Annotated in this window: 57 protein-coding genes (2 of these 57 running past the window's edge); 33 read left to right on the top strand and 24 right to left on the bottom strand. The window is 64.5% G+C overall.

Annotated elements, in window-relative coordinates:
- The 8 genes from AABA84_RS16695 to surE form a co-directional block, all read left to right on the top strand.
- Positions 1-690, top strand: partial view of a segregation and condensation protein A gene (locus tag AABA84_RS16695; RefSeq protein ID WP_018317872.1) — the 3' portion only. 150 nt of this gene lie to the left of the window's left edge; the window shows 690 of its 840 coding nt (coding positions 151-840); its start codon lies off the left edge, out of view; the stop codon is at positions 688-690.
- 21 nt (positions 691-711) lie between these two features.
- On the top strand, positions 712-1476 hold the full coding sequence (scpB, locus tag AABA84_RS16690; protein ID WP_338312535.1) for an SMC-Scp complex subunit ScpB: 765 nt from the start codon (positions 712-714) through the stop codon (positions 1474-1476).
- A gap of 165 nt (positions 1477-1641) precedes the next feature.
- Complete coding sequence (locus tag AABA84_RS16685; protein ID WP_028145381.1) at positions 1642-1875, top strand: twin-arginine translocase TatA/TatE family subunit; 234 nt, start codon at positions 1642-1644, stop codon at positions 1873-1875.
- An 88-nt stretch (positions 1876-1963) separates the two neighbouring features.
- Positions 1964-2479 (top strand): Sec-independent protein translocase protein TatB, encoded by a 516-nt coding sequence (gene tatB, locus AABA84_RS16680; protein WP_028145380.1) that lies wholly within the window; start codon positions 1964-1966, stop codon positions 2477-2479.
- Complete coding sequence (tatC, locus tag AABA84_RS16675; RefSeq protein ID WP_038949160.1) at positions 2476-3291, top strand: twin-arginine translocase subunit TatC; 816 nt, start codon at positions 2476-2478, stop codon at positions 3289-3291. Before tatB ends, tatC begins: the two co-directional genes overlap by 4 nt.
- 229 nt (positions 3292-3520) lie before the next feature.
- On the top strand, positions 3521-4852 hold the full coding sequence (serS, locus tag AABA84_RS16670; RefSeq protein WP_338312534.1) for a serine--tRNA ligase: 1332 nt from the start codon (positions 3521-3523) through the stop codon (positions 4850-4852).
- A gap of 151 nt (positions 4853-5003) precedes the next feature.
- A complete protein-coding gene (locus AABA84_RS16665; RefSeq protein WP_338312551.1) occupies positions 5004-5366 on the top strand; it encodes a hypothetical protein in 363 nt (120 codons plus the stop codon).
- Positions 5367-5464: 98 nt separating this feature from the next.
- A complete protein-coding gene (gene surE, locus AABA84_RS16660) occupies positions 5465-6232 on the top strand; it encodes a 5'/3'-nucleotidase SurE (protein ID WP_338312533.1) in 768 nt (255 codons plus the stop codon).
- Between the two features lie 115 nt (positions 6233-6347).
- On the opposite strand, the gene AABA84_RS16655 is transcribed toward surE, so the two are convergent.
- A complete protein-coding gene (locus tag AABA84_RS16655; RefSeq protein ID WP_338308047.1) occupies positions 6348-6719 on the bottom strand; it encodes a response regulator in 372 nt (123 codons plus the stop codon).
- A 227-nt stretch (positions 6720-6946) separates the two neighbouring features.
- Between AABA84_RS16655 and AABA84_RS16650 the strand changes: the two genes are divergently transcribed.
- A complete protein-coding gene (locus AABA84_RS16650; RefSeq protein WP_212249660.1) occupies positions 6947-7597 on the top strand; it encodes a protein-L-isoaspartate(D-aspartate) O-methyltransferase in 651 nt (216 codons plus the stop codon).
- A gap of 109 nt (positions 7598-7706) precedes the next feature.
- Positions 7707-9104: a LysM peptidoglycan-binding domain-containing M23 family metallopeptidase gene (locus AABA84_RS16645; RefSeq protein WP_338312532.1), complete on the top strand. Its 1398-nt coding sequence runs from the start codon at positions 7707-7709 to the stop codon at positions 9102-9104.
- Between the two features lie 181 nt (positions 9105-9285).
- Here the strand turns inward: AABA84_RS16645 and AABA84_RS16640 are convergent, their stop codons facing one another.
- Positions 9286-10278, bottom strand: a complete 993-nt coding sequence (locus AABA84_RS16640; RefSeq protein WP_212249657.1) for an ATP-binding protein — start codon at positions 10276-10278, stop codon at positions 9286-9288.
- A 182-nt stretch (positions 10279-10460) separates the two neighbouring features.
- Here AABA84_RS16640 and yajC point away from each other — a divergent pair, with 182 nt between their 5' ends.
- Genes yajC through AABA84_RS16610 form a run of 6 tightly spaced genes read left to right on the top strand, consistent with a single transcriptional unit; the run spans position 10461 to position 16113 of the window.
- Positions 10461-10826 (top strand): preprotein translocase subunit YajC, encoded by a 366-nt coding sequence (yajC, locus tag AABA84_RS16635; protein WP_128933613.1) that lies wholly within the window; start codon positions 10461-10463, stop codon positions 10824-10826.
- A gap of 58 nt (positions 10827-10884) precedes the next feature.
- Positions 10885-12489 (top strand): protein translocase subunit SecD, encoded by a 1605-nt coding sequence (gene secD, locus AABA84_RS16630; protein WP_212249655.1) that lies wholly within the window; start codon positions 10885-10887, stop codon positions 12487-12489.
- Positions 12490-12499: 10 nt separating this feature from the next.
- A complete protein-coding gene (gene secF, locus AABA84_RS16625; protein WP_212249653.1) occupies positions 12500-13519 on the top strand; it encodes a protein translocase subunit SecF in 1020 nt (339 codons plus the stop codon).
- A gap of 60 nt (positions 13520-13579) precedes the next feature.
- Positions 13580-13963, top strand: coding sequence for an Mth938-like domain-containing protein (locus AABA84_RS16620; RefSeq protein WP_106950502.1), 384 nt, complete (start codon positions 13580-13582; stop codon positions 13961-13963).
- A complete protein-coding gene (locus AABA84_RS16615; RefSeq protein WP_338312531.1) occupies positions 13960-14823 on the top strand; it encodes a phytoene/squalene synthase family protein in 864 nt (287 codons plus the stop codon). The genes AABA84_RS16620 and AABA84_RS16615 overlap by 4 nt, the downstream gene beginning before the upstream one ends.
- A gap of 45 nt (positions 14824-14868) precedes the next feature.
- Positions 14869-16113: a threonine ammonia-lyase gene (locus AABA84_RS16610; protein ID WP_338312530.1), complete on the top strand. Its 1245-nt coding sequence runs from the start codon at positions 14869-14871 to the stop codon at positions 16111-16113.
- An 11-nt stretch (positions 16114-16124) separates the two neighbouring features.
- Here the strand turns inward: AABA84_RS16610 and AABA84_RS16605 are convergent, their stop codons facing one another.
- From AABA84_RS16605 to AABA84_RS16585, 5 genes are all read right to left on the bottom strand, one after another.
- On the bottom strand, positions 16125-17303 hold the full coding sequence (locus AABA84_RS16605; RefSeq protein WP_338312529.1) for an aminotransferase class V-fold PLP-dependent enzyme: 1179 nt from the start codon (positions 17301-17303) through the stop codon (positions 16125-16127).
- A gap of 78 nt (positions 17304-17381) precedes the next feature.
- Positions 17382-17939, bottom strand: a complete 558-nt coding sequence (locus tag AABA84_RS16600) for a CAP domain-containing protein (RefSeq protein ID WP_338308057.1) — start codon at positions 17937-17939, stop codon at positions 17382-17384.
- A gap of 93 nt (positions 17940-18032) precedes the next feature.
- Positions 18033-19127 (bottom strand): AMP-binding enzyme, encoded by a 1095-nt coding sequence (locus tag AABA84_RS16595; protein ID WP_338312528.1) that lies wholly within the window; start codon positions 19125-19127, stop codon positions 18033-18035.
- A gap of 7 nt (positions 19128-19134) precedes the next feature.
- Positions 19135-20562, bottom strand: a complete 1428-nt coding sequence (gene trmFO / locus AABA84_RS16590) for a methylenetetrahydrofolate--tRNA-(uracil(54)-C(5))-methyltransferase (FADH(2)-oxidizing) TrmFO (RefSeq protein ID WP_338308060.1) — start codon at positions 20560-20562, stop codon at positions 19135-19137.
- Positions 20563-20689: 127 nt separating this feature from the next.
- Complete coding sequence (locus AABA84_RS16585; protein ID WP_007590701.1) at positions 20690-20842, bottom strand: DUF1127 domain-containing protein; 153 nt, start codon at positions 20840-20842, stop codon at positions 20690-20692.
- Between the two features lie 609 nt (positions 20843-21451).
- Between AABA84_RS16585 and AABA84_RS16580 the strand changes: the two genes are divergently transcribed.
- Positions 21452-21778, top strand: coding sequence for a hypothetical protein (locus tag AABA84_RS16580; protein WP_212249641.1), 327 nt, complete (start codon positions 21452-21454; stop codon positions 21776-21778).
- Between the two features lie 69 nt (positions 21779-21847).
- Here AABA84_RS16580 and AABA84_RS16575 read toward each other — a convergent pair whose 3' ends face one another.
- On the bottom strand, positions 21848-22672 hold the full coding sequence (locus AABA84_RS16575) for a lytic murein transglycosylase (RefSeq protein ID WP_338312527.1): 825 nt from the start codon (positions 22670-22672) through the stop codon (positions 21848-21850).
- Between the two features lie 130 nt (positions 22673-22802).
- Entirely contained in the window at positions 22803-23711 is a 909-nt protein-coding gene (locus AABA84_RS16570; RefSeq protein WP_212249639.1) for a DUF2189 domain-containing protein, read from the bottom strand.
- 332 nt (positions 23712-24043) lie between these two features.
- Between AABA84_RS16570 and AABA84_RS16565 the strand changes: the two genes are divergently transcribed.
- Positions 24044-24436, top strand: coding sequence for a DUF3597 domain-containing protein (locus AABA84_RS16565; RefSeq protein ID WP_212249638.1), 393 nt, complete (start codon positions 24044-24046; stop codon positions 24434-24436).
- Between the two features lie 65 nt (positions 24437-24501).
- Here AABA84_RS16565 and AABA84_RS16560 read toward each other — a convergent pair whose 3' ends face one another.
- The gene (locus AABA84_RS16560) at positions 24502-24777 is read right to left on the bottom strand and encodes a GNAT family N-acetyltransferase (RefSeq protein ID WP_338312526.1); all 276 of its coding nucleotides are present in this window, start codon (positions 24775-24777) and stop codon (positions 24502-24504) included.
- 318 nt (positions 24778-25095) lie between these two features.
- Between AABA84_RS16560 and AABA84_RS16555 the strand changes: the two genes are divergently transcribed.
- Entirely contained in the window at positions 25096-25491 is a 396-nt protein-coding gene (locus AABA84_RS16555) for an SPW repeat domain-containing protein (protein WP_212249635.1), read from the top strand.
- A gap of 51 nt (positions 25492-25542) precedes the next feature.
- Here AABA84_RS16555 and AABA84_RS16550 read toward each other — a convergent pair whose 3' ends face one another.
- From AABA84_RS16550 to AABA84_RS16540, 3 genes are all read right to left on the bottom strand, one after another.
- On the bottom strand, positions 25543-25800 hold the full coding sequence (locus AABA84_RS16550) for a GNAT family N-acetyltransferase (protein ID WP_338312525.1): 258 nt from the start codon (positions 25798-25800) through the stop codon (positions 25543-25545).
- Positions 25801-25811: 11 nt separating this feature from the next.
- Entirely contained in the window at positions 25812-26327 is a 516-nt protein-coding gene (locus AABA84_RS16545; protein ID WP_212249630.1) for a DUF3828 domain-containing protein, read from the bottom strand.
- A gap of 101 nt (positions 26328-26428) precedes the next feature.
- Positions 26429-26788: a hypothetical protein gene (locus AABA84_RS16540; protein ID WP_212249628.1), complete on the bottom strand. Its 360-nt coding sequence runs from the start codon at positions 26786-26788 to the stop codon at positions 26429-26431.
- Positions 26789-26882: 94 nt separating this feature from the next.
- On the opposite strand from AABA84_RS16540, the gene AABA84_RS16535 reads away from it, so the two are divergent.
- The 3 genes from AABA84_RS16535 to AABA84_RS16525 all read left to right on the top strand — a co-directional run bounded on the left by AABA84_RS16535 (position 26883) and on the right by AABA84_RS16525 (position 29963).
- Positions 26883-27380: a hypothetical protein gene (locus tag AABA84_RS16535; protein WP_338312524.1), complete on the top strand. Its 498-nt coding sequence runs from the start codon at positions 26883-26885 to the stop codon at positions 27378-27380.
- Between the two features lie 105 nt (positions 27381-27485).
- On the top strand, positions 27486-29093 hold the full coding sequence (locus tag AABA84_RS16530; protein ID WP_338312523.1) for an acyl-CoA synthetase: 1608 nt from the start codon (positions 27486-27488) through the stop codon (positions 29091-29093).
- Between the two features lie 9 nt (positions 29094-29102).
- Positions 29103-29963 carry a PCC domain-containing protein gene (locus AABA84_RS16525; protein ID WP_338312522.1) on the top strand — a complete coding sequence of 287 codons (861 nt, stop codon included), beginning with the start codon at positions 29103-29105 and terminating at the stop codon, positions 29961-29963.
- 16 nt (positions 29964-29979) lie between these two features.
- Here AABA84_RS16525 and AABA84_RS16520 read toward each other — a convergent pair whose 3' ends face one another.
- A complete protein-coding gene (locus tag AABA84_RS16520; protein WP_338312521.1) occupies positions 29980-32061 on the bottom strand; it encodes a DUF1217 domain-containing protein in 2082 nt (693 codons plus the stop codon).
- Positions 32062-32329: 268 nt separating this feature from the next.
- Between AABA84_RS16520 and AABA84_RS16515 the strand changes: the two genes are divergently transcribed.
- The 3 genes from AABA84_RS16515 to AABA84_RS16505 all read left to right on the top strand — a co-directional run bounded on the left by AABA84_RS16515 (position 32330) and on the right by AABA84_RS16505 (position 35664).
- Positions 32330-33097 carry an AAA family ATPase gene (locus tag AABA84_RS16515; protein WP_338312520.1) on the top strand — a complete coding sequence of 256 codons (768 nt, stop codon included), beginning with the start codon at positions 32330-32332 and terminating at the stop codon, positions 33095-33097.
- Positions 33098-34126: 1029 nt separating this feature from the next.
- Entirely contained in the window at positions 34127-34708 is a 582-nt protein-coding gene (locus tag AABA84_RS16510) for an SRPBCC family protein (protein ID WP_338312519.1), read from the top strand.
- Positions 34709-34710: 2 nt separating this feature from the next.
- On the top strand, positions 34711-35664 hold the full coding sequence (locus AABA84_RS16505; RefSeq protein ID WP_338312518.1) for a YVTN family beta-propeller repeat protein: 954 nt from the start codon (positions 34711-34713) through the stop codon (positions 35662-35664).
- Positions 35665-35771: 107 nt separating this feature from the next.
- On the opposite strand, the gene AABA84_RS16500 is transcribed toward AABA84_RS16505, so the two are convergent.
- Positions 35772-36413 carry an HAD family hydrolase gene (locus AABA84_RS16500; RefSeq protein WP_338312517.1) on the bottom strand — a complete coding sequence of 214 codons (642 nt, stop codon included), beginning with the start codon at positions 36411-36413 and terminating at the stop codon, positions 35772-35774.
- 62 nt (positions 36414-36475) lie between these two features.
- On the opposite strand from AABA84_RS16500, the gene AABA84_RS16495 reads away from it, so the two are divergent.
- Positions 36476-36679: a DUF433 domain-containing protein gene (locus AABA84_RS16495; protein ID WP_338312516.1), complete on the top strand. Its 204-nt coding sequence runs from the start codon at positions 36476-36478 to the stop codon at positions 36677-36679.
- Between the two features lie 97 nt (positions 36680-36776).
- Here AABA84_RS16495 and AABA84_RS16490 read toward each other — a convergent pair whose 3' ends face one another.
- From AABA84_RS16490 to AABA84_RS16470, 5 genes are all read right to left on the bottom strand, one after another.
- The gene (locus tag AABA84_RS16490; protein WP_338312515.1) at positions 36777-37961 is read right to left on the bottom strand and encodes an AlbA family DNA-binding domain-containing protein; all 1185 of its coding nucleotides are present in this window, start codon (positions 37959-37961) and stop codon (positions 36777-36779) included.
- Between the two features lie 25 nt (positions 37962-37986).
- Positions 37987-40962 carry an excinuclease ABC subunit UvrA gene (gene uvrA / locus AABA84_RS16485; protein ID WP_338312514.1) on the bottom strand — a complete coding sequence of 992 codons (2976 nt, stop codon included), beginning with the start codon at positions 40960-40962 and terminating at the stop codon, positions 37987-37989.
- A gap of 286 nt (positions 40963-41248) precedes the next feature.
- Entirely contained in the window at positions 41249-41995 is a 747-nt protein-coding gene (locus AABA84_RS16480; protein WP_338308082.1) for an outer membrane protein, read from the bottom strand.
- A 239-nt stretch (positions 41996-42234) separates the two neighbouring features.
- Positions 42235-42909 (bottom strand): outer membrane protein, encoded by a 675-nt coding sequence (locus AABA84_RS16475; protein ID WP_212249607.1) that lies wholly within the window; start codon positions 42907-42909, stop codon positions 42235-42237.
- Between the two features lie 237 nt (positions 42910-43146).
- Positions 43147-43896, bottom strand: a complete 750-nt coding sequence (locus AABA84_RS16470; RefSeq protein ID WP_212249605.1) for an outer membrane protein — start codon at positions 43894-43896, stop codon at positions 43147-43149.
- A gap of 449 nt (positions 43897-44345) precedes the next feature.
- Between AABA84_RS16470 and AABA84_RS16465 the strand changes: the two genes are divergently transcribed.
- Together AABA84_RS16465 and gyrA are read left to right on the top strand one after the other, a co-directional pair.
- Positions 44346-44843 carry a single-stranded DNA-binding protein gene (locus tag AABA84_RS16465; RefSeq protein ID WP_338312513.1) on the top strand — a complete coding sequence of 166 codons (498 nt, stop codon included), beginning with the start codon at positions 44346-44348 and terminating at the stop codon, positions 44841-44843.
- 357 nt (positions 44844-45200) lie between these two features.
- Complete coding sequence (gyrA, locus tag AABA84_RS16460; protein WP_338312512.1) at positions 45201-47933, top strand: DNA gyrase subunit A; 2733 nt, start codon at positions 45201-45203, stop codon at positions 47931-47933.
- A gap of 57 nt (positions 47934-47990) precedes the next feature.
- Here the strand turns inward: gyrA and AABA84_RS16455 are convergent, their stop codons facing one another.
- Together AABA84_RS16455 and AABA84_RS16450 are read right to left on the bottom strand one after the other, a co-directional pair.
- Positions 47991-49844: a potassium transporter Kup gene (locus AABA84_RS16455; RefSeq protein ID WP_338312550.1), complete on the bottom strand. Its 1854-nt coding sequence runs from the start codon at positions 49842-49844 to the stop codon at positions 47991-47993.
- A 178-nt stretch (positions 49845-50022) separates the two neighbouring features.
- Positions 50023-50280, bottom strand: coding sequence for a hypothetical protein (locus AABA84_RS16450; RefSeq protein WP_018317917.1), 258 nt, complete (start codon positions 50278-50280; stop codon positions 50023-50025).
- Positions 50281-50540: 260 nt separating this feature from the next.
- On the opposite strand from AABA84_RS16450, the gene coaD reads away from it, so the two are divergent.
- The 5 genes from coaD to queA are packed head-to-tail and all read left to right on the top strand — an operon-like array spanning position 50541 to position 53659.
- Positions 50541-51038 (top strand): pantetheine-phosphate adenylyltransferase, encoded by a 498-nt coding sequence (gene coaD, locus AABA84_RS16445; RefSeq protein ID WP_212249601.1) that lies wholly within the window; start codon positions 50541-50543, stop codon positions 51036-51038.
- A gap of 36 nt (positions 51039-51074) precedes the next feature.
- On the top strand, positions 51075-51638 hold the full coding sequence (locus tag AABA84_RS16440) for a peptidylprolyl isomerase (protein WP_212249599.1): 564 nt from the start codon (positions 51075-51077) through the stop codon (positions 51636-51638).
- A 9-nt stretch (positions 51639-51647) separates the two neighbouring features.
- Positions 51648-52058, top strand: coding sequence for a hypothetical protein (locus AABA84_RS16435; RefSeq protein ID WP_212249597.1), 411 nt, complete (start codon positions 51648-51650; stop codon positions 52056-52058).
- A complete protein-coding gene (locus AABA84_RS16430; RefSeq protein ID WP_028144513.1) occupies positions 52055-52519 on the top strand; it encodes a peptidylprolyl isomerase in 465 nt (154 codons plus the stop codon). Before AABA84_RS16435 ends, AABA84_RS16430 begins: the two co-directional genes overlap by 4 nt.
- A 48-nt stretch (positions 52520-52567) precedes the next feature.
- Positions 52568-53659 carry a tRNA preQ1(34) S-adenosylmethionine ribosyltransferase-isomerase QueA gene (gene queA, locus AABA84_RS16425; protein ID WP_338312511.1) on the top strand — a complete coding sequence of 364 codons (1092 nt, stop codon included), beginning with the start codon at positions 52568-52570 and terminating at the stop codon, positions 53657-53659.
- A 142-nt stretch (positions 53660-53801) separates the two neighbouring features.
- Here queA and AABA84_RS16420 read toward each other — a convergent pair whose 3' ends face one another.
- Positions 53802-54839, bottom strand: coding sequence for an aspartate-semialdehyde dehydrogenase (locus tag AABA84_RS16420; protein ID WP_212249593.1), 1038 nt, complete (start codon positions 54837-54839; stop codon positions 53802-53804).
- Between the two features lie 254 nt (positions 54840-55093).
- On the bottom strand, positions 55094-55496 hold the 3' portion of the coding sequence (locus AABA84_RS16415; RefSeq protein ID WP_338312510.1) for a PepSY domain-containing protein. It continues 200 nt past the right edge of the window; only the last 403 of its 603 coding nucleotides appear in the window; its start codon lies off the right edge, out of view — the gene reads right to left on this strand; the stop codon is at positions 55094-55096.

Genomic DNA, 55496 nt, shown 5'->3' with positions numbered 1-55496 from the left:
ATCTCGATCCTGGCGCTGGCCGACCAGTATCTCCACTTCATCGAGGCCGCGCGAAAGATCAGGCTTGAGCTTGCCGCCGACTACCTCGTGATGGCGGCATGGCTCGCCTTCCTGAAGTCGCGCCTGCTGCTGCCGGAGCCGCCGAGCGCGGAAGGCCCGAGCGCCGAGCAGATGGCGACCGCGCTCGCCAACCGCCTGCGCCGGCTGGAGGCCATTCGCGAAGCCGCCAACCGGCTGATGAACAGGCAGCAATTGCTGCGCGACATCTTCCCGCGCGGCGAGCCCGAGCAGATCGCCGAGATCAAGCATCCGAAATACACGGCGACGCTGTACGATTTGCTCACCGCCTACGCTTCGCAGCGCCAGTCGCGCGTGCTGGCGAGCGTGCATCTGGCCAAGCGCACGGTGTGGTCGCTCGCCGAGGCGCGCGCCACGCTGGAGCGGCTGGTCGGCAGCATCAGCGAGCAGGACGATTGGGGCGTGCTCGACGATTTTCTGGTCCGGCATGTCGCCGATCCGACGCAGCGCGCGACGGTGTTCGCCTCGAGCTTTGCTGCTGCGCTCGAATTGGTGCGCGAAGGTCAGCTGGAGCTGAACCAGAAAGAGGCGTTTGCGCCCATCTATTTCCGGAAGGGGCGCCCCAAACCGGTGCCGGACGCAGCTCCTGCGCCTGATGCGCCGGTCGGTTAAGTGCAAGAAGGAGAAGCTGCCATGGCAAGCCTGGCTGAAGTGCGGGTAGAAGAGGCCGAGCCGATGGAGAACGAATCCCAGGCACGTCCCGAGGAATTGCGGCTGCTGGAAGCGCTGCTGTTCGCTTCGAGTGAACCGCTGGATACCGCGACGCTGGCCAAGCGGATGCCCGAGGGCGTCGACGTCAAGGCCGCGCTCGAGCAATTGCAGGCCGACTATTCCTTGCGCGGCGTGAACCTCGTTCGCGTTGCGAACAAATGGACCTTCCGCACGGCCGGCGATCTCGCCTGGCTGATGACGCGGGAGAGCACCGAGACCCGCCGCCTGTCGCGGGCGGCGATCGAGGTGCTGGCGATCATCGCCTATCACCAGCCGGTGACGCGCGCCGAGATCGAGGAGATCCGCGGCGTCGTCACCTCGAAGGGCACGCTCGACGTGCTGCTGGAGACCGGCTGGATCAAGCCGCGTGGCCGTCGCAAGACGCCCGGCCGTCCGCTGACCTTCGGAACCACCGAGGACTTCCTGTCGCAGTTCACCCTGGAGCAGCTCGGCGATCTGCCTGGCCTCGAGGAGCTGAAAGGCACGGGCCTCCTGGATTCGCGCCTGCCGACCGGATTCAGCGTGCCCACGCCGTCGGACGACCCGCAGCTCCGCGAGGACGAGGATCCCTTGGAACCGGGCGAGGACCTCGATCTGGCGCTGGCGCCTGCGGTCGAGCCCGAGACCCCGGAAGAGACCCCGGAAGGCGGCCAAGAGGGCGGCGGCGAAGGCGGCACCGAAGAGTGAGGCCTTTGCGTTACCGGTGCCCTGCGACCGGTTAACACTAGCAAGATTACGTAGTGCCAACAGCGAATTGGCGCTGCCTTGGTCCTTGTTTTTGACACCTGCCAAGCCTAGGTTTCGGTGAAGATCGGCCGGGTCCCCGGCCATGCGCGTTTGGAGGGTTGCAGGATGGGTTCACTCAGCATTTGGCACTGGATCCTGGTGATCGCAGTGGTCCTGCTGCTGTTCGGCCGCGGCAAGATTTCGGATCTGATGGGCGACGTGGCGCAGGGCATCAAGGCGTTCAAGAAGGGCATGCAGGACGACGACAAGCCCGCCGAGAAGCCCGAGCCGGCCAAGTCCATCGAGCACAACAATGCGCCGACCGCGGCGCGGTCCGACGTCGGCAGCAAGGCCGTCTGAGCCACAGAGCACGCGAGACGCGGGGTGCGGCCCGATCCTGCGCGCAAGGGATTGGGTCGGCTGCGGCTTCGCGTGAACGGAAGACCTCATGTTCGACATCGGGTGGAGTGAACTGGTCCTGATCGGGGTCGTGGCCTTGATCGCCATCGGCCCGAAAGAGCTGCCGGGCGTGCTGCGCATGGTCGGCCAGTGGATGGGCAAGGCCCGCAAGATGGCGGCCGAATTCCAGGGCCAGTTCCAGGAAGCGATGCGCGAGGCCGAAATGGCCGACCTCAAGAAGAGCTTCGACGAGGTCAAGGAGGCCGCGACCGGCTTCAATCCGCTGTCCTCGCTCCAGAAGGACGTCAGCGACGCGCTCCGCGTCGACGCGCTGGACAAGCCCGCCGAGACGCCGACCACGACGGCTGTCGAACCACCGGCGACTTCAATTGAAGCGCCTGTCACTCCTACCACTCCGGAAGCGCCGACGCCCGCGACCTTCATGGAAGCCGAGGCGCATGCGGCTGCGAACGAGCCGCTCGCGATCACCCGTGAGGTCGAGCAGGCGCAGGTTGCGCAGGACACCGCGCCATCCGAAGCGATCAAGGACGCCAAAGCGTCATGAGCGACGCCGATATCGAGGCCAGCAAAGCCCCGCTGATGGACCACCTGATCGAGCTGCGCTCGCGGCTGATCAAGGCGCTGCTCGGCTTTGGCGTGGCCTTCATCTTCTGCTTCTTCTTCGCCAAGCAGATCTACAACGTGCTGGTCTGGCCGTTCGTGTGGGTCGCGGGTCCGGAGAATTCCAAGTTCATCTACACGGCGCTGCTGGAATATTTCATCACCCAGCTCAAGCTCGCGCTGTTCGGGGCCGGCTTCATCTCGTTCCCGATCGTGGCGACGCAGATCTACAAATTCGTCGCGCCCGGGCTGTACAAGCACGAGAAGCAGGCCTTCCTGCCGTATCTGGTCGCAACCCCGTTCTTCTTCGTGCTCGGCGCGGCGCTGGTCTATTTCGTCGTACTGCCGATGCTGGTCCGCTTCTCGCTCGGCATGCAGCAGGCCGGCAGCGACGAGACCGCGCAGATCCAGCTCTTGCCCAAGGTCGGCGAATATCTGTCGCTGATGATGTCGCTGATCTTCGCCTTCGGCATCGCCTTCCAGCTTCCGGTGATCCTGACGCTGCTCGGGCGGATCGGCATCGTGACCTCGAAGATGCTGCGCGAGAAGCGCCGCTATTTCATCGTCATCGCCTTCGTCATCGCGGCCGTGCTGACGCCGCCCGACGTGCTCAGCCAGTGCTCGCTCGCGCTTCCCTTGCTCTTGCTCTACGAGGGCTCGATCATCGCGGTGGGGATGGTGGAGAAGAAGGCGGCGGCAGCCGCGCAGGCCACCACCGGCACCGACGTGTCGACGCCGGCCAATCCGGCGGAGTAGGGCGCCGCCGCACGCTCCGTCGTCATTCCCCGCCTTGTGCGCAATTGCGCACTGGAGCGGGGAATCCAGTACGCCGCGGCCTATCGGGGAATCACCGCTGTCTCTGGAATACTGGATCATCCGCCTTCGCGGATGATGACAGCTGTGCTAGGGGGAGCGGCCATTTGCATGTTTGCATGAATGCAAATCCAGGATTTGCAGGCTTGCAACAAGCCCCAGGACCACAGTCATGCATGACATCAAATCGATCCGCGACAATCCGCAAGCCTTCGACGCCGGCCTCGCCCGGCGCGGCCTGAAGCCGTTGTCGGCCTCGCTGCTCGCGATCGACGAGACGCGGCGCGCGGCGATCCTGGCCTCCGAGCAGGCGCAGGCGCGGCGCAATGCGGCGTCGAAGGAGATCGGCGATGCCAAGAAGGCGAAGGACGAGGCGCGCGCGGCCAAGCTGATGGCCGAAGTGGCCGAGCTCAAGACCACGATGCCGCAGCTCGAGGCCGCCGCCAAAGCCGCCGATGACGAGCTGACCAAGGAGCTGTCCGCGATCCCGAACATTCCGTTCGACGAGGTGCCCGACGGCGTCGACGAGCACGGCAACGTGCAGCGCCACGTGTTCGGCAACAAGCGCAACTACGGCTTTGTGCCGAAGCTGCATGACGATCTCGGCACCGCGCTCGGTGACATGGATTTCGAGGCGGCGGCAAAGCTCTCCGGCGCCCGCTTCGTCGTGCTGAAGAAGGGACTGGCGCGGCTCGAGCGCGCGCTCGGCCAGTTCATGCTGAATCTGCACGTCGACGAGCACGGCTATACCGAGATCAATCCGCCGCTGCTGGTGCGCAACGAGATCATGTTCGGCACCGGACAATTGCCGAAGTTCGAGGACGACCAGTTCTGGGCGATCAAGGGCGAGCTGCTTGCGTCGCCCGACCAGGAGCGGCTGAGGACAGAGCGCCTCGGCCTCATTCCGACTGCTGAAGTGTCGCTCACCAACCTCGCGCGCGAATCCATCCTCGACGAGAAGCAGCTGCCGATGCGGCTGACGGCGCTGACGCCGTGCTTCCGTGCCGAGGCCGGCGCTGCCGGGCGTGACACGCGCGGCATGATCCGCCAGCATCAGTTCACCAAGGTCGAGCTGGTCTCGATCACGACGCCGGAAGTGAGCAAGGACGAGCTGGAGCGGATGCTGTCCTGCGCCGAGCAGGTGCTGCAGAGGCTCGGCCTGCATTATCGCGTGATGACGCTCTGCGCAGGGGACATGGGTTTCTCGTCGCAAAAAACCTATGACATCGAGGTCTGGATGCCGGGCCAGGGCGAGGGCGGGGCGTTCCGCGAGATCTCGAGCTGCTCGGTCTGCGGCGACTTCCAGGCACGACGCATGGACGCGCGCTCGCGCGGTCCCGACGGCAAGCCGCGTTTCGTCCACACGCTGAACGGCTCGGGCACCGCGCTCGGCCGCGCGCTGATCGCCGTGATGGAGACGTATCAGCAGGAAGACGGCTCGATCGCGGTCCCCGATGTGCTGCAGCCCTATATGGGCGGCGTGAAGGTGATCGGGCGCGACTGAGGCGTTTTCGAGCGAGGTGGATACCGGTTCGCGTCAAGAAAACGCGTCAAGACAAGAATCGCGCTGCCCGTCTGAAATGCTGGAAACGATCGGTTGCGCGGAATGGGCGGCCGGCTATCCTGCCGGCCCCCGCAACGCGAACCCACCGTTCATGGCCTTGCACCGCGACATCTTCTGGGTCGGCCGACAATGGGCGGTGACGGGGGCCGGGATCCAGGCTGTCGATCAGCGCCTGCGTGGCGTGCTCGATATCGAGATCGCGCGGCTCTGGGACGACGATCTCGTGCAGAGCCGGCGAGCCAAGCCCGGTGTGAATGCTGCCGACTTCGACAACGCGCTGACGGTGGCCCGCGAACGTTTTCCGCGAGAGCCGGAGCCGGACGCGTTCGTTGCGCAATTGGAGGCGCTCGGCGTGATCGAGGCTCCCGTCGCCAGTCCGGTGCTGCCGGCAATGCAGCTGCGTACGGAGGGCCGTCTGGCGCGCTTCCTGCCGCAATGGCGCATCCGCCGGTAGCGGGACGAGGCCAGGAACCTCCCATCGGCCGGTTTGCCTGATCGGCCGGAGCCGGATAAGACGGCTTGGACCCCGCTTTTTTGGAATCGAACCTCCGCATGCGCATTCTCTGCACCAATGACGACGGCATTCACGCCCCCGGCCTCAAGGTGGTCGAGGAAATCGCGCGCGCGCTGTCCGACGACGTCTGGGTGGTGGCGCCCGAGCTCGACCAGTCCGGCGTGTCGCATTCGCTGTCGTTGAACGATCCCTTGCGGCTGCGCGAAGTCGGCCCGCGGCACTTTGCCGTGCGCGGCACGCCGACCGACTGCGTCATCATGGGCGCGCGCCATATCCTTGGGTCCAAGCTGCCCGACGTCGTGCTGTCCGGGGTCAACAAGGGCCGCAACGTCGCCGAGGACGTGGTCTATTCCGGCACCATCGCCGGCGCGCTGGAAGGCACCATCCTGGGGTTGCCGTCGTTTGCGCTGTCGCAGGAGTTCAGCGTCGAGACTCGCGAGCACCCGCCATGGGACACCGCGCGCAAGTTCGGGCCCGACATCCTGCGCAAGGTGATTGCTGCGGGCATCCCGAAGGACACGGTGATCAACGTCAACTTCCCGTCCTGCGCGCCGGAAGAGGTGCTCGGCGTCCGCGTCACGCGTCAGGGCAAGCGCAATCTCGGTTTCCTGCGGATCGACGAGCGCAAGGACGGCCGCGGCAACCCCTATTTCTGGATCGGTTTCGAGCGCACCGCGATGATGGACGCGCCGGCCGACGGCACCGATTTGGCGGCGCTTCGCGAGCGCTATGTCTCGGTCACCCCGCTCAGGCTCGACCGCACCAACGAAGCGTTTTCGGAAGAGCTCAGCGCGACGCTGAAGTAGCAGTTGACGATGAGAAGCTTGTAGCCCGGATGGAGCGAAGCGTAATCCGGGGCTGTCGTAGCTTGTGGCACGATTCCCGGATTGCGCTTCGTTCCATCCGGGCTACGGAAATCGGCTAGCCGCCGCGAAGCGCGGCTTCGATGGTCTTGCCGAGCGCGTCGAGCTGGAACGGCTTTTGAAGCGCCGGCCGATCGCGGTACTGCTCGGGCAGGCCGGAGGAACCGTAGCCGGTGGCGAAGATGAAGGGGCAGCCCTTCGCCTTGATCACGTCGGCGACCGGCGAGATCACCTTGCCGTTGACGTTGACGTCGAGAATGGCGATGTCGAACTCGGTCGCCTGGGCGAGCCGCATGGCCTCGGGGATGTCGCCCGCCTCAGCTGCGACCTTGTAGCCAAGCTCTTCGAGCATGTCCGCGACCATCATCCTGATCATCACCTCGTCCTCGACGAGGAATACAGAGCGGCCGGAAAGCCCTGTCGCGGTCATAGTTGAGTCCCTTGCCCATTGCCAAAACGTTCGCAGATAACACGAATTGACGCAATGCGCGTTTCGACGAACGGATACCTGAAAATGGTCACCGCGGCTCGCCCATGGCAAGCCAATTTGTGGTCAAATGCTCCAGGCGAAGGTTATCATGGGTTCCTGAGCAGGAACACGATTCCTGGGCCCGGGCTTAACGTCCACCGGACCCGGCAAGACAGCACAAGCAGGCAATGACCTCCCATCAGCATCCGCCGGAAAAGATGATGTTTCAGCTCTCGCTGAGGCGTCGGGGCATCAGCAATCAGGCGGTGCTGCGAACCATGGAGGAGGTGCCGCGCGAGCTTTTCGTCGACGCGGCCGATCGCGACGGCGCCTATCGTGACAGCGCGCTGCCGATCGCCTGCGGGCAGACCATCAGCCAGCCCTTCGTGGTGGCCTACATGACCGAGCAGCTCCAGCTCCAGAAGCGGCATCGCGTGCTCGAGATCGGGACAGGTTCCGGCTATCAGGCCGCCGTGCTGTCGCGGCTCGCCGGCCAGGTCCTGACGGTCGAACGCTATCGCAAGCTGGCCGACGCGGCACGCGCCAGGCTCGAAAAGCTCGACTGTCACAATGTCGAGGTGATGCTCGGCGACGGGCTCAATCTGCCGCCCAATATCGGCCCGTTCGACCGCATCATCGTCACCGCCGCGGTGGAGCAGCTTCCGGACAATCTGGTCGAGCGGCTCGAGGTCGGCGGCATCCTGATCGCGCCGGTCGGCCCGCATCAGGGCGTGCAGACGCTAATCCGCCTGACCCGGACCGAAGCCGGGATCGAGCGCAAGGAACTCGTCGAGGTCCGCTTCGTGCCGGCACTGCCCGGGGTGGCGCGGGAGCTGTAGATTTCCGGATCGGCTGTGCCGCCAACATCTTATTGGGAGGGTTAAGCCGTTATTTACTCGGCGCGTGTTTACTTAAAACACCAGTTCTGTTGCGTACGAGTGAGTAACCATGTCCGTCGTCGCCGAGTTGCTTTACTCGCGCCGCGTACCGCAGGTCGCGGTGCTGGCGCTGATCTCCTTCAGCTTCGCAGGGTGCAGCGCCGACATGTCGTCGCGGCTGTCCCAGTCGAACTTCTCCAACCCCTTCTCCTCTGACCAGACCGGATCGGTGCAGCAGGCGCCGCCGCCGCAGCGCGAGCTGCCGCAATATTCGCGGCCGCAGACGCAGCCCGGTTATTATCAGTCGCAGCCCTTGCCGCCGCCGGCGGTGTCTGCACCGCAATCCTATCCCGTCGCGGGTGGTGGTGGCGTGTCCGGAGGCGGGCGCGGCGTCAGCTCCTACGCGCCCCCGGCGCAGCCGCATCTCGAGACCACGGCCACCGTGCCGCCGCGTTCCGTGGCCGCGGCTCCACCGGCCGGAGGGACCAAGATCATCGTCGGCACCAGCGACACGCTCGACGTGATTGCCAAGCGGTATCGTGTCACGCCGCAGGCGATCCTTGCCGCCAACGGCTACAAGGGGCCGCGTTCGCTCTCGCCCGGCCAGCAGCTGATCATTCCGCATCCGGCGACGGCCGCTGCACCCGCGCCCGCGTTGGCTCCCGTCGCGGCGGCTCCCGTGATGGCGCCTGCAGCCAAGCCGGTTGCGGCCATGGCTGCGCCGCCGAGCACCCACTTCGTCAATCATGGCGACACGCTCGCCAGCATCGCCCGCAAGAACCGCATTTCGTCGGCTGAGCTGGCCCGTGCCAACGGCCTCGATCCGTCGGCCAAGCTCAAGCTCGGCACCAAGCTGACCGTGCCCGGTGCCAAGACCGCTGTCCTCTCGGCACCGGTTGCGGCGGCTCCGGTCGGGGCTGCTCCGGTTGTCGGGACGCTCCAGCCGGTTGCTGCCGCTCCCGCGCCCGCCACCAGGATGGCGGCGGTCGCCACGCCGGTGCAGAGCGCGCGCCTGGCCCAGGCCACGACCAATGTCGAGGAGAAGCCCGCCGAGGCTCCGGCGAAAGCTGCGGAGACCACCAGTGCGCTGCCGACCTTCCGCTGGCCGGTGCGCGGCAAGGTGGTCACCACCTACGGCGCCAAGACCAACGGCAAGTCCAATGACGGCATCAATCTCGCGGTGCCCGAGGGGACGCCGGTCAAGGCGGCCGAAGACGGCGTCGTCGCCTATTCCGGCAACGAGCTGAAAGGTTACGGCAATCTGGTCCTGGTTCGGCACTCCAACGGCTACGTCACCGCATATGCCCATGCGAGTGAGCTGATGGTGAAGCGCGGCGATACCATCAAGCGCGGTCAGGTCATTGCCAAGTCGGGTCAATCCGGGGAGGTGGCGTCGCCGCAGCTCCACTTCGAGATCCGCAAGGGATCGAGCCCGGTTGACCCGCTTCAATTCCTGAACGGGGCGTGAGGCCTACGCAGAGTAGGGCAAGCAATCACCGCAGGTACGGTGTCGTCGCCCGGCTTGACCGGGCGACCCAGTATTCCAGAGACAGTTATTGTTGAGCCGATAAGCCGCGGCGTACTGGATTCCCCGCTTTCGCGGGGAATGACAGTTGTGGATGGGGCCATAGCTTCCGCAAAAGATTCGACTACTTCGCCGTCAGCTTCACGCCCAGCCGGCCCGCCAGTTCCTGCACGAACTGCCAGGCGACGCGGCCCGAGCGGGAGCCGCGCGTGGTCGACCATTCCAGCGCTTCGCGCTCCAGTGCCTCGTCGTCGACCTTGACGCCGAAATGGCTGCAATAGCCGCGCACCATGGCGAGGTATTCGTCCTGGCTGCAGCGGTGGAAGCCGAGCCAGAGGCCGAAGCGATCAGACAGTGAAACCTTCTCTTCGACGGCTTCGCCGGGATTGATCGCGGTCGAGCGCTCGTTCTCGATCATGTCGCGCGCCAGCAGATGGCGGCGGTTGGAGGTGGCGTAGAGGATGACATTCTCGGGCCGGCCCTCGATGCCGCCTTCGAGCACGGCCTTCAGCGATTTGTAGGACGCATCATTGCCGTCGAAGGAGAGGTCGTCGATGAACACGATGAAGTGGAAGCTGGCGTCGCGGAGCTTCTCCATCAGCATCGGCAGCGTTTCGATGTCCTCGCGGTGGATCTCGATCAGCTTCAGTCTGTCGGCCGGCTTTCGCTCCGCATTGATGCTGGCATGCGCCGCCTTCACCAGCGACGACTTGCCCATGCCGCGCGCGCCCCAGAGCAGGGCATTGTTGGCGGGCAGGCCATTGGCGAAGCGCTCGGTGTTCTCCATCAGGATGTCGCGCATCCGATCGACGCCCTTGAGCAGGAACAGCTCGACGCGGCTGACCCGCGGCACGGCTGCGAGGCGGCCGTCGGGGTGCCAGACATAGGCATCGGCCTGCTTGAACGAGTAGCGTTCGAGGGCCGGCTTGCCCTGGGCGGACAGGTGCGCCGCAATGGTCTCCAGCGCGCGGACGATGCGCTCCTGGGAGAGGTCTGGGGCTGCCTTGACGGCCCCCTTGGTCGTCCCCTTGGGGCGTTTTGCCGCGACGGGGGCGGACTTGCGGGCAGGGGTGCGGGGGCCTTTGCCGGCCGGGCTTTTGCTGAGGTTTTTGGGCATGTCCGAAGTTCCTGAGAACGCAGCCTTATCGGGCCTGAGGGCGCGCCGCAAGGTGGGTCAAAAGGGCAGTCTGGCAGCGTTGCAATTGGGGCAATGGCCGCTATAGTCCGCGCGAATTTGACCGAACCGGTCGCCTTTGAAGGCCTGACCGGCCTTCCCCCGTTCTCACGAGGATCGTCCGAATGCTGATTACCCCTGCGTATGCCCAGGCCGCGGGCGCCGGCGACACCAACAGCATGTTGATGTCGCTGCTGCCGTTCGCCCTGATCTTCGTGATCATGTACTTCCTGATTCTGCGTCCGCAGCAGAAGAAGGTCCGTGACCACGCCGATCTCGTGAAGAATATCCGCCGCGGCGACACCGTCGTGACTTCGGGCGGCCTCGTCGGCAAGGTCACCAAGGTCGTCGACGATGACCAGATCGAGTTCGAGATTTCCGACGGCGTGCGCGTGCGGCAGATGCGCCAGATGATCTCGGGCGTGCGCGCCAAGGGCGAGCCGGCCAAGGAATCCAAGGAAAGCGCGAAGGATGACACCGCGGCGAAGTGAACGCTTCCGCGGGTCTCTTAAGTCTGCTGCAAGTCTCCTGATCTGACAGGTCCAGTCGATGTTGTATTTCACGCGGTGGAAAGCGCTCGGGATTATCCTGACGGCGCTGATCGTGTGCCTCTGCGCGGTCCCGAACTTCTTCCCCGAGGCGCAGGTCAAGACCTGGCCCGCCTGGGCGCAGCGGCGGATCGTCCTCGGCCTCGATCTCCAGGGCGGCTCCTATCTGCTGCTCGAGGTCGATTCCGCCTATGTGAAGAAGGAGCGGCTCGACCAGGTCCGTGACGACGTGCGCCGGACGCTACGCGATGCCAAGATCGGCTTCACCGGCGGCGTCACCGTGCGCAACGACGCGGCCGAGGTTCGCATCACCAAGGAATCCGACGTTCAGGCTGCGCTCGCCAAGCTGCGCGAGCTGTCTCAGCCGCTGGGCGGCCTGATGGGCTCCAGCGGGCAGCGCGACCTCGAGGTGACCGATGCCGGCGGCAGCCTGATCCGCTTGACCGTCCCGCAGGCCGCGATGCTCGACCGCATGCGCAAGACCATCGAGCAGTCGATCCAGATCGTCGAGCGCCGCGTCAACGAGCTCGGCACCGTCGAGCCCGTGATCCAGCGCCAGGGCAATGACCGCATCCTGGTGCAGGTCCCCGGACTTCAGGATCCGACCCGCCTGAAGGAATTGCTCGGCAAGACCGCGAAGATGGAATTCCGCATGGTCGATCCCTCGGTGCCGCCTGATCAGGCGCAGCAGGGCGCGTTGCCGCCGGAGTCTGAGTTCCTGCCGAGTGCCACGCCGCCGCCGCCCGGCTACGTGGTCAAGAAGCAGGTGCTTGTTGCGGGCGGCGACCTGACCGACGCCCAGGCGACCTTCGACCAGCGCACGAGCGAACCGGTCGTCAGCTTCAAGTTCAACACCTCGGGCGCGCGCAAGTTCTCACAGGCCACGCAGGAGAACGTGGGGCTGCCGTTCGCGATCGTTCTGGACAACAAGGTGATATCGGCGCCCGTCATCCGCGAGCCCATCACCGGCGGCCAGGGCCAGATCTCCGGCAGCTTCACCGTGCAATCGGCCAATGACCTGGCGATCCTCTTGCGCGCCGGCGCGCTGCCGGCGCCGCTGACCGTGGTCGAGGAGCGCACCGTCGGTCCCGGCCTTGGCCAGGATTCGATCGAGAAGGGCGAGCTCGCGGCCTATGTCGGCTCGATCCTGGTCATCATCTTCATGCTGCTGACCTACCGCCTGTTCGGGGTGTTTGCCAACATCGCGGTGGCCATCAACGTCGCCATGATCTTCGGCCTGCTGTCGCTGCTCAACGCCACGCTGACCTTGCCCGGCATCGCCGGCATCGTGCTCACCGTCGGCATCGCGGTGGACTCTAACGTGCTGATCTACGAGCGCATCCGTGAGGAGCTGCGCGGCGGCCGCAACGCGATTTCGGCGATCGACGCCGGCTTCAAGCGGGCGCTCGCGACCATCCTCGATTCCAACATCACCACCTTCATTGCCGCCGCGGTGCTGTTCTACATCGGCACCGGCCCGGTGCGCGGCTTTGCCGTGACGCTCGGCATCGGCATCATCACAACGGTGTTCACCGCCTTCACCATGACCCGGCTGATCGTCGCCTGGTGGGTGCGGTGGAAGCGGCCGCAGAGCGTGCCGATCTAGGAGCCTGATCGTGACTCACACCGTTCTCATCGGGCTCGGCGTCCTCATCGCCATTCTCACCGTGGTCGCGGCCCTCGGCCTGTTGCCGTCGCTGCGGATCGTCCCGGACAACACGCATTTCGACTTCACGCGCTTCCGCCGCATCAGCTTCCCGATCTCGGCGGTGCTGTCGATCCTGGCGATCACGCTGTTCTTCACTCACGGCCTGAATCTGGGCATCGACTTCAAGGGCGGCACGCTGCTCGAGGTGAAGGCGAAGTCCGGCACCGCCGATATCGCGGCGATGCGCACCTCGCTCGACGCGCTGGGCCTCGGCGAAGTCCAGTTGCAGCAGTTCGGCGGCCCCGCGAACGTCCTGATCCGCGTCGCGGAACAGCCGGGCGGCGACGTCGCACAGCAGCAAGCGCTGCAGAAGCTTCGTGGCGCGCTCGGCGACAGCGTCAGCATCGAGCGCGCCGAGGTGCTCGGTCCGCGCGTCGCCGGCGAGCTCCTCGCCTACGGCATGCTGGGCCTGATGCTCGCGATCATCGCGATCCTGATCTATCTCTGGTTCCGGTTCGAATGGCAGTTCGCGCTCGGCGCCATGATCGCCAACGTGCACGACATCGTGCTGACGATCGGCTTCATGTCGATCAGCCAGGTCGATTTCGACCTGACCAGCATCGCTGCGCTGCTCACCATTCTCGGCTATTCGCTCAACGACACCGTCGTCATCTACGACCGGATCCGTGAAATGCTGCGGCGCTACAAGAAGATGCCGATGCCGCAGCTGCTTAACGAGTCCATCAACTCGACGCTGTCGCGCTCGATCATCACCCACTTCACGGTAACGCTGGCGTTGCTGGCGCTGCTCTTGTTCGGCGGTCATGCCATCCACAGCTTCACCGCGGTGATGATGTTCGGCGTGGTGCTGGTCGGCACCTACACCTCGATCTTCATCGCGGCACCGATCCTGATCTATCTCGGCGTCGGCGAGCATCGCGAGGATGCGCCCGATACGGCACCACCGGCGAAGAAAAACAAGGCATGATCCGAACCGCATGCCCTCGCAGGAGTTTGCGAGGGCAGTAAGCCCATTCGGACGAAGCTCATGGCCGGCGATCCCAACGCACCGCATTTCCCGCGCTCGGCGCCGATCGAGGCCTATGGCAAGGGCGGCTTCGCCTTCGCCGGCATGTCGCATCGGGGCTCGCTGCTGTGCCTGCCCGACGCGATCTGGGCCTGGGACGTGACGGATCCCGCGAAGATCGACCGCTATTCGCTGGACCGGGTCTTCACGGCCGCCAACAGCATCGACACGCTCCTGATCGGCACCGGAACCGGGGTCTGGCTGCCGCCGCCGGCGCTGCGCCAGGCGCTCAAGGCGGTGAGGGTGGTGCTGGACACGATGCAGACCGGGCCCGCCGTGCGCACCTACAACATCATGATCGGCGAACGGCGGCGCGTCGCCGCCGCGCTGATCGCCGTCCCATGAGCAGCGCCACACCGCCGCCGGACAACGTTTCTTTCTGCGCCGATCTCGTGCGCAGCCACGACTTTCCGCGTTATGCCGCAACCCTATTCACGCCCGCCGCCGAGCGCCGCGCGCTGCTGGCGCTCTATGCCTTCAATGTCGAGATCGTCCGCGTCCGCGACCAGGTGAGCCAGCCTCTGCCCGGCGAGATCCGCTTCCAATGGTGGACCGATCTGTTCTCTGGCCTCGTCCACGGTAGCGCCGAGGGCAATCCCGTCGCGGCGGAGTTGCTGCGCGCGATCCGCGATTTCGACTTGCCGGTCGAGCCGCTGTCGCTGCTCGTCGACGAGCACCAGTTCGACCTCTACAACGATCCGATGCCGACCATGGCGGCGCTGGAAGGCTATCTGGCCGCGACCTCGTCCGCGTTGTTTGCTCTGGCAGCCCGGATCATGGCGCCGCCGTCGGAGGCGATCGAGCATCTCGCCCGTCATGCCGGGTTGGCGCAGGGCACCGTGCAGGTCATTGCAAACCTGCCGCGCGATGCCGCGCACCGGCAGCTGTTCCTGCCGCAGCAGCTGCTGGCGAGCCATGATTGCGACATGGAGGATGTGTTCGCCGGCAAGGAGACGCCGCATTTGCGTGCCGTGCTGGACCAGCTCGCGGGCGAAGCGAGGCAGCATCTGGCTGCGGCCCTGTCGTTGCTGGCGGAGGTGCCGGCAGCGGCTCGGCCGGCATTTCTGCCGCTTGGACAGGTGCGGGCCGACCTCAAGCTCCTGTCACAACCCGGGCGCAATCCGTTTACGCCGAGGCAATCGTCCCGGCTGCGCACGCTGTGGGCGCTGTGGCGGGCTTCGCGGTCGCGTGAGTTTACCAAATAGCGGCTGGCTTATCGCCTGAGCCGGCCAAATGCCCTATGCTGTCCTATGGCCGACTTGTCCCCAATCACGCCCTCCGATCTCAGCGGTTTGCCGGTCGCCCCAAGTGACATTGCTGCCGCCGCCGAGACGATCAGGGGCGCCGTCGTCGAGACGCCCTGCAGCTACAGCCGCACGCTGAGCAGCATCTGCGGCTGCGAGATCTGGCTCAAATTCGAGAACCTCCAGTTCACCTCCTCGTTCAAGGAGCGGGGCGCGCTCAACCGCCTCACCGCGCTGACGCCGGAGGAGCGCGCGCGGGGCGTGATCGCGATGTCGGCCGGAAACCATGCGCAGGGCGTGGCCTATCACGCCAAACGGCTCGGCATTCCCGCCACCATCGTCATGCCGGTCGGCACGCCCATGGTGAAGGTCGAGAACACCAGGCATCACGGCGCTGAAGTGGTCGTCACAGGCGCGACGCTGGAGGAGGCGGCCGCGTTCGCGCGAAGCCACGGCAAGGCCAGAAGCATGATCTTCGTCCACCCCTACGACGATCCCCTCGTGATCGCGGGGCAGGGCACGGTCGGGCTGGAGATGATGAGGGCCGTGCCGGAGCTCGACACGCTGGTCGTGCCGATCGGCGGCGGCGGCCTGATCAGCGGCATCGGCATCGCCGCGAAATCGATCAAGCCGTCGCTGCGTATCCTGGGCGTCGAGGCCTGGCTCTATCCCTCGATGTACAACGCCATCCATGCCGGCAATCTGCCGGCGCGCGGCGATACGCTGGCCGAAGGCATCGCGGTGAAAACGCCAGGCAAGATCACCACCGAGATCGTCCGCCGTCTCGTCGACGACATCGCGCTCGTCAGCGAAGCCGAGCTCGAGCGCGCCGTTGCGACCCTGATCTCGATCGAGAAGACGGTCGTCGAGGGCGCCGGCGCCGCCGGCCTTGCCGCGCTGATGTCCGATCCGTCCCGCTTTGCCGGCCAGAAGGTCGGTCTCGTCCTGAGCGGCGGCAATATCGACACGCGGCTGATCGCATCCGTCCTCACGCGCGAACTGGCGCGCGAGGGACGGCTGACCCAGCTCTCGCTCGACATTCCTGACAGACCCGGGCAATTGGCAGCCGTCGCGGCCCTTTTGGCCGAGGCCGGCGCCAACATCATCGAGGTCTCGCATCAGCGGACCTTCTCCGACCTGCCGGCCAAGGCCACGTTGCTGCAGCTGGTCATCGAGACCCGCGACAGCGCCCATCTCGACGAGGTGATGGCAAAGCTCAGCGCATCCGGATTGAGCGCGCGCTGCACCTGATCGGCGTGCTTCTATCGCGGCGCCAAGCCCGCGACGTGGCCGATCAGCCGATCGATCTCCGCTTCCGTGTTGTAATAATGCGGCGATGCCCGCACGACATGCGGCAAGGAGCGAAGTTCGGCATCGATACGCGTGCTCGACGGATCCGAAGCGCCGATCGTGATGCCGGCTGCCGCGGCACTGGCGACAACGGCGTCCGCCTCGTGCCCGTCCATCGTGAAGCTGACGATGGCGCCCGGCGCGCGTCCGAGGTCGCGAATGGTGATGCCGGGAAGGGCCGCGAGACCGCTGCGAAGACGGCCGGCAAGCATGCGGCAGCGTTGTTCGATCGGCGCGATGCCGATTTCCAGGGCGTAATCGACAGCCGCCCCCAATCCCAGCCGGGCCGCGTAATTGTTCTCCCAGGTCTCGAAACGGCGCGCATCATCGCGAAGCCGATACTCATCGCGTGAGACCCAGGGCGCCGCGAAGTGATCGATCATCGGCGGCTCGAGCCGTTGCAGCATCGCGCGGCGAATGTAGAGAAATCCGGTGCCGCGCGGGCCGCGCAGGAATTTGCGACCCGTGGCCGACAGCATGTCGCAGCCGATGGCTTCAACGTCGACCGTCATCTGGCCGACCGCCTGGCAGGCGTCGAGCAGATAGGGAATGCCCTGCACCCGCGCGATCTTGCCGATCGCCGCTGCCGGATTGACCAGCCCGCCATTGGTCGGAACCCAGGTGATTGCAATGAGCTTTACGCGTTCGTCGATCATGCGTTCGAGCGCCTCGACGTCGAGCTCGCCCGTCGCATCGCTCGGCACGACGTCGATGGTCGCGCCTGTGCGCTTGGCGACCTGGAGAAAGGCGACATAGTTCGCCGCGTATTCCGCCTCGGCAGTGAGGATCCGGTCGCCCTCGGCAAACGGAAGCGCGTAGAACGCCATCTGCCAGGCGACCGTCGCGTTCTCCACGAGCGCGATCTCGTCGGGCACGGCATTCAGCAGACGCGCCACCGAGCCGTAGACCGCTTCGAGCCGGTCCGCCTCGCGATCGGCAGCAGCATAGCCTCCGATCTCGCTCTCCAGGTCGATGTGTTGCTTCATCGCCGCGACAACCGGCGCCGGCATCAGCGCTGCGCCCGCGTTGTGGAGATAGGCGAGCCGGCTAGTGGCTGGCGTCTCGGCACGAATCTTGTCGAGGTCGATCACTCACGCCCTCCGCTTCTTGCGATCTCGTGGATGAATTAGGCGCGTTGCCGAGCGTGAGCAAGATGGCTTTGGCTCGCCTCAGATGCAGAGGCCGAGCAGCTTGACGTGACAATTGCTGGATTTCGGCTTGCTTGCAGGCGCAGCCTCCCGTTTCACGGCAACGAGGGGCTCCTTGTCCTTGTTCTTCTTGCCCTTGCCCTTCGGCTCGTAATCGCCGGCGATCACCATGGCCCAATAGGTGCGCTTGCCGCTGGCATTCCTGGCGCTGGCGATGCCGACGCGGGAGGCGTTGTGCAGCAACAGGTTCTTGCGGTGTCCGGACGAGTCGATCCACTGTCCGAGGGTCTTCTCGAAATTGTCGTAGCCGTAGGCGATGTTCTCGGCGGCGCGGCCTGCGCCGGCGGGCGCGACGCGGCGGTTGAAGGGGCCGAGCGCGTCGTGGCTGAGGTCGTCCTTCGCCGCCATCGCGCGGGCCTGGTCCATGGCGATGCGGTCGAGGGTGGAATCGCGGACGACGCGGACTTCACCGTGCTTGAGGCGGAATCCTGAGATCAGCTCGGCCGGGGACTCGGCCATTGCGGGCGCGGCCGCCAGCAGCAGAAGGCCGGCACTCATGCCGCCAACCACACGATGCATCATCGTCCCCCGAGTGCCCATGACCCCGCCGAGCCTGCCTTGTCCGACCGCTTCTCTATCGCCAATGTGGACGCTTCAAGGCGAGACCGCCTCTCAGCTCGTTGGCAGGTCCGCCTCGAAATTGAAGCGGTCGCGCAGGTTTTTGCGCTGTTCCAGGATGTCCTTGAGGAAAGCGCGGTCCTGGTCGTTCTTCATCATCGGCTCGATCAGGTCGAGCTGGTTCATGGCAACCAGTTGCAGGATCTCGGTGCGCGGCTTGCCGCTGGCGTCGCGTGGCAGCGCGTGCACCACCTGGATGTGCTCCGGCGGTTTCGGCCCCTTGGCGGCCGAAAGCTCGTTGCGCAGCTCGCCTTCGAGCGTGGCCTGGTCGGCTTCGACGAAGGCATAGAGCCCGACGCCGGAGCGGCGGTCGGCGAAGGCGACGATGGCGGTGTCGCGCACGGCCGGATTCTTGCGGATCAGTTCCGCCAGCACCGGTGCGTCGTTCACCAGCCTGCGGCCGCCGCCCTCGCGGTCGGTGAAGTTGAACAGGCCACGCGTGATGGCACGATAGACCTTCTTGCCGGTGGCGAGCCACAGGCTGGCGGCGAACGACTTCTTCGCGAGGATTTTCCGCTCGCGCGGCGTCAGCGCCTCGGGCGCATAGGAGCGCTTGTGCTTGAGCAGATGCCGGAGGTCTTCATAGGCGAGGATGCGATAGAGCCGGCCGCGCCGGTTGAAGCAGGCGGCGAGCTGGAAGTCGGTGACATAGGCGAGGCCGTCGCGGCCGACCAGCCAGTTCTGCTCCTTGGCAAGATCGTTGTGGCAGATACCGGCGCGGCGCAGCCGGCGCAGCGCCGTCTTGGCCGAACGGAAATAGGCGAGGTCGCCATGCGGCTTGGCCAGATGCAAGGCGGCGCCGTCGACGAAGCCGCGCACCAGCGCACGGCGCCCGGCCCACAGCAGCTCCGGACCAACGTTGAGGCCCTTGGCGAGCGCCAGCGCGCGCTTCTCGCGGGCGAACAGATGGCGCGCCAGGAGGAACGACCACCACGGCACCTCGTCGAGCCTGCGCAGCACGGCATCGACCTCGCCGCTGTCGCCGCGGAAGCGCCCGCGCTCGACGGTCGAGAACACGTCGCGCTTGAGCAGCACGCCCTCGGTCCAGCGCGCCGAGAGCGTCGCGGCGTCGTCTTTGGGGAGGCTCATCGCAAACTCACGCGGCTGCGGCAATGCGCAAATGATCGGCGATCCAGCGATCGAGATCGGCGAGTGCCAGCGCACTCATCGCCTGCTTCTTGGCCACCGTCTTCTCGTTGCCGCGCAGGCGCGTGCCGTCGGGCTTCTTCGTCGGCGCGGTTGCAAGCGGTGGGAACAGACCGAAATTGATGTTCATCGGCTGGAACGACCGTGTGCCGGGCTCGATGGTCTCGATATGGCCGCCCGTGATGTGGCCGAGCAGCGATCCGAGCGCGGTCGTGCCCGGCGGGCTGACAAGCGTCTCACCGCGCGCGTCCGCCGCTGCATAGAGACCGGCGATCAGGCCGACGCTGGCCGATTCCACATAGCCCTCGCAGCCCGTCATCTGGCCGGCGAAGCGCAACCTCGGCTGCGCGCGCAGGCGCAGCTGGCCGTCGAGCAGCTTTGGCGAGTTGAGGAAGGTGTTGCGATGCAGGCCGCCGAGGCGGGCGAATTCGGCCTTCTCCAGCCCGGGAATGGTGCGGAAGATGCGCTGCTGCTCGCCATATTTCAGTTTCGTCTGGAAGCCGACGATGTTGTAGAGCGTGCCGAGCTTGTTGTCCTGGCGCAACTGCACGATCGCATAGGCTTTGGTCGTGGGATCGTGCGGGTTGGTGAGGCCGACCGGCTTCATCGGGCCGTGGCGCAAGGTCTCCGGGCCGCGCTCCGCCATCACTTCGATCGGCAGGCAGCCGTCGAAATAGGGCGTGTTGGTCTCCCACTCCTTGAACTCGGTCTTCTCGCCGGACGTCAGCGCGGCGACGAAGCCGTCATACTGCTCCTTGGTCATCGGGCAGTTGATGTAGTCCGCGCCGGTGCCGCCGGGGCCGACCTTGTCGTAGCGTGACTGAAACCAGGCCACCGACATGTCGATGGATTCGCGGTGCACGATCGGCGCGATCGCGTCGAAGAAAGCGAGCGCGTTCTCGTCGGTCAGCTCGCGGATGGCGTCAGCCAGCGGCGCGGAGGTGAGGGGGCCGGTGGCAACGATGACGTTGCTCCAATCGGCCGGCGGCAGGCCAGCAACCTCGCCGCGCGCGATCTCGATCAGGGGATGGTCGTTGAGCGCCTTGGTGACGGCCGCGGAGAAGCCATCGCGGTCGACGGCGAGCGCGCCGCCGGCGGGCACCTGGTTGGCGTCCGCCGCGCGCATGACCAGCGAATCGAGCCGGCGCATCTCCGCATGCAGCAGGCCGACAGCGTTGTTGGCGGCGTCGTCCGAGCGGAACGAATTGGAGCAGACGAGCTCGGCGAGCCCGTCGGTGCGGTGCGCCTCGGTCATGCGGGTCGGCCGCATCTCGTGCAGCACCACGGGCACGCCGGCTTTCGCCACCTGCCAGGCGGCTTCGGAGCCTGCAAGGCCGGCGCCGATGACGTGCACGATGTTGGAATGAGGTCCTGTCATGGGGCGGACAGGTAGCGCTTTTCGGCGGGGAGTGAAATCGCCGAGATCGAGTTTTCTGTCGCTAGATACGACAACGCCCGCACGAGGCGGGCGCTATCGGTCCGTTCCGGTGGAGGGCTGAACGATATCAGCCCTGATACTGACCGGCGGCAACGCGCGGGATGTCCGAGCGATCGAGGCCGATATCGGCCAGTTCGCGATCGCTGAGCTGGGACAGCTCGGCAACATTGCGCTGATAGTCCCGGAAGGCCTGGATCATGCGGATGAGCGAGAGCAGCATTGGTAGTCTCCTGTAGTTCGATTCAGCCCTTGCCCGGGCCGCATCGTTGAAATGAATATAGGGGAGAGTGGTGCAGTGCGAAAGTTCCGATGTTGCGATGCAGCTAAGCGACCAGCGCATATCGGGAGTAAGGAACGCTTAACCTCTCGCCAGCCTCGCCCAAGGCTTCGGCTGTATGGATCGAATCTAGCGACAAACGCCCGTGTAATCACGGGTTTAAGGGCAATCGATTGATCTCGATCATAGCCGAAATATGGTGCGTGCCTGTCGCCGGCAAGTCGAGCGATCAGCGTCTACACCCAAGTCCGGCATGCGTGATTCGCATGAGAAGGACGTTGTTGTTATGAATATTGATTCACTTCTGTTGAGATCGGCTGGAGGGTCAGGAGGGGTCCCGACAGCCTTGGCCCGACAGATTTGGCGGCGGAATGCGGCGGAACGACCCCCTCACGCATAGATCGCGCAGCGCGCACACGCCAAGGGTGTGGCGATGATTACCAGGATGTAATGAAAATCAGAAATTCCGCATGCGGCTCTGCGTGGCGCGCAACATCACGCAATTCTCGCGAGGAATTTATTGCGGCAAGTTGCCGCGTCCGGAGGAAAGTCATGTTGCAGATTCCGGCAATGTCGCTGGGTCTGTCCCAAGATCAAGAGAAGGAAGGTAACGTCATGACGAAGTTACTCGGGGTTATCGCAATCGCCGCCGTCGCGTTCGCCGTCGCGCCGGCCCAGGCCGCCAAGCACGCCACGGGCGGTTGCAGCTCGGCCAACCTGGAGAAGACGGAGACCGCGATCGAGAACATGGCCGACGGTGATAGCAAGTTTGTGGCGCAGAAGGAGATCGCGGCTGCGCAGGATTCGCTGCTCAACGGCAAAATGGGCGCATGCGGCGCGCACCTGAACAAGGCGATGCACGCCACCATGGGCAAGTGATGGGTAGGTAGACGCACAAGAGAGGGCCGGTCGCCGGGCGATCGGCCCTACGCGTTTGTTGATGGGTGTTTAAGGGGCGCGCGCCAGCTGGGTGGCGAAATAGGCGACCGTCTTGGAATAGACCTCGCTCTTGTTCCACTGCAGCAGCACCGCGAAATTCGGACTGCCCGGCTGCCAATCCTTGCCCTTCTGCCAGCCATAGCCGGCGAGATAATTGGCGGTGGAGGCGAGCACGTCGGGTGCGTTGTGTAGGAGGTCGCGCTTGCCGTTGCCGTCGAAATCGACGGCGTATTTCATCCAGGACGACGGCATGAACTGGGTCTGGCCGAGCTCGCCGGCCCAGGCGCCCTTCATCTCGGCTGGTGCGAGATCGCCGCGCTGGACGATGCGCAGCGCGTCCAGCAGCTCGGCGCGAAACTGCTCCGCGCGCCGGCAATCATAGGCCAGTGTTGCGAGCGAGCGGATCGTGGCGAACTTGCCGGTGTTGACGCCGAAATCGGTCTCCAGACCCCAGATCGCGACCAGGACCTCGCCGGGAACGCCATAGGCCTGCTCGATGCGCGATAGCACGGAGCCGTATTGCTTCATCATGTTGGAGCCGCGTTGCATGCGCGGCGGCACCATGCGGCCGGAAAACTCCTCGAAGGTCTGGGTGAAGACCTTTTGCGAGCGGTCGCGGTTGAGCACGCTCTGATCGAGCGTCACGCCGGCGAGCCCCGATGCAATGGCCTGTTGTGAGATGCCCTTGGCCGCGGCGTCGGTTTTGAGCTCCGCAAGCCAGGCATCGAAATTGCCCGAGCCGCAGGCAACCGCGGCGAACGCTGGCTGGGCGGACAGGATTGACGCGGAGAGGGCGAAAGCTGCGAGAGCGAGACGAGAAATCGTCGAGGTCATTCGAGGTAATGAATTCCGTGAAGCGATCTGACAGGCCGGCGCAATCTCGGTCGGAACCGCGGCCAAAGCAAGGCGTAGCATTGGCCGCGATCCTGCCCGAACCAGGGCAGGATCGCATGTCACGATATCGTCAGGCGTCCGTCCTGTTGCGCCAGGGGAAGAGGTTGGCCGGGAAGTCGGCAGCCGGCTTGCGCGGACGATGCGGCGGGGGCGGCACCGGACGTGCACCGGGCTCCGAGACGATCACCTTGCGGTAGAGATGCCAGGTGGCATGGCCGAGCAGGGGGATCACCACGGCAAGGCCGAGGAAGGCCGGGATCGTGCCGAGCGCGAGCAGCACCGCCACGATCACGCCCCAGGCCGCCATCGGCACCGGGTTCCTCGCGACCACGCGCAGCGAGGTGCTCATCGCCTCGAACGCGCCGGCATGGCGGTCCAGCATCAACGGAAACGATACGGCGCTGATGCAGAGCGCGGCGAGCGCGAACAGGAAGCCGGCGCCGCAGCCGACCACGATCAGCCACCAGCCCTGCTGCGTCGTCAGCACGCGCGTCATGAAGTCCGAGATGCCGCTCACGCCCTCATAGCCGAACGCCGCGACATAGATCGCCTGTGCGGTCGCAACCCAGGTCACGAACAGGGCGAGCAGCAATGTGCCGAGGCCGAGCATCGCCCCGAACGAAGGCGAGCGCAGCACCTCCATCGCATCCCAGGCGCTGGCTTCCTCATAGCGTTCGCGCCGGCTGGAAAGCTCGTAGAGACCGAGCGCTGCGAAGGGGCCGATCAGCGCAAAGCCGGCGGCCAGCGGAAACAGCAGCGGCAGCACCGAATAGCCCATCACCACGCGGGCGAGCACGAGGCCGAGCACCGGGTAGATCACGCAGAGGATGATGGCGTGACTCGGAACGGCCTTGAAATCTTCCCAGCCGCGCCTGAGTGCATCGTGCAGATCGGACAGCTGGATGGTTCGGATCACCGGTCCAGGCGCATCCGCGGTCTGGGCCATCGTGGGGACATTGCCCTGGTAGAGTGTGGCCATGGTCGCTAGCTCCCTTGCCAAGCGGCCGAATCCGGCGCCGGCAAACGGCGCGAGCGGCCGCCATTCTGAGTTTCGCGATTCCGACCAGACGCGAATTCCGGATGGCATCGCGAGCTGAAGTGCAACCGTACGCCTATTTCCGAGTCCTGTCCCTCACGCTTGGGTGAAATTCGATGCCGCAGCGCAACTCGACGGTGTCATTCGGTCGTCATTTCGCCGCAGATAAGCTGATGCTGCGTGTTGGCTCGCGGAACTTTGCGGGCGCTACGCAGTAACTTGGTCTATAAGTGCCACTCAAGGCCCTTCCAACGGATCCTTTTCGGGGAGCAGACATGAGCATTTTCGGGAAAATCATGAGCGCGATCTTCGGCAGCCAGCCGGCCTCCGCCGCGCCCGCTGGCGGCGCAGCTTCGCCTGCTGGAGCCGCGCCCGGCGCTTCGGCGCCGGCCGCCGCACCCATGGCCGCGGTCGATGTGGCGGCAATCGTCGACAAGGCGGTGGCTGCGCACAAGGGCGAGAAGCTGGAATGGCGTACCTCGATCGTCGACCTCATGAAGGCGCTCGACATCGATTCCAGCCTTGCCGCGCGCAAGGATCTCGCCAAGGAGCTCGGCTACAGCGGCGACATGAACGACTCGGCCAGCATGAACGTCTGGCTGCACAAGCAGGTGATGTCCAAGCTCGCCGCCAATGGCGGCAAGCTACCGCCGGAGATCAAGCACTGACCGCAAACACTGACCGAACGCCGGTCGTGTCGTAAGGGCCCGCGGTCGCGCGGGCCTTTTTGCTTTCAGACGACCAGATCCGCATCCTCCGGATGCCTGTCGAGATAGTCGACGACGAAGCCGCAGCCGGCGATCACCTTGCGGCCGTCGCGCCGGATCAAATCCAGCGCGCCCTTGATCAGCTCGGAGGCGATGCCGCGGCCGCGCAGCGCGCGGGGCGTCTCGGTGTGGGTGATGATGACCGCCGTCGGGGTCAGCCGGTAATTGGCGAAGGCGACCTCGTTGCCGACATTGAGTTCGAAGCGGCTCCTGTCCTTGTTGTCCCGTACCGATGCCACCATGCAAGATCCTTCCGACGTGCGTCTGACGCGTTGATCTAGGAGCTCGTCCCAGCCCTTGGCAAGGCGCGGCCATGGGAGCTTGCCGCACGGCAGATGTCTGCAAACGCGCGTACCTGTAGCTGCAGCGCAGTATGAGACGTCATCCCTGGCGAACACCACGCCAGCTCCAATAATTGCCGAGACCGCTCTTGCAAGTTCCATGGCGGCTCCCACGTCTTCTCAAGGACATACGTCCGAATGCGGCCGGCAGGGTCGCCTAGACGTTCGGAGTGTCGTGCCGCCAGCCGCCGGCGTGTGCCTCTGTCACAGGAGGGTACGATGTCGGACTTTGGTTTCTTGAAGACTCATCGAACATGGGAAGACTGGTGCGGGATGCTGCTCGGCGCGCTCATCGTGGCTTCGCCGTGGTTTCCCATCCAGGATCAGGCGGCAATTACCGGAAACCAGACGGTGGTCCTGAATGCGGTCACAATCGGCTTGGTTGTGTTCGGCATCAGCCAGCTCGAATACGTCGCCTTGCAGCGCTGGCAGGAGGTGACGACGATCCTCGTCGGACTGTGGCTCATCGGCTCGCCTTACGCCCTCGGCTATTCCGGTGACGGTTTTCTTCGCATCTATCACACGAGCCTCGGAGCGGTGCTGGTCCTGCTGGGGGTACTCCAGCTGTGGCAGGACTGGGACCTGAATGACCAGGACATGCTCAGGCACGGTTGACCGGCCGCAGATCTCGCAGGCCCGCTGGCTACAGGCGGCGGGCCTGTGCTCTCACCTCGCCGGATGCTTTTCGATCCACGCTTTCACGAAGGGGCATTGCGGGATCACCTTCAATCCGGCGGCGCGGACCTGGTCGAGCGCGCCTTGCACCAGCTTCGAGCCGACGCCCTTGCCGCCGAGCTCCTTCGGCACGTCGGTGTGCTCGAACGTGATGACGTTGCCGTCGAGCTTGTAATGCTCGGTCGCAACATGACCTTCGACCTCGAGCTCATAGCGGTGATCGGCCCTGTTGTTGATGACGTCGCTCATATCGTCTCCGCTCAGCTCTTCAGCGCGTTCGTCAGCATCTTGCGGATCGACCAGGCTTCGCCGTCGGAGGAGCCCTTGATGTCGTCGATCCGCCAGCTATTCGCCTCGCGCACGAAGTCGTAACGCACGATGAGGTCGGCGGGTTTCCGGTCGTTGCGGTGACCGGTGATGGTCACCGCGATCGTCGCCTTGTCGGCCTCCATCTTCTCCGCGTCAATCTTGAACGATTTCACGTCCGGTTCCTGCGAATTGGTGACCGGATCGAAATCGACCGGCCCGACGTCGCCCTTCGGTGTATGCGCATCCGACCTGGCCCACAGCGCGACCAGCGCCTTGGAGAGATATTTGCTCTTGGCCGCCTTGGTCTCGATGACGAAGGCGCCGCCGCCATCGCCCTTGCCCTTGGCCGCGCGGGTGTAGATCGCAGTCAGGATTGCGGCGGGATCGCTCGTGGCAGGGGTCTCGGCGAAGGCGGGAGCAACGCCTGCGAGCAGAGCGGCGGCGACGAAGGTCCGACGGGTAAGCATGAAATGTCCTGGAGAAATGTTCTGGAGAGGACGGCATGCGAGAGCAGGCCGAGGCGGCCGGCGGCGCGCATCTCAGTAGAGCCATGCAAAGGCGGTTCGGTTCAATCGGCCGCTTTGGCGAGCCTGGAATCTTCGGGCTGCTGCGGCGGGCGCAGGCACCCCTGGCAGATGACCAGGGAGCGGTTGACCCTGGCATCCTGGTCGGCCTCGCTGGCATCCTGCGCCTGCCACCATTCCTTCGACTGAGGCTGAAGTCCGGCCTGCGATGTGTTGCGCTCGGATCGGGCCGCGGTCCGTGCTGGTTGTGCGGCTGTCCGCGGCCGATTGGGATCCTCGCCGGCGCCGTCCCAGGCATAACGCGCAGGCTTGAAGGCGGGATCGGAGGCCAGATGCGCCTGTGGCGCCACGGCGCATCCGGCGAGCGCCAGCGACAACAGGAGGAAGGCGGGCGCTTTGACCATGATGCGGCACTCTTTACGCGAGAACTGACGAAGGTTGCGCCGATCATGTTTAAAATTCCCTGAACGATCGCGGCCGCGCCAGCGACAAACGCGCATGCGCTATTTGATGTTGCTGCTCGCTCTGTTCGTCTCCGCCGCGCGCGCCGAGGATGCAAAGCCGTTCAATCCGTCCGACTATCCGGCCGGCGTGCAGAAGGCGCTGCGCTACGCCAACGAGGAGTGCACCAGCCAGGACGGCGGCGAGGTGACCTTTGCGCCTGATACGGTGCGCAAGATCGACCTGACCGGTGACGGCCGCGACGACTACATCGTCGATTTCCAGGACACCAAATGCGGCGATCGCGAGACGACCTATTGCGGAACTGGCGGCTGCGTCATCAACATCCTGGTGACGCTGCCGGACGGCAACGTTCGCCCGGTGTTTGACGGCTATGTCCGCAGCTACAGGATCATGGCCCCGCCGGTGAAGCGCGGCGCTGCACGCACCGTCCGCTTCGATCTTCATGGCAGCTTCTGCGGCGGCTTTGGCCCGCAGGCCTGCGTCAAGCAGAAGGCCATCACGGCGACGCCGTTTGCGTTCAGGCAGCCGTAGGGGAGCCGTGCATCCGGTGGCCTTGCAGGGGCGCGGGCGATGGCGATAAATGGGCCGCCATGAGCCGGCGGCCAGCACGCCGTCCGCCCTCGAAGAGGAATCCCCATGCAGCCCCTGCGCATGTCCCGCCGCGTCATGAATCTCGCTCACATGCTGACCCAGAATGCGCGGCGGCATGGCGCGCGTCCCGGTTTCGTCTGGGGTGACAAATCCTGGACCTGGCGGCAGATCGATGCGCAGGTCTCGGCGCTGGCGGTGGCGCTCGCCGCGCGTGGCATTGCCAAGGGCGACCGTATCCTCGTCCACTCCAAGAATGGCGACGAGATGTTCTTCTCGATGTTCGCCGCGTTTCGGCTCGGCGCGGTCTGGGTGCCCACCAATTTCCGCCTGATGCCGGATGAGGTCACCTATCTCGCAGAAGCTTCCGGCGCCAAGGCGTTTCTATGCCATGTCGATTTTCCCGAGCATGCGGCGGCGGTGAAGGGCGGTGCGCTGGAATTCACCTGGAGCGTCGACGGCAAGGGTGCGTTTGGCGAGACATCGGTTGCGGAGGCCATTGCCTCGCAGGCCGGCGCCAATGTCGCCAATGTCGCCGTCGAGCACGACGATCCCTGCTGGTTCTTCTTCACCTCGGGCACCACCGGTCGGTCCAAGGCCGCGGTGCTCACCCACGGCCAGATGGGCTTTGTGATCACCAATCATCTCGCCGATCTGACGCCCGGCGTCACCGAGAATGACGCCTCGCTGGTGGTGGCGCCGCTGTCGCATGGCGCCGGCGTGCATCAACTGGTGCAGACCGCGCGCGGTGTGTGCACCGTGTTGTTGCCGACCGAGAAATTCGACATCAACGAGGCGTTCCGCCTGATCGAGACGCATCGGGTCGCCAATCTCTTCACCGTGCCGACGATCCTGAAGATGATGGTCGAGCACCCCGCCGTCGACAAATACGATCATGCCTCGCTGCGTCACGTGATCTATGCGGGTGCGCCGATGTATCGCGAGGATCAGAAGACGGCGCTGAAGAAGCTCGGCAAGGTCATCGTGCAGTATTTTGGCCTCGGCGAGGTCACCGGCAACATCACCGTGCTGCCGGCGGCGCTGCACGATCCCGAGGACGGCCCGCACGCCAAGATCGGCACCTGCGGCTTCGAGCGCACCGGCATGCAGGTCTCGATCCAGGATGATGAAGGCCGCGAGCTCGCGGCCAACCAGAGCGGCGAGATCTGCGTGATCGGGCCGGCGGTGCTCGCCGGCTATTACGACAATCCCGAAGCCAATGCGAAGGCGTTTCGTAACGGCTGGTTTCGCACCGGCGACCTCGGCCACATGGACGAGGAGGGCTTCGTCTACATCACGGGCCGCGCCTCCGACATGTACATCTCCGGCGGCTCCAACATCTATCCGCGCGAGATCGAGGAGAAGATCCTGACGCATCCCGCGGTCGGCGAGGTCGCCGTGCTCGGCGTACCCGATGCGACCTGGGGCGAGGTCGGCGTCGCCGTGTGCGTGGCGCGTGCCGGCGAGAAGGCGGTGAGCGAAGCCGAAATGGCGGCGTTCCTCTCGCCGAAGGTGCCGCGCTACAAGATGCCGAAGCGGTTCTTCTTCTGGGAGGCCTTGCCGAAGTCGGGCTATGGCAAGGTGCCGAAGCGCATGGTGCGCGACGAGCTCGAGGCGCGCGGGCTGCTCGATCTCGACAAGACCAAGGCGGGCTGAGCGCAGGCGATGCGGAGTATCAAGCAGCCGGGCGCGCCCATCGCGGAAGGCATCCAATGGGTGGAGGCGAGGGGGCGCGCCTTCTCGTTCACGCTTCAGGCAGGTCTGCCACTGCTGGATGCCGTGCGGCGCGGCTTTGCGGCCGAAGGTTTTACGAGTGGCGTGCTCAACTTCCGGCATGGCGCCCTCGGGCCTTTCGCCTATGTGATGCCGGCGCTGTCGAGGACGGGCGAGAACGCCGCGTTCTACAGCGACACGTACCGGCCCGGCGGCGTGACGCGTACGAAGCTCGGCAGCTTGACGCTCGGCATGCGCGACGGCGCGCCGTTCTTTCACTGCCACGGGCTCTGGACCGAGGCGGACGGCAAGGCGAGCGGCGGCCACATGATGCCTGATGAGACCATCGTCGCCGAGCCGTTCGAAGTCGAGGCCTTCGGCCTCGATGGCGCGATGTTCACCGCCGAGCCCGATCCCGAGACCAATTTCAAGCTGTTCGGGCCGGTTGCCGCCGCGCGCACCGGCGCGCGCACGACGAGCCGTGCTTTCGCGCTGCGGCTGCGGCCCAACCAGGATTTTGCCGGCTCGCTCGAAGAGTTCTGCCGCGCGCACGGCATCGCGCGCGCGATGGTTCACGGCGGCGTCGGTTCGACCATCGGCGCGCGTTTCACCCATGGCGGCGTGACCGAGCCGTTTGCGACCGAGCTTGCGGTGACGGCCGGGATGATCGCGCCCGGGCACTCCGATGCGCTCGAAGCAGCGCTCGACGTCGCGCTGGTCGACTACACCGGCGGCATTGCCGAGGGACGCCTGGTCCGCGGCGACAATCCCGTGCTGATGACCATCGAGCTGGTGCTCGAGGTGTCGGGCTAGTATCGGCGAGCGATCATCAGTGAGCACGTAGTTTGGCAATGGCCTGGAACGTGGATTGACTGACGCTTGATATGCCCGAGCTCGATCCTTGAAACAGATTGAGCAAGGGAGATTGAGCCTGGCCGGTGCTCTGGTTGTTCTTGATGTCATACATGGCGGAGAAGCGGTTCAGCAGCTTCGCGACCTTCGCGGGGTCGGACAGATCCTTGACCTTCATGAACCTGTCCACGTACTTGGCCTGCTGGTCGATCGGCATCGCCGCCATCTGATCAGGTAGATTGAAGGTGGTCCTGAACACCTCCGAAAGAGCCTTGTCGGCAAGGATGTCGTATGGCGACGTGATGTCCGCCGCCTTGCGCTGGAAATAGAGCGCCAGGCGTACGCCGGGATTGGTTTCGCCTTGCTGCTGCTCGAGGCTTTGCTGGACATAACTTGCCTGTGTGTCCCGCAATTGATCCCGCCTCTGGGGACCCATCATCGGCAGGCGCGCGACGTTGCCCTTGCTGTCGAAATTGAACGACGCCACGATGTCGGCAAAGCGAGGATCGCTCTGCGTGTTGGCGAAGCTCTCGGGATCGTTCAGATCGGAGGCGAAGATCTTCTTGAGGAAATCGGTGCTGACCTTGCTAGGGTTCAAGCCCTTGGCCAGGAGAACCAGGTCGACCATCGGCCTGTTTGCCAGAAGATCGGAAACGCTGTCGATGCCGGCGATCGCCTCCTGATAAGCCGTCGCGTCCTTGGCGGCTTGTGCCCGAACCGCCGCCTGCTGCTTGGTGCTCAATGTGCTTGCGCTCTTCACCGCTTGAACGACGTAGTCCCTTGCAATCTGGAGGACTTCAGCAGCGTCCTGCGCCAACAGGGGGGTCGTCAGATTGCCTTTTGCATCGAAGTTGAACGCGCGTGCGAGCTGAACGTATCGATTGTCCTTGAGAGTATACACGTAGCTCTTGGGATCGCCGAGGTCACTTTCGAGGACGGCCTTGATGGTCGTCTGCGAGACCTTTTTCGGGTCGAGGCCGACGGCGCCGAGCGCAAAATCGTACACGCCTGGCGTCGATACGAACGCGTCGACCGAATTGAGTTTGAGGATGGCCGTTCTGAATTGTTTGATTGCAGAGGCTTCGCTCAGCGGGCTTGCCGCCGAATAGACCGCGGCCTTGCTGTCATCGAACCGCTTCTTCGTGAGTGCGATATTTGCGGCTGTCTGCGCGGGCGTACCTGCCGGAAGCGACCCGTCGGGCAAGAACTCGAACGCGCCGGCCATATCCACAAATCCGCCGATCGTTGCGATCTGGTCATCGAGACTGGAGATGCTGTTCCTATACGTCTCCAGGTGATGCTTCTCGACCAGGATCTGGACTTGCAGCTGAGGCACGTTTGCGCCCGGTTGCGCGAGCTGGGCCGTGTAGCTGGCGATATTCGAGTTGGCCGTGCTGGCGTCTGACTGCGCTTGGGCGCGCGCTGCGTTGAGGCCACCCAGCTGGGACGCGAAGGTGGTGTTGACGTAGCTGTTCGGATCGGATGGGTCGCTGCGCAGGACCTGGCTGATCGTGGCCGGCGGCCACTTGCTTTCGTCGATCCCGAATGCCGAATAGACATAATTGCGAAGGCGATCGTTGTTCAGGATTGCGTCCGCGCTGCTGATGTTGCCGATCTGGGCGCTGTAGTAATTCGAGTCGCTGGCGAGTGCATCGACCTGGCTCTTCTTGGTCGCCGTGTACAGACCGATCATCTCGTCGGTCTGGTTGTCCGACTGGGCAACCGGCGCTGCAGCGTCGTTGAAGGAGAATGCCGCGGCAAACTCCCGGTAGCGCTTGTCGACCAGCTTGTTGACGAAGCTCTTGGCGTCGTTGAGGTCGCTCTCCAGCACTTTCTTCATGAAGGCGTTGGCGTATGCCATGTCTTCCAGCCCGTATGCCTTCAGCGCATAATGATACAGGCGATAGTCCTTCATGAGTTCGTCGACGGTCTTCACCTGGCCGATGTGGGCCTTGTAATAGGCGGCCTCCCGCGCGACGTCGGGTTGCTGTTCGACCCGAGTCAGGGACTGCTTGAGATTGCGCGTGATGTAGTTGTAACCGAAATACGTTGATACCATCGCGCATTCCTCGCGGTTCTTGTCGTCCCGGACGTCCGTCAATCATTGCGGGGTCGCGAGCAGGGGAGCCGGCCTCATGCCAGCAGTCAGTGCGTTTCCTTCGGGCCATTTCGGCTTACAATCTGAAGTTTTAACTTATCTCCCGGTGACGTAAGCCGAGTTTGTTTTCGAGTTGTTTCCATATGTTTCTAAAATGCAGCTTACGCGGAGGTTGTGTTCCTAATATGTTCCGATCGAAAGATCGGTCGGAATCAAGTGGAGACGGGGTATGAGCCGGAGAGGTCACCGCACGATCAACCTGCCGGCGCCGTATCTGAAGCGGGTCTGGCTCGACCCTTCGAAAATTCACGATCGCGAGGCCTATCCGTTTTGCCTGCCCATCTTCCCGGATGAGTTCGAGCTCAATTTCGACGCGCCCATCACCATCATCGTCGGTGAGAACGGCACCGGGAAGTCGACGATCCTCGAGGGCATCGCATCGCTTGCCGGCTACGACGATGCCGGTGGCGGCAAGGGGTATAGGCCGGTCGATCACTCCGAGGCGCGCGAGAAGATGGGCGGGCAGCTCGGCAAGGCCCTGCGCGCGAGCTGGCTGCCGAAGATCAGCAATGGCTGGTTCTTTCGTGCCGAGAGCTTTTTCTCGGTCGCGCGGTATCTGGACAAGGCCGCGCGCGATGCCGGTCAGGTCGGTCCCGATTTCCTGTCGCACTCCCACGGCGAAGGCTTCCTGCGCTTCTTCGAGGAGCGCTGTCAGCGCCAGGGCATCTTCATCTTCGACGAGCCGGAATCGGCGCTGTCGCCGGCGCGCCAGATCGAGTTCTTGAAGCTGCTGCGGCGCATGGAGGACTCCCGGATCTGCCAGGTGATCATGGCGACGCATTCGCCGATGCTGATGGCGTATCCCAACGCGGGGCTGCTGCGGCTCGGGAAATACGGCCTGGAGCCGGTGACGGTGGAGGAGACCGATCATTACCGGCTGATGCGGGAGTTTTGTGCTGACCCGCGCGGGTTTGTGGAGGCGACGCTGGAGGAATAGCTGAGGGGGCGCAATCGGCACGTGCTCTCTCCCCGTCATTGCGAGCGCAGCGAAGCAATCCAGAATCTCTCCGCGGCGGAAGTCTGGATTGCTTCGTCGCAAGGGCTCCTCGCAATGACGGAGTGTGACGTAGCACCATTCGCCGCTCTCGTGTCCCGGACAAGCTGCGACGCGCAAGCGTTGCGGCGCAGATCCGGGACCCAGGAGGCCGAGCAACGTGCCGACGCATGGGCCCCGGCTCTGCAGCGCATCACTTCGTGCTGCGCAGCGTCCGGGGCACGAGACCGTTGTCCATTGGCTGGCACAGGCTTTCATCCTCGCGGCATGATCCGCCCGAGCTTTTGCTTCAGTTGCCGCCCTCAAAAGTGCCGAGGGCGCAGGGAAGGCCGGGTGCCGGCTGGCACCCGCGGTCCGCTGTGCGCAAATGCGCAAAAAGCAAATGCACAGCGGCATACAGGTGAAGCCAAACATCCGGCCTTCCCTGCGCAGTGGGTTTACGGCTTATGTCGTGCTCTCCCCGGGGAGCGTTGCACTATTGCCCCCGTCGCCTCGCGGATAGCCGATGCATGTGCCCGGTTGGGCTGCCTACATCACCGCAAGACTTGGCGCACAGACCCCGGGCGCCAGGACCACACGATTTTGCCGTACGCAGGCTGCACCGGTCGTGTGCGCGCCGGTCCTTGCTCACGGTGTGACCCGCCCTGCAAACCACCTTCGCGCCGACGCAGCCCGCGTCCACCACGTCCCATCCCGCGTTCGTGACGATCGCGATGCGCCCCTCGGCCCGGGACGGGATGGGTGTCGTATACGATAATCCGAACTTCTGATAAAGAGAAATATTTTGGCGCGGCGACGTTGACCCGTCCATGGGTGTTTTGCCCGCCGGGCCGCGCAACAGCTTGTGGGGTGCGCCGAGCTCCGCCGCAACGGCGCCACGAACCGGTCTCCCCTCGGCCCCAAAATGCGCTAGGATGACCGCAGCGCGCATTCCAAGTCGCGCACGATCAACTGGACGTATGAGGAAACGAGATGAGGGTGACGATTGGACGGCGCACGGCCACGGCTAGCGCGCTGGCTGTTTTTGGGGCGGCAGGCTTGACGGCGGCCTTTGGGCCGTTTTTTTCGCCGGCGGCCTGGGCGCATGGGCCGACCCGGCAGAAGGTGCGGGAATCCATCGAGATCAACGCGCCGCAGGACAAGGTCTGGGCCGCGATCCGCAACTTTCAGGACATGAGCTGGCTTCCGCCTGTCACCAAGACCACGGGCGAGAAAGGCAACGAGGTCGGCGCGACGCGGACGCTGACCCTGCAGGGCGGAGCGACTGTCGATGAGGAGCTCTACAAATACGAGCCCGACATGATGAGCTATTCGTACCGGATCACGAAGGTCGACGTGAAGGTGCTGCCGGTGACCAATTATTCCTCGACGTTGACGGTGTCTCCGGCTTCCGACGGCAAGTCCAAGCTGGAATGGGCCGGGGCATTCTACCGCGGCTTTCCCAACAACGATCCGCCGCCGGAGCTGAGCGACGAGGCCGCGGTGAAGGCGGTGAGCGGGCTCTACAAGACCGGTCTCGAAGCGCTGAAGAAGAAGATCGAGAGCGGTAGCTGATCGTGCGGATGCTGGTTCTGGCGGCGCTCGCCGCCAGCCTTTGCCACGCCGGCCTTGGCAGCGCGGCTGCCGAGGAGGCGTTCGTCACCAACCAGCTCAGCGACGATCTGATGGTCGTGGATCTCGCCGCCGCGCGTAGCGTCGCGACCATCCCGATCGGCGGCAAGCCGGCCGGCGTCGCCGTCAGCGCTGACAGCCGCTTTGCCTATGTCACGAGCCCCGACGCCAAGGCGGTGACGGTGGTGGACGCCGCAGCCCGGCAGGTGGTCGGGCGGATCGAGGTCGGCGGCGGGCCGCTCGGCATTGCTGTGGCGCCCGATGGCAAGACGGTCTATGTCGCCGATTGGTATGCGGCTGCGGTGCGGGTGATCGACGCCGCGAGCCGCAGCGTCATCGCCAGCATCGCGGTCGGCGCCTCGCCGTCGGGCCTGGCGGTGACGCCTGACGGCAAGCTGCTGCTTTCGGCGGACCGCGACGACGACAGCGTGTCGGTCGTGGACACGGCGACGCGTCAGCGCAAGGCGACGATCAAGGTCGGCACCCGTCCGTTCGGCGTCACCATCGATGCCGAGGGCAAGCGCGCCTACACCGCCAATGTCGGCTCCGACGACGTCTCCGTGATCGACATTGCCGCTGGCCGCGAGGTCGGCCGCGTGCCGGTTGGCATGCGCCCCTATGCGGTGGCGCTGACGCTGGGCCGGGGCTTCGTCACCGACCAATATGGCGGCACCGTCAGCGTGTTCGATGTTGCGACGTTGAAGCCGATCAAGCGCATCAATGTCGGCGACTATCCCGAAGGCATCGCTGCGACCGCCGACGGCAAGCGCGTCATCGTCGCCTGCTGGGAGAGCAACACGCTAAGCATCATCGACGCGACTGATCTGAAGGTGATCGGCGAGATCAAGACCGGCGACGGCCCGCGCGCGTTCGGCGCGTTTTTGCGCAGGACGGAGTAGGGCGGCGTAGGGTGGGTTAGCCTTGCGGCTGCGCAAAAGCGCAGTCGGAAGGCGTAACCCACCTCTTTGGCTTCCGTGGAGACAGAAAGTGGTGGGTTACGCTGACGCTAACCCACCCTACGAGACCGAGCCAGCGTCGGAGCAATCTCCTCCATCCGCTCGAACACATGATCCGGCCCGTGCGCCCGCAGCGCCGCCGGGGCCGCATAGCCCCAGCACACCGCGCCGCAGGCGATGCCGACGGCGCGTGCTGCCTCGATGTCACGAACCTCGTCGCCGATCGCGATGACCTGGTTTGGCTCCACGCCGGCGCGGCGGATGACGCGGCGGAATTTCGCGGGCTTGCCGAACAGCGATGCCGAGCAGTCGAAATGCGAAAACAGCGCGGCGGCCTCGCCGAGCTTCTCGCGCGCATTGGCCTCGCTGTCCGACGTCACCAGCGCGAGCTGCACGCCGTTGTCCGCCAGCGTCCGCAGCATGGTCTCGACACCTCCAAACAGCGGGATCTCGCTAGCTGCCTCTCCCTTCAGCCGCCGCGCATGCCGCGCGATCGCCGGTAGCTTCCACAAGGGCACTTCAAGGCGGCTGAGGATCTCGCGCGTCGAGGCGTGCCGCAGTCCCTCGACGTCCTCATCCCGAACCCGGCGAAAGCCAAAGCGGTCCGCGATGTCGTTGACGGTGCGGAGGAACCAGGGGAAGCTGTCGGCCAGCGTGCCGTCGAGATCGAAGATGGCGAGGGAGTAGGGCATGGGGGAGTTCGCTGACAAGCGAGATGGGACGTGCTACTATTGGGCAGAATTCGAGGATAGCCATGCGGCACGAGCGCATTGAAATCAACCCGGCGATCATGGACGGGAAGCCCGTCATCCGTGGCACGCGTGTCCCGGTCGAACTGGTTCTGCGCGAACTCGGCGCAGGTATGACCACCGAGGCCATCATCTCGGAGCATCCGAGGCTGACAAGCAACGATGTTCGGGCAGCCCAGGCTTTTGCGGCAGGCTATCTGGCCGCTTGAGGCATGGTTAGCCGCCGGACTCAGCCTTAATTATTCTCGATGGGCTGAAAGGGGCCTCGCTCGCGCAAATTAGCGACAGTGATCGGCTCTTGGCATGTCATCGCCGTGGAGGGTTCCATCTGTCGTTCGAGTCAAAATATTGAGAACGAGCGTACCCTGCCGTATTCCACAACGCATCAAAAGCAGGACGTACAGCGCGTTGATAGGATTCATCGCTTCCGTATTGCTCAATCACAACTTCCGGAAGCTCTAATACGTCTCTGTCTATTGGCGGCGGATCGTCGAACGGGCGCTGATCGATTCCAAGTCGTGCCCCTCGGACGCCTTGCAGAGTGATCATCAAGAATATCGGTGGCGGTACCTCAAGTTGGCGCAGCGCCGCCAAATAGTGAGGAAGCTGTTCGAGAATTGAACGATCGAACGTTAAAGCGGGTACCCAAACAGTCCCATCGATTAGATCGCCGGTAACCCGGACTTTTACAGCTTCAATTGCCCCTGTTCGAAATATTTGCGTGTATGAAATGCATTTTCCGCCTGTCCCATGCGAGAGATTAGAAAAGCCATCAAAATTAATCCGAGGTGAGTAACCCATCGAAGACATCGGCTTCAACAGCTCTTGCAGGCGCTGCGCCGCCGCTACATCGATCCGATTCTCTAGGCCGAAAGAGGACGCCGGCAAAAGATGCAACACTAAGCGACCATTGTTCTTCATTAGGGGAGCTATAGCTTCGCTAGCATCAATCTTTGCTAGGCGCTCTGCTCGGAATGAACGCACCCGGTCTGCCGCTGTGGCCGAGGACGTGAACACGACCCGCAGCTCTTCCACGCTGAATTCATAAGAGCCTGCGGAGTTTCGTCCATAAATCCGGTTTGCGTTTCGGGCACTTACGCGATGCGGCGGATTCCAGCTCTTCGGAATTCTCAAAAGCAAAACATATCCACCGCTCACTGCCACAGACTTCATTCGTATGCCCGAGATACGAGGCTCAAGGCCATCACGAACGAGATTCTCCAATCTCTGGAGATCTTTGTCGGCGTCTCCCGTAAGCGGAGTAATCGCGGTTGGAATACCGCCTGACTCATCTATTCCGATAACTAGATGCCCACCGGATGTGTTTGCGAAAGAAGAAACGTCTTTTAGCAACTCCTTTACGTCTGCATCAGCGAAACCATACATCGCTCGTTTGTAGTCGACTAGAATGCCTTCAGGCACGCCGGCCAAGATTTGCTGGGTTAGATCTGTCTCCGAGATCGCATCGAAATTTACAGCTGAAATACTCATTGAAGGCTCCGTTGAGGCCAGTGTCTCACTCCGCCGCCTGGCTCGTGCTCCTTCGCTTCGGCTTCCGTGCCTTCTTCAACACCGGCTCCAAGAACTTGCCCGTATAGCTCCTTGGCGCCTTCGCGATGTCCTCAGGCGGACCCCACGCCACGATCTCGCCGCCGCCGTCGCCGCCTTCGGGGCCGAGGTCGATGACCCAGTCGGCGGTCTTGATGACTTCGAGATTGTGCTCGATGACGACGACCGTGTTGCCCTGCGCGACCAGCTCGTGCAGCACCTCCAGCAGCTTCTTGACGTCGTGGAAGTGCAGGCCGGTGGTGGGCTCGTCCAGGATGTAGAGCGTGCGGCCGGTGGCGCGTTTTGACAATTCCTTGGCGAGCTTGACGCGCTGGGCTTCGCCGCCCGAGAGCGTCGTCGCTTGCTGACCGACATGGATGTAGTCGAGGCCGACGCGGTGCAGGGTCTGAAAAGTCTCGCGCACGCGCGGCACCGCCTTGAAGAACTCGGCGGCTTCCTCGACGGTCATGTCGAGCACGTCGGCGATGGACTTGCCCTTGAACAGGACCTCCAGCGTCTCGCGGTTGTAGCGCTTGCCCTTGCAGACGTCGCAGGTGACGTAGACGTCGGGCAGGAAGTGCATCTCGATCTTGATGACGCCGTCGCCCTGGCACGCTTCGCAGCGGCCGCCCTTGACGTTGAAGGAGAAGCGGCCGGGCTCGTAACCGCGCGCCTTGGACTCGGGCAGGCCGGCGAACCATTCGCGGATCGGCGTGAAGGCGCCGGTATAGGTCGCGGGGTTGGAGCGCGGGGTGCGGCCGATCGGCGACTGGTCGATGTCGATGATCTTGTCGATGTGCTCGAGGCCCTCGATGCGGTCGTGCGGGGCGGCACCCTCGCTGGCATTGTTCAGCTTGCGGGCGATGGCCTTGTAGAGCGTGTCGATCAGCAGCGTCGACTTGCCGCCACCGGACACGCCGGTGACGGCGGTGAACAGGCCGAGCGGAATTTCGGCGGTGACGTTCTTGAGGTTATTGCCGCGCGCGTTGACCACCTTGATGGTGCGGCGATGGTTCGGCGGCCGCCGCTCCGGCACCTCGACCTCGAGCTCGCCGGTCAGGTACTTGCCGGTCAGCGATTTCGGATTGCGCATGATCTCGGCGGGCGTGCCTTCGGCAATGATGTTGCCGCCATGCATGCCGGCGCCGGGGCCGATGTCGAGCACGTGGTCGGCGAGCAGGATGGCGTCCTCGTCATGCTCGACCACGATCACGGTGTTGCCGAGGTCGCGCAGCCGCTTGAGGGTGTCGAGCAGGCGCGCGTTGTCGCGCTGGTGCAGGCCGATCGAGGGCTCGTCCAGCACGTAGAGCACGCCGGTCAGCCCCGAGCCGATCTGCGAGGCCAGGCGGATGCGCTGGCTCTCGCCGCCGGAGAGCGTGCCGGAGGAGCGGGAGAGGGTGAGGTAGTTGAGGCCGACGTCGAGCAGGAAGGTGAGGCGCTCGCGGATCTCCTTCAGGATGCGGCCCGCGATCTCGTTCTGCTGCGCGTTCAGCGCCTCAGGCACGGTCTCGAACCATGCACCGGCGCCCTTCACGGATAGCTCGGAAATCTCGCCGATATGCTTGCCGCCGATCTTGACGCAGAGCGCCTCAGGCTTGAGCCGAAAGCCCTTGCAGCCCTCGCAGGGCACGTCGTGGAAATACTTGGCGAGCTCCTCGCGCGCCCACTCGCTCTCGGTCTCGCGATAGCGGCGGTTGATGTTGGTGATGACGCCTTCGAACGGCTTCTTGGTGTCGTAGGAGCGCACCCCGTCCTCGTAGGAGAACTTGATCTCGTCCTCGCCGGAGCCGTGGAGGATGGCGTCTTTCGTCTTCTTGGCCAGGTCCTTCCACTTGGTGGTCAGCGTGAACTTGTAGTGCTTGCCGAGCGCGGTCAGCGTCTGCACGTAATAGGGCGACGACGATTTGGCCCAGGGCGCGATCGCGCCCTTGCCGATGGCGAGCTCCTTGTCGGGGATGACGAGATCCTCGTCGACATGCTGCTCGACGCCGAGGCCGCCGCAGGCAGGACACGCGCCGTAGGGGTTGTTGAACGAGAACAGGCGCGGCTCGACCTCGGGAATGGTGAAGCCGGAGACCGGGCAGGCGAACTTTTCCGAGAACAGGATGCGCTCGGGTCCGCTCTTGTCGTGGATCTTGGCGGTCTTCTTCTTTTCCTCGGCGGGAGCTGCCGCCGGCGCGTCGGCGAATTCGACGACGGCAAGACCCTCGGCGAGCTTCAGCGCGGTCTCAAAGCTTTCGGCGAGGCGCTGGCCGATGTCGGCGCGCACCACGATGCGGTCGACCACGACGTCGATGTCGTGCGGGAATTTCTTGTCGAGCGTCGGCGCTTCCGCAAGCTCGTGGAAGGTGCCGTCGATCTTGACGCGCTGAAAGCCCTTCTTGAGCCATTCGGCGAGCTCCTTGCGGTACTCGCCCTTGCGACCGCGCACGACGGGGGCGAGCAGATACAGGCGGGTGCCCTCGGGCAGCGCCAGCACGCGGTCGACCATCTGCGAGACGGTCTGGCTTTCGATCGGCAGGCCCGTGGCCGGCGAATAGGGCACGCCGACGCGCGCCCACAAGAGCCGCATGTAGTCGTAGATCTCGGTGACGGTGCCGACGGTGGAGCGCGGGTTCTTCGAGGTCGTCTTCTGCTCGATCGAGATCGCCGGCGACAGGCCGTCGATCTGGTCGACGTCAGGCTTCTGCATCATCTCCAGGAACTGGCGCGCATAGGCCGACAGCGATTCGACGTAGCGGCGCTGGCCCTCGGCGTAGATGGTATCGAAGGCGAGCGAGGATTTGCCGGAGCCGGAGAGGCCGGTGAACACCACCAGCTTGTCGCGGGGAATCTCGACGTCAATGTTCTTGAGGTTGTGCTCGCGCGCGCCACGGATCGTAATTGCGCGCAGGCTGGAGCCCGCGTTCTGTTGTTGGCGCTTCGCCTTGATCACTTCATCCATCCGAGTTGCCCTCAAGGAATCCCATGGGTGCGCGACCGCGCCAATAAAAAAGGCGCGCTCGCCCGGAACCGGGATCGGCGCCGATGGGGTTGTCAGCGAACGTAGGAAGAACGGAGACGGATTTCCAGTGGGACTTGCGAATCGTCAACGGAATGTTGGCGCGCTGGCGGCAACTGGCAGCAGGGGCTTTGCGGAACTGCGCGGCAAGGTGCCGCGAAAACAAAAAGGCCGGCGCAAGGCCGGCCTTTCGTGACGATGGGACGTCGGTAGCGATCAGGACTTCAGATCAATACCGGGCGACCACGGGGCCGCCGAAGGTGTAGTTGAGGCGAACGGTGCCCATGTCGACGTCCTGCTTGATACGGTCGATACGGTCGTTGACGCCGAGGATCGTGAACGAGTTGTTGCGCTTGCCCATGAACAGATGGTCGTATTCGATCGCCACGGACCAGTTCGGTGCGAAACCGAATTCGATGCCGGTGCCGACCGCGCCACCCCAGCGCGTCTCGCTTGCGCTGTCGAGCACCACGCCGCCCACCAGGCCGTTGTATTTGGCGTGCGTGACGGCCGCGCCACCCTTCACGTACCAGAGCACGTTGTTCCAGGCATAGCCGACCTGGCCGGTGAACAGGCCAAGCGCGTCGATCTTGGTCTGGTTGACCAGCGGCCCAAGCACCAAGCTCGTATTCGAGCCCTTCAGGTTGGCCCAGTCGCCCTGGGCTTCAAGACCGAACACCCAGTTGGCCGACTGCCAGCGATAACCGACCTGTCCGCCGACGACGCCGCCGGTCGCATTGTGACAGCCTTCAGCCGTGTCCGGACCCGCAACACCGAAGATGTTGTTGACGTCCCAGCAGTTGCGGCTCGAGGCGCCGCCGCCGTTGATACCGATGTAGAAACCGCTCCAATTGTACATCGCGATCGGTGCGACTGGAGCCTTGGTGTAGGGGCGGGCCGCCAAATCGGCCGCCGAGGCCGGTGCCAACGCGCTGAGTGCGAACAAACCGGCCGAAGCCAGCAAAAGCTTCTTCATATCCATTCCCCAGTTCCGTTTCTCTTTCTGACCTTCCGGAAAGCGGAAGAGCCAGCGGAGCTATGACCCGACTAATGTCATTGCTTTACACCATTAAAGCCAAAGGTTGTGTCACCCGGACGCCACATCTCTCCCGAAATGCTAGCGAGCGAGCGGGCTGGGGCGCAAAAACAAAAAGGCCGGCGCAAGGCCGGCCTTTCGTGACGATGTGACGTCGGTAGTGATCAGTACTTCGCAGATCAGTACTTGGCAACCACCGGGGCGCCGAAGTGGTAGTTCACGCCGACCTGCACGGTGTGGAAGTTGAGCGTGCCGGTGGTGATCGGAGCGCCGAGACCGGAGAAGTAGGTCTCGCCACCGAGGCTGCGATAGAGGTACTCGCCCTTGACCGACCACTGCGGAGCGAAGAACGCCTCGACGCCGGCGCCGACGGTCCAGCCCGAGTGGAACTTGCTGTCGGAGACAGTCACGCCGAGCGCGCTGACGCTGACCTTGTTGTCGATCCAGGCGTAACCACCGGTGCCGTAGAACAGCACGTTGTTGACGGCCCAGCCGATGCGGCCGCGGACGGTGCCGAGCGCGTCGGTCTTGGACGACACGGTGACGCCGAGAGCGCTCGCCGAAGCGCTGACGTCAGCCCAGGAGCCATCGGCCTCGATGCCGAACACGACGTTGCCGGTCTGCCAGTTGTAGCCGGCGGTGCCGCCGACGAAGCCACCCTTCATCTTCGGGTCGCCGGAAGCGTTTTCCCAGGCGCCGCCACCGACGATACCGAGGTAGAAGCCGGTCCAGTTGTAGACGGCCGCTGCCGGAGCGATCGGAGCCTTGGTGTAGGGGCGAGCTGCGAGATCGGCCGCCGAGGCGGGCGCAGCGAGAGCGAACAGACAGGCCGAAGCCAACAAAACCTTCTTCATTTCAACTAATCCCAGTCCCAGTTTCTGTTGTTGCCTTCCGTTCCCGGAAGGGCAGCGGACTCAACGGCCCAACTGACGCCGTACTTACACCACCAAAGCCGCAAGTTGTGTCTCCGAAAAGCCACAGCGGTCGAAAAGGTGATGGTTACTGACTTATTGCCTCCGGTTTCATGGTCGCGCCAAACGAAAAAGGCCGGCGCGAGGCCGGCCTTAGACTTCAACGATGTCAGATAGATATCAGTAGCGCGCGGCGACCGGCGCACCCCAGTTGAAGTGATAGTTCACACCTGCCTTGACCGTGTGAACGGTATCGGTCCACTCGGAGCGATTGGTGGGCACGGCGGAGTACTGGATCGTGCTCTTGCCGAAGTCGATGTAGTTGTATTCGACCTTGGCCGACCAGTTCGGAGCGAACATGTATTCCGCGCCGGCGCCGACGGTCCAACCCCAGCGGGTGTTGTTCTGGATGAAGACGTTTCCGGGGATGCCATCGTAGCGGTGCTGAATGTCGCCGACTGCAGCGCCGCCGCTGACGAACAAGAGAGCGGGACCGGTGGAATAGCCGAGACGGCCCTTGATGTCGCCGAAGCCACGGATTCTCGTGAAGTAGGTGTCGCCGAGGCCGGCATTGATCTCGGCAGAACGGCCGTTGATGTCAGCCCAATGGTAGTCGCCCTCGATGCCGAACACCCAGTTGGCCGCCTGCCAGTTGTAGCCGAACACGCCGCCGACAAAGCCGCCGGTGGTGTCGTAGTTCTGACTTCCGGCAAAGATCGCCGTGTTCGGAGCGCCAAAGAAGGTTTCGTCGCTGCGGCCCCAGGCACCGCCGCCCTGCACGCCGACATAGAAGCCGGTCCAGGTATAGATCGGAGCGGGGGGCGCGATCGGCGCCTTTGTATAGGGACGGGCCCCAAGGTCTGCAGCACCGGCCGGAGCCGAGAGGGTCAGCGCAACCGCGCCAGCAAAGCCAATCAGAATCTTCTTCATTGTAATCTCCCCAGTCGTGTCCGCCTCTCTGAGTTCCCCAAGGCGGACGATCAGGCGCGAGGCCCATTGCATCAATTCCAGGCACGACGATAGCTCGATTGGGCGGCAAAGTCCGTGACCGGAGCGCAACAGCTAGGAGCAATCGACCTGCCCTTAACTTAATGAATGTTAAGTGGTTTTTATCATTCACGGGAACCCGGTTTGGTTCCATCTCCATTTGCCATCACAGCGCCATTTAGGCGCCACCCCGTCTCCACATTTGGCAGTAATGTCTGCAGGAACAAATCTGGAACAAATCGCCGGTCGGTGCTATATATGGGGATAACCTTGGGGGTGACGGGCTGAGCGGCGCCTGCAAGCGTATAGGGTCGTCTCAACAAGGCGCAGAGGAACGCGAATAGCGCGCTCGGCCTTAGGAAATTCAGTGGCATTCGGAGTGGAGAGCGGCGATGGCGGGAAGCGTCAACAAGGTCATTCTGGTTGGAAATCTCGGCAAGGATCCTGAAATCCGCCGCACCCAGGACGGGCGGCCGATCGCGAATCTGAGCATCGCCACCTCCGAGACCTGGCGCGACAAGAACAGCGGCGAGCGCAAGGAAAAGACCGAGTGGCACCGCGTCGTGATCTTCAATGAAGGGCTCTGCAAGGTCGCCGAGCAGTACCTGAAGAAGGGCGCGAAGGTTTACATCGAGGGCGCGCTGCAGACCCGCAAATGGACCGACCAGAGCGGCGTCGAGAAGTACTCGACCGAGGTCGTGCTCCAGGGCTTCAACTCGACGCTCACGATGCTCGACGGCCGCGGCGGTGGCGGAGGTGGCGGCAGCTTCGGCGACGAGCCCGGCGGCGATTTCGGCTCCTCCAGCCCCGTCAGCAGCGCACCGCGCCGTCCCGTGGCCGCCGGCGGCGGTGGCCGCAACAGCGACATGGACGACGATATCCCGTTCTGAGCCCGGATCGGACGATGAGGGGGGCGCTGGCCGGCTGAGCGGCGCCTTCCCACGTCGTGTCAGCAAACCTTACTAATCGGTAGCAAGGGCTCGGGATTTCCGGGCCCGCTTCATGTTTGGGTTGAACGCGGATTGCGCCAGGGAAAACACCTCGACGGGGCGTGTGGCGGCGCGATTGACGAGGTCTCGGAGGCGATTTTGGAAGGCCTGTTCCAGGCCCATCCGAGACGCTCCCCGCAAGGCCGTAAGCTATTGGAAAAATAAGCGGAAAAAGCGCTTCCCTGGAGCCCGCGAGGGTGGTTATCAGGGGCTCGATGCGCTATATGATTCCCAGATAAAACCTCACCGGATTTCCCCTTGGCTGACGACGACGACAAGCCCGGCGACCAGCCGGGGCAACCCTCGGATATTCGCCCCGTCTCCATCTTCGAGGAGATGAAGAAGTCCTATCTCGACTACGCCATGAGCGTGATCGTGGCGCGGGCGCTGCCCGATGCCCGGGACGGTCTGAAGCCGGTGCACCGCCGCATCCTGTTCTCGATGAACGAGCAGGGGCACACGCCCGACAAGAAGTACGTCAAATCCGCCCGCGTGGTCGGTGACGTCATCGGTAAGTATCACCCGCACGGCGACCAGTCGATTTACGACGCCATGGTCCGCATGGCGCAGGACTTCTCGATGCGGGTGCCGCTGATCGACGGCCAGGGCAATTTCGGCTCGGTCGACGGCGATCCGCCGGCTGCCTATCGTTATACCGAAGCGCGCCTGACCAAGGCCGCGCTGGCCCTGCTGGCCGACATCGACAAGGACACCGTCGACTTCCAGCCGAACTACGACAACAACGAGACCGAACCGTCGGTCTTGCCGGCCAAGTTCCCGAACCTTCTCGTCAACGGCGCCGGCGGCATCGCGGTCGGCATGGCGACCAATATCCCGCCGCACAATCTCGGCGAGGTCATCGACGCCTGCGTCGCGCTGATCGACAACCCCGCGCTCACCATCGACGAGCTCATCAACATCGTGCCGGGACCGGATTTCCCGACCGGCGGCGTCATTCTCGGACGCGCGGGCATCCGCGCCGCCTATCACCTCGGCCGCGGCTCGGTCGTCATGCGCGGCAAGGTCGCGATCGAGACCATTCGCAAGGAGCGCGAGGCGATCATCATCACCGAGATTCCCTACCAGGTGAACAAGGCGACGATGGTCGAGCGAATCGCCGAGCTGGTGAAGGAAAAGAAGATCGAGGGCATCGGCGACCTGCGCGACGAATCGGACCGCGACGGCTACCGCGTCGTCATCGAACTGAAGCGCGACGCCGTGCCGGATGTGGTGCTGAATCAGCTCTACAGATTCACGCCGCTGCAGACCAGCTTCGGCGTCAACATGGTGGCGCTCGACAGCGGCCGTCCGCGGATCATGCATCTGAAGGACCTGCTCGCGATCTTCGTCGACTTCCGTGAACGGGTCGTCACGCGGCGCACCAAGTACCTGCTCGCCAAGGCGCGCGACCGCGCCCATATTTTGGTTGGTCTGGCGATCGCGGTGGCCAACATCGACGAGATGATCCGCGTCATCCGGACCTCGCCGGATCCGACCACTGCGCGCGACACCCTGATGTCGCGCGACTGGCCGGCCCGGGACGTCGAGGACATGCTGACGCTGATCGACGATCCGCGTCACCGCATCAGCGCGGATGGCACGATCCGGCTGTCGATGGAGCAGGCGAGGGCCATTCTCGATCTGCGTCTTCAGCGCCTCACCGCCCTCGGCCGCGACGAAATCCGCGACGAGCTCGACAAGCTTGCCGGTGAGATCGCCGATTATCTCGACATCCTGCGCTCGCGCGAGCGCGTGCTCAATATCATCAAGACCGAGCTTGCCGAGGTGAAGGCCGAGTTCGCCACCCCGCGGCGCACCGTCATCATCGAGCAGGAAGGCGAGGTCGAGGACGAGGACCTGATCCAGCGCGAGGACATGGTCGTCACGGTGTCCCACGCCGGCTACGTCAAGCGCGTGCCGCTGTCGGCCTACCGGGCGCAGCGCCGCGGCGGCAAGGGCCGCGCCGGCATGCAGACCCGCGACGAGGACTTTGTCAGTCGCCTGTTCGTGGCTTCCACGCACACGCCGGTGCTGTTCTTCTCCTCGCGCGGCCAGGTCTACAAGGAGAAGGTCTGGCGTCTGCCGATGGCCGCGCCGAACGCGCGCGGCAAGGCGCTGATCAACATCCTGCCGCTGGAGCAGGGCGAGCGCATCACCACCATCATGCCGCTGCCCGAGGACGAATCCACCTGGGGCAACCTCGACGTGATGTTCGCCACCACGGGCGGCAATGTCCGGCGCAACAAGCTGTCGGACTTCGTCGATGTCCGCCGCTCCGGCATCATCGCCATGAAGCTCGACGAGAATGAAGCGATCGTCGACGTGCAGATCTGCACCGAGCGCGATGACGTGCTGCTGACCGGCGCTGGCGGCCAGTGCATCCGCTTCCCCGTCACCGACGTGCGCGTGTTCACCGGGCGCACCTCGATGGGCGTGCGGGGCATCGCGCTCGGCGAGGGCGACAAGGTGATCTCGCTGGCGATCCTGCGCCATGTCGAGACCACCTCGGACGAGCGCTCGGCCTATTTGAAGATGCGCCGCGCGGTCGCCGGCGAAGCCGCGGCGGAGGAGGCGGCAGCTGACGCAGAGGCCGAGGAGACCTCCGGCAGCTTCCAGCTCGCCCAGGAGCGCTATATCGAGATGTCGGCGGCCGAGCAGGTCGTGCTCACCGTCTCCGTCAACGGCTATGGCAAGCGGACCTCGTCCTACGAGTACCGCACCACCGGCCGCGGCGGCAAAGGCATCGTCGCCATGAGCGTCAACAACCGCAACGGCAACCTCGTGGCGTCGTTCCCGGTGGAGGACGCTGATCAAATCATGCTGGTCACCGACAAGGGCCAGCTGATCCGCTGCCCGGTCGAAGGCATCCGCATCGCCGGCCGCTCGACGCAGGGCGTCATCGTGTTCGACACCGCCGAGGACGAGCACGTGGTGTCGGTCGAGCACATCACGGAAGAGGCGGAGAGCGGGAATGGGGCGAATGGCGAATAGGATTAGCGAATAGGGTTTGCGGCTCTATTCGCTATTCGCCACTCACTATTCGCGAAGCTAAATCTCCAGCTCCGTGCCGAACTCCACCACCTGCTTGGTCGGCACGCCGAAGAACGCGGCGGAGCGTTCGGCATTGCGCTGCAGGAAGGCGAACACGCCTTCGCGCCAGACCCACATGCCCGGGACGTCCTCGCGCGGGATGATGGTCTCGCGGCCGACGTAATAGGTGATGTCGGAAAGGTCGATGCCGGGCAGCTTGCTCTGGCGGCAGACGAGGTTCAGTCCCTCATAGATCGTCGGGTTCTGCATGAAGCCGTAGTGCAGGATGACGCGGGTGATGCCGGGAATGATATCGATCACGTCGGCGCGGTCTTCGTCCGCGATGTGCGGAAGCTCCTCGATCAGCACGGTGACCAGCAGCACGCGTTCGTGCAGCACGCGGTTGTGCTTGACGAACTGCGTCAGCGCGAGCGGCACGCCGCGCGGTGCGGATGCCAGGAAGACGGCGGTCCCGGGCAGCCTTGCGCTGCATTTGTTGACCGCGGTCTCGATCAGATCTTCCTCCGGCTGGCGCAGCTTGGCGCGGGCGGCCTCGACCAGCTTCACGCCGGCGCGCCAGGTCAGCATCAGGAAGGCGACGAGGCCGGCGAGCAGCAGCGGAAACCAGCCGCCCTCGAAAAGCTTGACCGAGTTCGCCGAGAAGAAGATGAGATCGATCACGAAGAAGAAGCCGTTCACGGCAACGACAAGCCAGGGCGAAAAGCCCCACTGGATCGCGACCAGCGCGGCCAGCAGCGTCGTGATCGCCATCAGCAGCGAGACCGCGATGCCATAGGCGCCGGCAAGGGCGTCCGAGGAGCCGAAGTTCAGGACGGCACCCAGTGTTGCCGCCGCAAGCAGCCAGTTCACCAGCGGCACGTAGATCTGGCCGATCGCATCGCTGGTGGTATGGCGGATCTGCATGCGCGGCAGGAAGCCGAGCTGGATCGACTGCTGCGTCAGCGAGAACACGCCGGAGATGATCGCCTGCGAGGCGATCACGGTCGCGACCGCCGAGAACGCGACCAGCAGATAGTGCAGGGCGTCGGGGCAGAGCTGGAAGAACGGGTTCTCGATCATCGTGGGATCGGTGATCAAGAGCGCGGCCTGGCCGAAATAGTTCAGCACCAGCGCGGGCAGGCAGATCGCGAACCAGGCGAGGCGGATCGGCAGGCGGCCGAAATGGCCCATGTCGGCATACATGGCCTCGCCGCCGGTCACCGCGAGGAAGGCCGCGCCGAGAATGCCGAAGGAGACGTGGAAATCCTGGTGGATCAGGAAATTGAACGCATAAAACGGGCTGAGCGCCGCCAGCACCGCCGGCGCCTTGACGATGCCGTGGATGCCGAGCGCGGCGAGCACGACGAACCAGGCCAGCATCACCGGTCCGAAGATGCGGCCGATGAAACCGGTGCCCTGCTTCTGCATCATGAACAGGCCGATCAGGATGGTGACGGTCACGGGCACCACGACGGGCGCAAGCGAGGGCGCGTCGACCTTGAGGCCTTCGATGGCCGAGAGCACCGAGATCGCGGGCGTGATCGCGCCATCGCCGTAAAGCAGCGCGGCGCCGACGAGACCGACGACGAGCAGATGGGCGCGCCAGGTGCCGGGCTGGGCGTGGCGGGCGTGGAGCAGGGCGAGTAGCGCCACGATGCCGCCTTCGCCGCGGTTATCGGCCCGCAGGATCAACAGGGCATATTTGAGGGAGATGATCAGCAGCAGCGCCCAGAGGATCAGCGAGGCGATCCCCAGGACAGCGTCGTGATGAAGCGTGCCGCCGTGGGCAGCCGCCTTGGCGGCTTCCTTCAGGGCATAGAGCGGGCTGGTACCGATATCGCCATAGACCACCCCGAGGGCGCCCATGGTCATGGCAAGCGGTAGCGGATCAGGATGGTGGCCGGAAGCGACAGCGGGCGTACTGGACAATGACAACCCCCCGATGGGATCGCGCCCGACGGGCCATTCCGCCGGGCGCGAGCAACACAGTCTGCGACGAGACGTCGCAAAACTCCATCGGGATTATGTGACGTGAAGCTGACAGGCCAGCCTACGGGGTACGGTTCGCGGTCACGAGGCGCGCCTCGCGGACGTTTGCCTTGGTGCCGGCCTTGCGCAGACATGAGGCTTCGAAATTCGGCCAGGCCTGCTGCGAGCAGTCCTTGCCGATGGCCCGGATGTCGAGCCGGTCGCTCTTGGCCAGCGGCTGCGGCACGCTGGCCTCGACGCTCGGGGCAAAGCCGGGCAGGAGGGTAAGGGCGGCGGCGACACACGCAGACAGAGCGATCGCTGAGAGAGCCTTGATCATTTGACAGTCCCCTGTGATGCGGCCGCCTACGCCCAGTGTGCGGCCCGTCATTCGTTGGCCGGATTAGTAACCATGGCCAGTTTCCGGACGTCTTCGCCGGCACGGGAAATGGTTTCTTGGCCGCGCCCCTTTGTTTCGTGGTTGCCCGAGGGACGAAACAAACGGCCATTGCCGACATGGCCTGCGGGATATTTCGGTAGGATTTGGCCGGGGAACCGGCCCGGCTTGCCGGGCCGGGCCGGGCGCGGTAGGAGGGGGCCATGCCGCGCATTGCCTTCTATCCCGGTTCCTTCGACCCCATCACCAACGGCCATCTGGACGTGGTCCGGCACAGCGTTTCGCTGTGCGACCGGCTCGTGGTCGCGATCGGGGTCCACCCCGGCAAGAAGCCGCTGTTCTCCACGGAGGAGCGGCTCAAGATGCTTCATGACGTCTGCGGCCCGATCGCGGCGCAGGCCGGTTGCGTGCTCGAGGCCGTGACCTTTGACGATCTGTCGGTGACCGCGGCACGCAAGCACGGTGCGACGATCATGATTCGGGGCCTGCGTGACGGCACCGACCTCGACTACGAGATGCAGCTCGCCGGCATGAACGAGGCGATGGCGCCGGAAGTGCATACGGTCTTCCTGCCGGCCTCTCCGATGGTTCGCCCGATCACCGCCACTTTGGTGCGCCAGATCGCCGGCATGGGCGGGGACGTCTCGGCCTTCGTCCCGCCGCAGGTCGCGGCACAGCTCAAGGCAAAATTCGCCGCGTAACGGCGCGCTTCCTCTTCTCTCTGATCCGGAGTTGTCATGATCCGAATTCTCGCAGTTCTTGCCGCGCTTCTGTTCGCGGTGCCGGCGGTGGCGCAGCAATTGCCGGCCAACCTCGACAAGGCCAACGCCATCGTCATCGACACCACCAAGGGCCGCATCGTCATCAAGCTGCGCGCCGATATCGCGCCCCAGCATGCCGAGCGCATCAAGCAGCTCGCGCGCGAGGGCTATTACAACAACGTGCCGTTCCACCGGGTCATGGACGGCTTCATGGCGCAGACCGGCGACGGCGAGAAATTCAACGGCACCGGCGGATCGAAATATCCGAACCTGAAGCAGGAATTCTCCAAGGTGCATTTCGCGCGCGGCATCGTCGGCATGGCCCGGCGCGGCGACAGCGTCGACAGCGCCAACTCGCAATTCTTCATCATGTTCGCCGACGGCGGCAGCCTCGATAATCAGTACACCGTGATCGGCGAGGTCGTGCAGGGCATGGACGTCGTCGACAAGCTGAAGAAGGCTCCTCCCGGCTCTCCCGGCGGTGCCGTGACCGATCCCGACAAGATGGTGAAGGTGCAGGTCGCCTCCGACATCAAATAGGAGACGGCGATGGCGCGCTGTGGCGACAAGCTCCTGCTGGTTGCCGCCGTGCTGTTGCTCGGCGTGTCCAGTGCGGCCGCCGAGGATGGGCAGGTCAACACCATCCAGGACATCTTCCGGCATCTGCGCACCTGCTGGAAACCGCCGCCGGCCGCCAAGGCCCGCCCACTCGACATCACCGTCGTCGTGAGCTTTAACCGGTCCGGCGACATTCTGGGCCATCCGAGGATCTCCTATGAATCCGCGGAGGCCTCCGACAATGACCGGCTGCAATACCGGATCGCGGTGATGGAGGCGTTGCAACGCTGCACGCCGATGCCATTTACCGATGCAATGGCCGGCGCCGCTGCGGGACGTCCATTCGCGATCCAGTTCCGCAACCGGAAAACTTCACCTCCAACGCAAGAGAGACGAGCATGAGCGCCACCGAAAACACCCTGATCCTCGAGACCACGCAGGGGCCCGTCACCATCGAGATGCGGCCCGACCTCGCGCCCGGCCATGTCGCGCGCATCAAGGAACTGGTCCGCGAGGGCTTCTACGACGGCATCGTGTTCCACCGCGTGATCGACGGCTTCATGGCGCAGACCGGCTGCCCGCAGGGCACCGGCACCGGCGGCTCGGGCAAGAAGCTGAAGGCCGAGTTCAACAAGGAGCCGCATGTGCGCGGCACCACCTCGATGGCGCGCGCCGCGAGCCCGGATTCCGGCGACAGCCAGTTCTTCATCTGCTTCGACGACGCCCGCTTCCTCGACAACCAGTACACGGTGTGGGGCAAGGTCACCGAGGGCATGGAGAACGTCGACAAGATCAAGCGCGGCGAGCCGGTGCAGAACCCCGACAAGATCGTCAAGGCGCGGATGGCCGCGGACGCTGAGTGATGACTGCCGTCATGCCCCGCTTTCGCGGGGCATGACAAGGTACCGAACGTGCGCACCGATCTGTTCGATTTCGACCTGCCCGCCGAGCGCATCGCGTTGCGCCCGGCGAGCCCGCGCGACTCCGCGAAGATGCTGGTCGTGGAGAACGGCGCGTTACGCGACCAGACCATTGCCGACCTGCCGCAATGGCTGAAGCCGGGCGACCAGCTCGTCGTCAACGACACCAAGGTGATCGCGGCGCAGCTCAGGGGCCGCCGCATCGGGCGTGAGACCGAGCCGAAGATCGAGGCGACGCTGATCAAGCGGCTCGACGGCTCGCGCTGGCAGGCGCTGGTGAAGCCCGCGAAGAAGCTCGTCGCCGGCGACCGCATCCGCTTCGGCAACGAGGGCAAGGTCTGCCTGCTCGGCCATCTCGATGCCGAGGTCGAGGCCAAGGGCATCGAGGGCGAGGTGACGCTGTCGTTCTCGTTCCACGGCCCGGCGCTGGATCAGGCCATCGCCGACCTCGGCAGCCCGCCGCTGCCGCCCTACATCGCCTCCAAGCGCACGCCCGACGACCAGGACCTCGCCGACTACCAGACCATGTTCGCGGCGAACGAGGGCGCGGTCGCAGCGCCGACGGCTGGACTTCATTTCACCCCGGCACTGGAGCAGGCGCTGCGCGCGCGTGGCGTCGGAATCAACCAGGTCACGCTGCATGTCGGGGCAGGGACCTTCCTGCCGGTGAAGGTGGACGACACCGAAGGCCACAAGATGCACGCCGAGTGGGGCACGATCTCCGCCGAGACGGCGGAGCGCCTCAACAGCGGGCGGAAGAACGGCGGCCGCATCGTCGCCGTCGGCACCACGTCGTTGCGGCTGCTCGAGAGCGCAGCGTGCGAGGACGGCACCATCCAGCCCTTCGCAGCCGAGACCTCGATCTTCATCACGCCCGGCTACCGCTTCCGCGCGGTCGATGTCCTGCTGACGAATTTCCATTTGCCGAAGTCGACGCTGTTCATGCTGGTGTCGGCGTTTGCAGGGCTGGAGACGATGAAGCAGGCCTATGCACATGCGATCGCAAGCGAGTATCGGTTCTATTCGTATGGCGATGCGTGCTTGTTGTTTCGGGCAGAGCCAAATCCATCCCCGTCACCCTGAGGTGCTCGCCTCTTCGGCGAGTCTCGAAGGGCGACGGCCCGGCCGCGGCATCTCGGCCGTTCATCCTTCGAGGCTCGCGGCGCGATGCTGAACGCATCGCGCCACTCGCACCTCAGGATGACGGATCGACGGGCGTGCTCGGTTACGCCATCACCCGCTGCGGCAACAGCTCCGCGATCTGCACCGCGTTCAGCGCCGCGCCCTTGAGCAGCTGATCGGCTGCCACGAACATCGAGATCGAATGCCCGGAGGGATCGCTGAGGTCCTTGCGGATGCGGCCGACCAGGACGTCGTCCTGGCCTGAGGCGTCGATCGGCATCGGGAAGTAGTTCTTGACGCGGTCGTCGACGACCTTCACGCCGGGCGCCCGGGCCATGATGGCGCGGACCTGGTCCTCGGTGATCTCCTTCTCGCATTCGAAGGTGATGGCCTCGCAATGGGCGCGCAGCACCGGCACGCGCACGCAGGTGACACCGATCGCGATCCTCTCGTCCTCGAAGATCTTGCGGGTCTCCTTGATGACCTTGGTCTCTTCGTCGTTGTAGCCGGTGTCAGGGTCGACGGCCGTGTTGTGGTTGAAGAGATTGAACGCGTAGGGGTGCGGCATCACCTTGGGCGTATAGACCTGCCCGTTGAGATTGGCGCGGGTGGATTCGACGAGCTCCTCCATCGCGGCGGCGCCGGCGCCGCTGGCCGCCTGGTAGGTCGAGATGATGACGCGCTTGATGCGGTTCTTCTGATGGATCGGCCACAGCGGCACCAGTGCGGTGATCGCGGCGCAGTTCGGGTTGGCGATGATGCCCTTGTGGTCGCGGATCCGGTTCGCGTTGATCTCGGGGATCACCAGCGGCACGTTCGGGTCCATGCGGAAGGCGGAGGAATTGTCGACCACGACCGCGCCGGACTTCACCGCGATCGGCGCATACTTCTTCGAGATGCTGCCGCCGGCGGAGAACAGGGCGATATCGACGCCTTCGAACGAGCGCTCGGTCAGCTCCTCGATGACGACCGGCTGGCCGCGGAACGACACCGTCTTGCCGGCCGAGCGGGCGCTGGCAAGCGCCTTCAGCTTGGCGACGCGAAAGCCGCGCTTGTCCATGGTGGCGATGAATTCGGCGCCCACTGCACCGGTGACGCCGACAATCGCGACGACGGGATCGTTACTCACTTTGTCCTCCATTGAATTTCGGTTGAGCTGGGATTTAGGCAACAAAAAAGCCCCGGACCATCGAGGGCGGGGCTTCGGTAGAGCTGATGCGTTTTAGTCGACGACTACGCGCGCACGCCTCCCCGGGCCCCTGGGGCCGTGGTGGTTTTGGTCGTGCGTTTGGTGGTCGTGAACATGGCGGCGACTTATGCGGGAGAGTTTTGCGCCCGTCAATGGCTTTTCACCCCGGTCGATGCCGGGGCCGAACTCGCGGTATTTTGCACCCGCTATTTCGTTTTGGCGCCCGGCGGCTCGAGGGTGACCTCCTTGAGGTCGTCGCCGCTGACGACGACGATCGAAAAGTTCAGCCGGCCGCGTTCGCGCACCAGCCCGCCGCTGATCGCCTTGCCCGAGGCGGCGCGTTCGGCGACGCGCACGGCATCGGCGAGGCGGTGCCTGATCGCACCGAGCGCTGCGAGGTTGTCGCGGTCCTCGTGGTCGAGCTCGGCGAGGGGGAGGGCGGCTTCGCCGCCGATGAGCTCGCCGGTCGAAGCATTGATGGTGTGGCGCCAGATCCGGTCGTTGTGCAGGGTCTTCACCCGATACACCGGCACCCCGGCGGCCCCGTCGAAACTCACATCCGCCGTGGTGGCGCCGGCGTGCCGGGCTTCGGCTATCGACATGGCCTGG

Source organism: Bradyrhizobium sp. TM239 (assembly GCF_036247985.1).
Lineage (GTDB): Bacteria > Pseudomonadota > Alphaproteobacteria > Rhizobiales > Xanthobacteraceae > Bradyrhizobium > Bradyrhizobium ottawaense.
The sequence above is the reverse complement of the archived record's forward strand: the minus strand, read 5'-3'. Positions and strand labels throughout refer to the sequence as shown.

Bases quoted from the DNA above. Each gene is read 5' to 3' on its own strand.
- scpB (WP_338312535.1), top strand. From the start codon at position 712: ATGGCAAGCCTGGCTGAAGTGCGGGTAGAAGAGGCCGAGCCGATGGAG.
- AABA84_RS16685 (WP_028145381.1), top strand. From the start codon at position 1,642: ATGGGTTCACTCAGCATTTGGCACTGGATCCTGGTGATCGCAGTGGTC.
- tatB (WP_028145380.1), top strand. From the start codon at position 1,964: ATGTTCGACATCGGGTGGAGTGAACTGGTCCTGATCGGGGTCGTGGCC.
- tatC (WP_038949160.1), top strand. From the start codon at position 2,476: ATGAGCGACGCCGATATCGAGGCCAGCAAAGCCCCGCTGATGGACCAC.
- serS (WP_338312534.1), top strand. From the start codon at position 3,521: ATGCATGACATCAAATCGATCCGCGACAATCCGCAAGCCTTCGACGCC.
- AABA84_RS16665 (WP_338312551.1), top strand. From the start codon at position 5,004: ATGGCCTTGCACCGCGACATCTTCTGGGTCGGCCGACAATGGGCGGTG.
- surE (WP_338312533.1), top strand. From the start codon at position 5,465: ATGCGCATTCTCTGCACCAATGACGACGGCATTCACGCCCCCGGCCTC.
- AABA84_RS16655 (WP_338308047.1), bottom strand. From the start codon at position 6,719: ATGACCGCGACAGGGCTTTCCGGCCGCTCTGTATTCCTCGTCGAGGAC.
- AABA84_RS16650 (WP_212249660.1), top strand. From the start codon at position 6,947: ATGACCTCCCATCAGCATCCGCCGGAAAAGATGATGTTTCAGCTCTCG.
- AABA84_RS16645 (WP_338312532.1), top strand. From the start codon at position 7,707: ATGTCCGTCGTCGCCGAGTTGCTTTACTCGCGCCGCGTACCGCAGGTC.
- AABA84_RS16640 (WP_212249657.1), bottom strand. From the start codon at position 10,278: ATGCCCAAAAACCTCAGCAAAAGCCCGGCCGGCAAAGGCCCCCGCACC.
- yajC (WP_128933613.1), top strand. From the start codon at position 10,461: ATGCTGATTACCCCTGCGTATGCCCAGGCCGCGGGCGCCGGCGACACC.
- secD (WP_212249655.1), top strand. From the start codon at position 10,885: ATGTTGTATTTCACGCGGTGGAAAGCGCTCGGGATTATCCTGACGGCG.
- AABA84_RS16620 (WP_106950502.1), top strand. From the start codon at position 13,580: ATGGCCGGCGATCCCAACGCACCGCATTTCCCGCGCTCGGCGCCGATC.
- AABA84_RS16615 (WP_338312531.1), top strand. From the start codon at position 13,960: ATGAGCAGCGCCACACCGCCGCCGGACAACGTTTCTTTCTGCGCCGAT.
- AABA84_RS16610 (WP_338312530.1), top strand. From the start codon at position 14,869: ATGGCCGACTTGTCCCCAATCACGCCCTCCGATCTCAGCGGTTTGCCG.
- AABA84_RS16600 (WP_338308057.1), bottom strand. From the start codon at position 17,939: ATGCATCGTGTGGTTGGCGGCATGAGTGCCGGCCTTCTGCTGCTGGCG.
- AABA84_RS16595 (WP_338312528.1), bottom strand. From the start codon at position 19,127: ATGAGCCTCCCCAAAGACGACGCCGCGACGCTCTCGGCGCGCTGGACC.
- trmFO (WP_338308060.1), bottom strand. From the start codon at position 20,562: ATGACAGGACCTCATTCCAACATCGTGCACGTCATCGGCGCCGGCCTT.
- AABA84_RS16585 (WP_007590701.1), bottom strand. From the start codon at position 20,842: ATGCTGCTCTCGCTCATCCGCATGATCCAGGCCTTCCGGGACTATCAG.
- AABA84_RS16580 (WP_212249641.1), top strand. From the start codon at position 21,452: ATGTTGCAGATTCCGGCAATGTCGCTGGGTCTGTCCCAAGATCAAGAG.
- AABA84_RS16575 (WP_338312527.1), bottom strand. From the start codon at position 22,672: ATGACCTCGACGATTTCTCGTCTCGCTCTCGCAGCTTTCGCCCTCTCC.
- AABA84_RS16570 (WP_212249639.1), bottom strand. From the start codon at position 23,711: ATGGCCACACTCTACCAGGGCAATGTCCCCACGATGGCCCAGACCGCG.
- AABA84_RS16565 (WP_212249638.1), top strand. From the start codon at position 24,044: ATGAGCATTTTCGGGAAAATCATGAGCGCGATCTTCGGCAGCCAGCCG.
- AABA84_RS16560 (WP_338312526.1), bottom strand. From the start codon at position 24,777: ATGGTGGCATCGGTACGGGACAACAAGGACAGGAGCCGCTTCGAACTC.
- AABA84_RS16555 (WP_212249635.1), top strand. From the start codon at position 25,096: ATGTCGGACTTTGGTTTCTTGAAGACTCATCGAACATGGGAAGACTGG.
- AABA84_RS16550 (WP_338312525.1), bottom strand. From the start codon at position 25,800: ATGAGCGACGTCATCAACAACAGGGCCGATCACCGCTATGAGCTCGAG.
- AABA84_RS16545 (WP_212249630.1), bottom strand. From the start codon at position 26,327: ATGCTTACCCGTCGGACCTTCGTCGCCGCCGCTCTGCTCGCAGGCGTT.
- AABA84_RS16540 (WP_212249628.1), bottom strand. From the start codon at position 26,788: ATGGTCAAAGCGCCCGCCTTCCTCCTGTTGTCGCTGGCGCTCGCCGGA.
- AABA84_RS16535 (WP_338312524.1), top strand. From the start codon at position 26,883: ATGCGCTATTTGATGTTGCTGCTCGCTCTGTTCGTCTCCGCCGCGCGC.
- AABA84_RS16530 (WP_338312523.1), top strand. From the start codon at position 27,486: ATGCAGCCCCTGCGCATGTCCCGCCGCGTCATGAATCTCGCTCACATG.
- AABA84_RS16525 (WP_338312522.1), top strand. From the start codon at position 29,103: ATGCGGAGTATCAAGCAGCCGGGCGCGCCCATCGCGGAAGGCATCCAA.
- AABA84_RS16520 (WP_338312521.1), bottom strand. From the start codon at position 32,061: ATGGTATCAACGTATTTCGGTTACAACTACATCACGCGCAATCTCAAG.
- AABA84_RS16515 (WP_338312520.1), top strand. From the start codon at position 32,330: ATGAGCCGGAGAGGTCACCGCACGATCAACCTGCCGGCGCCGTATCTG.
- AABA84_RS16510 (WP_338312519.1), top strand. From the start codon at position 34,127: ATGAGGGTGACGATTGGACGGCGCACGGCCACGGCTAGCGCGCTGGCT.
- AABA84_RS16500 (WP_338312517.1), bottom strand. From the start codon at position 36,413: ATGCCCTACTCCCTCGCCATCTTCGATCTCGACGGCACGCTGGCCGAC.
- AABA84_RS16495 (WP_338312516.1), top strand. From the start codon at position 36,476: ATGCGGCACGAGCGCATTGAAATCAACCCGGCGATCATGGACGGGAAG.
- AABA84_RS16490 (WP_338312515.1), bottom strand. From the start codon at position 37,961: ATGAGTATTTCAGCTGTAAATTTCGATGCGATCTCGGAGACAGATCTA.
- uvrA (WP_338312514.1), bottom strand. From the start codon at position 40,962: ATGGATGAAGTGATCAAGGCGAAGCGCCAACAACAGAACGCGGGCTCC.
- AABA84_RS16480 (WP_338308082.1), bottom strand. From the start codon at position 41,995: ATGAAGAAGCTTTTGCTGGCTTCGGCCGGTTTGTTCGCACTCAGCGCG.
- AABA84_RS16475 (WP_212249607.1), bottom strand. From the start codon at position 42,909: ATGAAGAAGGTTTTGTTGGCTTCGGCCTGTCTGTTCGCTCTCGCTGCG.
- AABA84_RS16470 (WP_212249605.1), bottom strand. From the start codon at position 43,896: ATGAAGAAGATTCTGATTGGCTTTGCTGGCGCGGTTGCGCTGACCCTC.
- AABA84_RS16465 (WP_338312513.1), top strand. From the start codon at position 44,346: ATGGCGGGAAGCGTCAACAAGGTCATTCTGGTTGGAAATCTCGGCAAG.
- AABA84_RS16455 (WP_338312550.1), bottom strand. From the start codon at position 49,844: ATGACCATGGGCGCCCTCGGGGTGGTCTATGGCGATATCGGTACCAGC.
- AABA84_RS16450 (WP_018317917.1), bottom strand. From the start codon at position 50,280: ATGATCAAGGCTCTCTCAGCGATCGCTCTGTCTGCGTGTGTCGCCGCC.
- coaD (WP_212249601.1), top strand. From the start codon at position 50,541: ATGCCGCGCATTGCCTTCTATCCCGGTTCCTTCGACCCCATCACCAAC.
- AABA84_RS16440 (WP_212249599.1), top strand. From the start codon at position 51,075: ATGATCCGAATTCTCGCAGTTCTTGCCGCGCTTCTGTTCGCGGTGCCG.
- AABA84_RS16435 (WP_212249597.1), top strand. From the start codon at position 51,648: ATGGCGCGCTGTGGCGACAAGCTCCTGCTGGTTGCCGCCGTGCTGTTG.
- AABA84_RS16430 (WP_028144513.1), top strand. From the start codon at position 52,055: ATGAGCGCCACCGAAAACACCCTGATCCTCGAGACCACGCAGGGGCCC.
- AABA84_RS16420 (WP_212249593.1), bottom strand. From the start codon at position 54,839: ATGGAGGACAAAGTGAGTAACGATCCCGTCGTCGCGATTGTCGGCGTC.